Here is a 56,683-nt window from a genome sequence, read left to right as displayed (position 1 = left end):
GCGCCGGGGCTTTGCCCTGTTTGACCCCGCCACCGACCACGAGCCCCGTTACCTGTGCCAGCCCGAGCCCGAGCTGCCCGGCAACCGCTTCAACGACGGCAAGTGCGACGCGCAAGGCCGCTTCTGGGCCGGCAGCATGGACTTTGCCTGCGAGGCGCCCACGGGCGCGCTCTACCGCTACGACCCCGACGGTCAATGCACGCGCCACGACGAGGGCTTCGTGGTGACCAACGGCCCCACCTGGGCGCTGGACGCGGGCCGCCTGTGCCTGTATTTCAACGACACCCTCAGCGGCAGCACCTACCGCTACGACTGCGACTCCACCACCGGCACCCTGAGCAACAAACAGCTCTGGAACCGCTTCGAACCCGGCGACGGCCTGCCCGACGGCCTGACCACCGACGCGCTGGGCCGGGTGTGGATCGCCCACTGGGGCAGCGCCTGCGTGACCTGCCACAACCCGGTGACCGCCGAAGAGCTCGGCCGCGTGATGCTGCCGGTCAGCCAGGTCACCACCTGCACGTTTGGCGGGCCCGACCTGCGCACGCTGTTCATCTCCACCGCGCGCACCGGCCTCACGCCCGAGCAACTCGCCGCCGAGCCGCTGGCCGGGGGACTGTTCGCCGTCTCGGTGGACGCCCCGGGCCTGCCGGCCAATCTCTTTGGTGGTTGATATGACGAAAGCACACCGATGACCGAGACCCATCACCCCATCGTCTGGCTGCACCACGCGGGGCAGCACCTGGGGCTGGTCCCCACGCTGGGTGGCAGCGTGGCCGCCTGGCAGGCCGATCAACCGGAAGGGCCGGTGGACCTCTGGCGGCCCTGGGACGGTGTCACCCCCGACCTGTACCAGCTGGCTTCCTTTCCCATGGTGCCCTGGTCCAACCGCATCAGCGGCGGTGGCTTCACGCACGACGGGCGTTTCCACCCCATGCAGAACAACCGCGCAGGCGAGCCCTACCCGATCCATGGCGACGGCTGGCTGCAGCCCTGGGCGCTCACGCAGCCGGCCGACGACACCCTGGTCATGACGCTGCACTCGCAGGTTTTCCAGGGCAACCCCCACGACTACGAAGCCGTGCAGACCTTCCGGCTGGTGGACGGCGGGCTGGACCAGCACGTGCAGGTGCGCCACCTGGGCGCGCAACCACTGCCCTACGGCATCGGCGTGCACCCCTGGTTCCCGCGCACGCCCGCCACGCGCATCAGCGCGCCGGTGCAAGGCGTCTGGCTCTGTGGCGGCGACCCGATGCCCGTGGCGCACACCACGCAGTTCCCGCCCGGCTGGAACCTCAACGAAGGCGTGTCGGCCCACGGCACGCTGATCGACAACGGCTACACCGGCTGGGGTGGCAGCGCCCGCATCGAGTGGCCCGAGCGCGGCCTGCAGCTCACCGCCACCATGCCCGATTTCGAGCGCGACGGCGCCGCCGCCCAGCACTACTGCCTGATCTACCGCCCGCCGCAAGGCCCGGCGTTCTGCTTCGAGCCCATCACCCAGCCCATCGACGCCTTCCACCTGCCTGGCCAGCCGGGCCTGCGCGTGCTGGCGCAGGGCGAAGCGTTTGCGCTCAACGTGCAGTGGCGCTGGGGCGCCTTGCCGGCCGGCGCGCGCTGATCAGGGGCTGTACGCCAGGCCCGAGGCCACGCCGCCGAACAGGTCGCCTTCGACCAGGGCCACACCGGGGAACTCGGCCTGCAGCGCCTGCTGGAAGGGCCGCAAGGCCGAGGATCCGCCGGTGAGGTAGATCGCATCGAGCGCACCGTCGCTCAGGCCCGCGCGCTGCACGCATTCGCGCGCACAGGCCACGGTGCGCGCCAGCAGGGCCGCCAGATGCTCCTGCATGTCGGCCGGGCCCATGGGCGCGCTCAAGGCCGGCTCCACCTCCGACAGGTCCACCACGGTGTGCTCGCCCTGCTGCGAGCAGCGGATCTTGGCCTGCTCCACCTCGTGGGCGATGCGGTGCCCCTCGCGGTGGCGCAGCACCTTCATCAGCCGCTCGTGCAGGCGCGTGTCGGTGTAGTTCACGCGCAGCGCCTGCGCCTGGCTCAGCGCGCGCGGCAGGTACAGCCACTGGATCAGGTGCCAGGTGGAGAGGTCGAAGAACACGCGGCTGGGCACCTCGCGCTGTTGCGGTCCCAGGTGCCGGTAGCCCAGCAGCGGCATCACCTGCTCCAGGCTGAGCCGGTGGTCGAAATCGGTGCCGCCGATGTGCACGCCCGTGGTGGCCAGCACATCGGCAGCGCGCTCGGCCAGCACCATGCGCTGCGGCCCCAGGCGCACCACGGTGAAGTCCGAGGTGCCGCCGCCCAGGTCCACCACCAGCACCAGGCTCTCGCGCACCAGGCGGCGTTCGTAGTCCAGCGCGGCGGCGATCGGCTCCAGCTGGAACGACACCTGCTCGAACCCGACCGACTGCGCCGCCTCCAGCAGCGAGCGCTGGGCCAGCGCGTCGCGCTCGGGGTCGTCGTCCACGAAGTGCACCGGCCGCCCCATCACCACCCGCGTGGGCGCCACGCCGCCCAGCGCCTGCGCGGCGCGCTCGCGCAGCGCCGCGAGGAAGGTGGCCACGATCTCCTGGAAGCTGATCTGCTGGTGGTTGACTTCGGTCTTCTCCATCAGCAGCGGGCTGCCCAGCAGGCTCTTGAGCGAGCGCATCAGCCGCCCGTCGGTGCCGGCCAGGTACTGCGCCACCGCGTCGCGCCCGAAGTGCGTCTGGTGGTCTTCGGCGTTGTAGAACACCGCCGTGGGCATGGACACCGCCTCGCCCTCCAGCGGTATCAGGCGCGCCGTGCCCCGGGCGTCGGCCCAGGCCATGGCCGAGTTGGAGGTGCCGAAGTCGATGCCGAGGGTGCCTTGGGGCGAAGGGGTCATGGGAAGCGGGGAAGGGGGCAAAAGGAAGGCACGCGGCGCGCGGCCGGGCCAGCGGGCCGCCGCGGTGGCGAGCCCGTGAGGACCGGGGATTCTGCCAGCTTGTGGCGCCGGGCACCCGGCGCCGCGGCTCTCAGTCTTCGCGCAGGGCGGCGCCGCGCAGCCGCAGGGCGTTGCCGATGACCGACACCGAGCTCAGGCTCATGGCCAGCGCCGCGATCATGGGTGAGAGCAGCCAGCCGGTGAACGGGTAGAGCAGGCCCGCGGCCAGCGGGATGCCCAGCGCGTTGTAGGCAAAGGCGAAGGCCAGGTTCTGCTTCATGTTGGCCACGGTGGCCACCGACAGCGCACGCGCCGTGGCGATGCCGCGCAGATCGCCCTTCACCAGGGTGAGCTGGGCGCTGTTCATGGCCACGTCGGTGCCGGTGCCCATGGCGATGCCGACATCGGCACGCGCCAGCGCCGGTGCGTCGTTGATGCCGTCGCCCGCCATCGCCACCACACAACCCTCGGCCTGGAGGCGTTCGACCAGCTTGAGCTTGTCGGCCGGTTTGACCTCACCATGCACCTCGTCGATGCCCAGGCGCTGGCCCACGGCGCGTGCCGTGGTCAGGCCGTCGCCGGTGGCCATCACCACGCGGATGTGGGCCTGGCGCAGCGAGGCCAGGGCATCGGCCGTGGTGGCCTTGACTGGGTCCGACACCGCCAGCAGACCGGCCAGGGTCTGGTCCACCGCCAGGTGCATGACGCTGGCGCCCTGTCCACGCAGGGCCTCGGCCTCGGCGGCCAGCGGCGACACATCCACCCCGAGCTGCTGCATTAGCGCGGTGTTGCCCAGCGCCAGCGAGCGCGAGCCCACGACACCGCGCACGCCGATGCCGGATTCGGAGTCGAACCGCTCGGGCTTGTCCAGCACCAGCCCCTGCTGCCTCGCAGCGGCCACGATGGCGGCGGCCAGCGGGTGTTCGCTGCCCTGGTCGAGGCTGGCGGCCAGGCGCAACACCTCGTCCTCGGAAAATCCACCAAAGCCCAGCGCCCGCTCGAAGCTCGGATGCCCTTCGGTCAGGGTGCCGGTCTTGTCAACGATCAGCGTGTTCACCTGGCGCAGTTTCTCGATGGCGGCGGCGTCGCGGAACAGCACGCCGTGCGTGGCGCCGCGCCCGGTCGCCACCATGATGGACATGGGCGTGGCCAGCCCCAGGGCGCAGGGGCAGGCAATGATGAGCACGGCCACCGCGTTGATCAGGGCATAGACCCAGCTCGGCTCGGGCCCGAACAGGCCCCAGCCCAGGAAGGTGAGCAGGGCAGCGACCACCACGCCGACCACGAAGTAGCCCGCCACCTGGTCGGCCATGCGTTGCATGGGCGCGCGCGAGCGCTGCGCCATGGCCACCATCTGCACGATCTGCGCCAGCACGGTGGCCGAGCCCACGTGTTCGGAGCGCATCACCAGCGCGCCGCTGGTGTTGAGCGTGGCGCCGATCAGCTTGTCGCCCACCCGCTTTGTGACCGGCAGCGGCTCGCCGGTGAGCATGGATTCGTCGAGCGCGCTGCTGCCCTCGACCACGGTGCCGTCTACCGGCACTTTTTCACCCGGGCGCACGCGCAGCAGATCGCCCACGTGCACGTGGCCCAGCGGCACGTCTTCTTCCTGGCCATCGGCGCCGATGCGGCGCGCGGTCTTGGGCGCCAGGCCCAGCAGCGAACGGATGGCCGCCGAGGTCTGCGAACGCGCCTTGAGCTCCAGCAATTGCCCCAGCAAGGTGAGCGAGATGATCACCGCGGCCGCTTCGAAATACACCGCCACGCGTCCCATGGAGAGGAACGAATCGGGGAACACCTGCGGCGCCACCGTGGCGACCACGCTGTACACAAAGGCCGCGCCGGTGCCCAGACCGATCAGGGTCCACATGTTGGGACTGCGGTTCACCACCGACTGCGCGCCGCGCACGAAGAAGGGCCAGCCGGCCCACAACACGATCGGCACCGAGAGCACGAGTTCGATCCAGCTCTGCACCGCCATGTCGAACCAGCCCAGGCTGTGACCGGCCATGGCCAGCACGGTGACCACGATGGTGAGCGGCAGCGTCCACCAGAAGCGGCGCTGGAAATCCTTGAGTTCGGGGTTCTCCTGCTCCTCCAGCTCGGGCAGCAGGGGCTCCAGCGTCATGCCGCACTTGGGGCAGTTGCCGGGGTGGTCCTGGCGGATCTCCGGGTGCATGGGGCAGGTGTAGACCGTGCCCGGCGCGGCGGGTGGCGCCGGCTGGGTGGGGCTGCCATCGGGTGCGCCGTGCCCGTGGTGGTGCGCATGCGAGTGGTCGTGCCCATGGTCATGACCTGGGGCGTGGACGTCGTGTGTCTTCATCTCCATGGCAGGGGCCTTTCCTGTGTCGCACCGGATTCATGGGCCAGGCCAGCCCACCGCGCTGTGCGCAGCGTGGCGGGCTGTTCAGGAAGGCAGTCTGTGCCTTGACATCATGTCAATGTCAAGCCCTGGCCGCGCCAGGGGTTTTCATGCCGGCCGGGGCGCAGGGGCCAGCGGCTGGCCTGTGCGCCCTTATTTGGCCGGGGCTGGCGTGGCGGCGCCGGGCATGCGCTGCATCATCATTTCCATCATGGTCTGCATCATGTCCATGCGCATTTCCATCATCTGCTGGCGCTGCGCCGGATCGGCGGGCATGCCCTGGCCCATGCCACCCATGCCCATGCCTTTCATGCCGCCCATGCCTCCCATCCCCTTCATGCCCCTCATGGAGTTCATGCCCTCCTGCATGGTCTTCATGTGTTCGGCCATCAGCGCCTGTCGTTCTTCCGGGGTCTTGGCGTTCATCATCTTGTCGTGCATGGCCTGCATGGTTTTCATGCGGTCCTGCATCGCCGCCATCGGGGCGGCGGGGGCCGCTGCCGGTGCCGCGCCGGGGTGGTGGGCGGCGTGCGGGCCGGCCGGTGTGGCCATGGCGCCTCTGGGGCCATAACCGGGCCGGCCCGGCCCTGCGCAGGCGGTGAGCAGGGCGAGGGTTGAAACGGCGAGCAAGGTCTTGAGCGGGGTCATGGACATCTCCTGTTGAAAAGCAAAGCGGCTGTGCCCTGGCACAGCCAACGCGGGAACGGGATCCCCAGGCCTGACCATGGTCCGGCGCCACAGCGTCAGGCGCAGCGGGCAGGCTTGAAGGGGCAGCATAGACCTTTGCCTGTCCGATGTGCTGCGCCAGATCAAGCCGGCGCGCTCTGGCGGCCCACCGCCTGCTCCGGTGGCATGATGGGCATCAAACCCCCCTTTCAACCTTGTGCGGGACGCGACGGATGCCGTGTGCGAAGGGCTTCCTTCACCGCCACTTCACAACCGGAGGATCGGTCTATGTCTCTTCTCGGAAAAGCCTGCCTCGCGATGTGGTGGGACATCGCTCCCGACGTGCGGGCGGAATTCGAGCACTGGCACTCGCACGAACATTTTCCCGAGCGCCTGGGCCTTCCCGGCTTTCACCGCGCCTCCCGCTGGACCAGCGCGAGCGGGGGCGAGGGCGTCTTCGTCATGTACGAACTGGCGTCGTACGAAACCTTGTCGTCGCCGGATTACCTGGCCTCGCTGAACGCGCCGTCGCCCTGGTCGGCACAGATGATGCCGCACCACCGCCACATGGTGCGCAGCCAGTGCCGGGTGCTGGCGAGCCGGGGCGCGGGCGTGGCGCGCCAGGCACTCACGGTGCGGCTGTCGCCCGCGAGCGGGCGCGGCGCCGAGCTGCTGGCGGCGCTGAAGCCGCGCATGGCCCAGTGGATGGGGTTGCCGGGCCTGGCCGGCGTGCACCTGCTGCGGCACGAGACACCCCCCATCGCTACGACCACGGAGCAGAGGATCCGCGGCGCGGACCAGACGGCGGACTGGGTGCTGGTGGCCTGCGGGTACGACGCCGCGATGCTGGGCGAGCTGGCGCAGACGCTGTTTTCCGAAGACAACCTGACCAAGCTCGGCGCCCGCCCGGGCCAGGTCAACGGGCTCTACGCGCTCTCCCATTCGGCCACGGTGCCCGAGATCCAGTAGCCCCGCAGCGGGCGGGATCGCCTAGGCGGCCTGACGGGGTGCGCCCGGCACCCATGGGGTTGGCCCGGGCATGGGGTGCCGCCGCTGGACAGCCCTCGGGCTTTCATATACTGTACACATAACCAGTATTTGAGCCACCCCAGCGCCCCCGCCCCATGCAAGCCGCCCCCGCCTGGCCGGCCGACGATCCGTCTGCCGCCACCCCCAGCCCTTCTCGCCCGGCGTGCCCGCCGGGCGGGTTGCCGGCGGCCGTGGCGGCGGCGCTCTGGCGCGGCGACCAGCTGGGCAGCCCGGTGTCGGCCGTGTCGCCCAGCGGTTTTGCCGAGCTGGACGCCCAACTGCCCGGCGGCGGCTGGCCCGGCCACGCGGTGACCGAGATCCTGAGCGCCCAGAGCGGCACCCTGGAATGGCGCCTGCTCGGCCCGCTGCTGCGCCAGGTCTGCGCCGCCGGGCGCAGCGTGGTGGTGGTCGGCCCGCCCCGGCAACCGCATCTGCCGGGCCTGCGGTTCGAAGGCGTCACCGAGCGCCATCTGGTCTGGGTGCAGGCCGACACCGCGTCCGAGCGCCTGTGGTCGGCCGAACAGCTGGTCAAGGCCAACGCCTGCGGCGCCCTGATCGCCTGGCTGCCCCAGGCGCGTCCCGAGCAGGTGCGCCGCCTGCAGGTGCTCGCGTCCAGCTGCGAGGGACCGGTGTTTCTGTGCCGCCCCAGCGCGGCCGCGCACGAGTCGTCGGCCGCGCCGCTGCGCCTGCTCGCCCGCGTGGGGGCGGACTGGGAGCTGCTGGTGAACGTGCTCAAACGCAAGGGCCCGCCGCTGGACACCACGCTGCACCTGCCTTCCGTGCCCGGCGGCCTGCAGACCATCCTGACACCGCGGCTGCTGAAGCCCAGCACCCTGGCACCACGCGACCCGGCGCCGCAGACCGTCCCGTCTTCTTTTTCCCGTGAGGCCGACCATGCTCTGGTCAGCGCTCCTGCTGCCGGCCCCCGACGACACCGCGTCGCCCACTGACGCGGCGCTGCAGGCGCTGGCGATCTGGGCCCTCCAATTCACGCCCCGGGTTGCTGTCGCCGACGAAGCCGTGGTCATGGAGCTGGCGGCCAGCGTGCGCCTGTTTGGTGGCTGGCGCGCGCTGCGCGAGCGTGTGGCGTCGGAAGGCGCCGAGCTGGGCGTGAGCCGGATCGCCTGGGCGCCCAACAGCCTGGCCGCGCTGGCGCTGGCGCGTGCCGGTGTGGACGACGGTTTTCGCCAACCCCTGGACGTGTCGCTCGACGCCCTGCCCATGGAAACGCTCAGCGCCGTGCGGCCGCACCGCCTCACGCTGGCGCACATCGGTTGTCGGACCCTGGGCGACGTGCGGCGCCTGCCGCGCGGGGGCATCGGCCGGCGTTTCGACAAACAGCTGCTCGCCGCGCTCGACCGGGCCTACGGCCGCGCACCCGAGGTGCACCGCTGGATCGCGCTGCCCGAGCGCTTCGCGCAGCGGCTGGAGCTCATGTTCCGCGTGGACGACGCCCCGGCCCTGCTGTTCGGCGCGCGCCGCCTGCTGCTCTCGCTCTGTGGCTGGCTCGCCGCGCGCCACAGCGGCACCACCGCGTTCACCCTGCACTGGGCGCACGACGCGATGCGTGCGAAATCGGCTGGCGAGGGCGGCAGCCTCACCGTGCGCACGGCCGAGCCCACGCGCCACCTGGAGCACCTGTGCCGCCTGCTCGCCGAACACCTGGCCCGGGTGGAACTGCTGGCGCCGGTGGGCGATCTGCTGTTGACGGCCGACGACGTGCGGCCGCTGGAAGAAACCAGTGCCTCGTTGCTGCCCGACACCGTGCGCCAGGGCGAGACGCTGCACCTGGTGCTGGAGCGCATCGCCGCCCGCCTGGGGCCGCAGCGTGTGGTGCGCCCGGTGCTGTGCGAAGACCACCGGCCCGAGTGGATGTGCCGCTGGCAGCCGGCCGCCGAGCCCTTGCCCCGAAAGTCCGCCACGGTCAGCGATCTGCCGCAGCCCGGCTTCATCCTTCCCGCGCCGCTCAGGCTGCTGATGCGTGGCAACCGGCCGTATTACCAGGGCGAGCTGCAACTGCTGGCCGGCCCGCAGCGGGTGGACGGTGGCTGGTGGGACCGCGATGAAGCCGCCGGGCAGATGCGCCAAGTGGTGCGCGACTACTGGGTCGCGCAGTCGGAGGCGGGCGTGTTGTGGGTGTTCCAGACCCGGCTGGACGAGGCGCCCGCGTGGTTCCTGCATGGGGTGTTTGCATGACCAGCATTCCCCACTACGCCGAACTGCGCTGCCTCTCCAACTTCAGCTTCCTGCGCGGCGCGAGCAAGCCCGAAGAGCTGGTGGAGCGCGCCCAGGCGCTGGGCTACAGCGCGCTCGCGCTCACCGACGAGTGTTCGCTGGCCGGCATCGTGCGCGCCCATGTGGCCGCGAAAAAGCGGGGTCTGAAGCTGCTCGTGGGCAGCCAGTTCAGCGTGTCGTGCGACGCGCCGTTCACCCTCGTCGTGCTCGCCACCAACCTCAACGGTTACGGCAACCTCTGCGAGTTCATCACCCGGCTGCGCCGCACGGCGCCCAAGGGCACGTACCGCCTCACACGGAAGAACATCAGCGCCGACACGCTGGCCGACTGCCTCGTGATCGCGGTCCCGCAGCGCGGCAGCAGCCAGGCGCAGATGGACAGCGTGGCGCGCTGGCTGTTGCTGCATTTTCTGGGCCGCTGCTGGCTGGGCGTGGAGCAACTGCAGCTGATGGACGACGAGGTGCGCCTGCATCGGCTGCGCCAGAGCAGCGAGCTCACCGCCGTGCCGCTGGTGGCCGTGGGCGACGTGCACATGCACGTGCGCTCGCGCAAGGCCCTGCAGGACGTGCTCACCGCCACACGCATCGGCAAGCCCTTGATCGAATGCGGCCACGCGCTCGCGCCCAATGCCGAGCAGCGCCTGCGCTCGCGCCTGGAATTGGCACAGAGTTACCCCGAAGCGCTGCTGGCCGAGACGCTGAAGGTCGCCGGGCGCTGCGCCTTCTCGCTCGACGAGCTGGCGTACCAGTACCCCAGCGAAGTCGTGCCGCCGGGTGAAACGCCGGCCAGCCACCTGCGCCGCCTGGCCTACGAGGGCATGCGCCAGCGCTGGCCCGCCGGCACGACAGACAAAGTGCGGCAGCAGGTGGAACACGAGCTCGCGCTCATTGCCGAGCTGCGCTACGAACACTACTTCCTCACCGTGTACGACATCGTCGCCTTCGCGCGCTCGCAGCACATCCTCTGCCAGGGCCGGGGCTCGGCGGCCAACAGCGCGGTCTGCTACTGCCTGGGCATCACCGAGGTGGACCCGGCGCGCGCCTCGGTGCTGTTCGAGCGCTTCATCTCGCGCGAGCGCAACGAGCCGCCCGACATCGACGTGGACTTCGAGCACGAGCGGCGCGAAGAAGTCATCCAGTACCTCTACCGCAAATACGGCCGTGAGCGCGCCGCACTCACCGCCACCGTCATCAGCTACCGCCCGCGCAGCGCCCTGCGCGACGTGGGCAAGGCCCTGGGGTTCGATGAGGCGTCACTCGACGCGCTGGGCAGCGGCCACCGCTGGTGGGGCGAGGACGGCTTCGCGCCCGAGCGCATCCGCGAAGCCGGGCTGGACCCGGACAGTCTGAAGGTGCGCCAGCTCGTCGAACTCACCGGCCAGCTCATGGGTTTTCCGCGCCACCTCTCGCAGCACACCGGCGGCTTCGTGCTCACGCGCGGCCCGCTCTCGCGCCTGGTACCGATCGAAAACGCCACCATGGCCGACCGCACCGTGATCGAGTGGGACAAGGACGACCTCGACGCCATGGGCCTGCTCAAGGTGGACGTGCTCGCGCTGGGCATGCTCACTGCGATCCGCAAGTCGCTCGACTTCATCAGCCAGCGCAAAGGGTTTGCATTCCGCCTGCAGGACATCCCCGACAAGGACGAAGCCACCTACGACATGATCTGCGCCGCCGACACCGTGGGCGTGTTCCAGATCGAGAGCCGCGCGCAGATGAGCATGCTGCCGCGCCTGCGGCCGCGCGAGTTCTACGACCTGGTGGTCGAGGTGGCGCTGGTGCGGCCCGGCCCCATCCAGGGCGGCGCGGTCCACCCCTACCTGAACCGCCGCCAGGGCAAGGAGCGGGTGGACTACCCCAAGGGGCTCGAAGCCGCGCTCAAACGCACGCTGGGCGTGCCCGTGTTCCAGGAGCAGTGCATGCAGATCGCCATGATCGCGGCCGATTTCACGCCCGGCGAGGCCGACGCCCTGCGCCGCGCCATGGGCGCGTGGCGGCGCACGGGCGGCCTCGGCCAGTACGAGCACCGCCTGATCGACGGCATGACGCGCAACGGCTACCCGCTCGACTTCGCGCAGCGCGTGGTCGAGCAGGTGAAAGGCTTTTCCAGCTACGGCTTCCCCGAAAGCCACGCGGTCAGCTTCGCGCTGCTGGTCTACGACAGCAGCTGGATCAAGCGCCACCACCCGGCCGAATTCCTGGCCGGCCTGCTCAACAGCCAGCCGCTGGGTTTCTATTCACCCAGCCAGCTCGTGCAGGACGCGAAGCGCCATGGCGTGGAAGTGCGGCCGGTGGACGTGATGCTGAGCGACTGGGACTGCACGCTGGAAGAAGAAGCCTCAGCGGACGAAGTGTCCGACCCCCTCTCCCTCTGGGAGAGGGCAGGGGTGAGGGCCGCCCCCGAACCCATCCTGCCCGCCGTGCGCTTGGGCTTGCGGCTGGTCAGTGGTCTGTCGCACGACGAAGCGCAACGCCTCGTGTCTGCGCGCAAAGAAGCGGCATTCACGGATTCAGAAGACCTCGCCCGCCGCTCTGAGCTGGACCAGCAAGCCATGCAACAACTCGCCGCCGCCGACGCGCTGCAATCCCTCAGTGGACACAGAAGACAGCAGGTCTGGGACGCCGCCGCCCTCAAAGCCCCGCCCGAGCTGCTCAAGGAAGCACCGGTGGACGAAGCCGCGCTGACCCTGCCCGAAGCCCCCGAAGGCGAGGCCATCGTATGGGACTACGCCAGCCTGGGCCTCACCCTGCGCCGCCACCCGCTGGCCTTGCTGCGCGAGCGGCTGCAGGCACGCCGCTTCATGACCGCCGCAGCGCTGAAAGACGCGCCCGACGGCCGCCTCGTGCGCGCCTGCGGCATCGTCACCGGCCGCCAGCAACCCGAAACCTCCAAAGGCGTGGTCTTCGTGACGCTGGAAGACGAGACCGGCGTGGTGCAAGTCATCGTCTGGAAAGCCCTGCGCGAGCGCCAGCGCAGCGAACTCATCCGCTCACGCCTGATGGCCGTGCACGGCGTGTGGCAGCGCGAAGGTGAAGTCTGCAACCTCATCGCCGGCCACCTGGAAGACCTCACGCCGCTGTTGGGCCGGCTGGCGACGGAGAGCCGGGATTTTCATTGACCGGATGGAACGGTGCGCGTGCGGGCTGCAGCAACCTGCAGCGCTGGGCCCAACACCGCTCGCAGCGCCGCCACCGTGGCGGGCAGCGGCTGCAGGCTCAGTCCGTTCTTTTTCAGAAAGGCCTGCCAAAGCGCCTGGCGGGTGGGGTCGTTTGCGAACTCGTCGGTCAGCCCCACCGGCAGCGCCACGGGCACCGCCATGCCACGCCGTTCAAACGTGGCGGCAATGGCCTGCGCCAGCGTGCCGACATCCAGCGTTTCGCGTTCCAGCAAGACCGATACATCCAGGTAGTCCTTCAAGCGGCTGTTGATCATGCCGAGCAGGGCCACCGCGTGCAGCTTCTCGGCGATGACCGTGTACACCGGGTAGGTGCGCAAGCGAGGAGCGGGCAGGTCGGCGATCAACACCGGGTAGACCGCCTCCACCGGCGCGGGCGTGACCGCATCGCCAAAGCCGATGTCGATTTGTGTCTTGCAACGCGCCCTGGCGATGTCCGCGCTGATCAGGACCCGCGCTCCGGCATAGCCGGCCCCCTTGCGGATGTCTTCGGCGCTCACCGACGCCGGATCGAAGCGGATGCCATCGTCCGCCTCGACGCTGGCAATGTCGCGGAAGGTCTGCACCACCGAGGCCAGATCGCTGGCCCCGAAACCCAGCAAGTCCGCGTCGCGCGTGGCGCGGTGTGGCATGTCGTACCAGAGGGTGAACAGCAGTGCGCCCTTGAGCACGAAGCGTTCAGCATGCGTCGACCGACTCAACCGGTAGAGCATGCGTTCCAGCGCAAAGCGCACCAGCACCTGGTTGAAGTCCACCCCCTCGGCCTTGGCCAGGTTCAGCAAACGCGCCCGCACCGACTGCGCCACATCCAGGGTCATTCAATGGCCTCCAGATAAGGGCGCATCACCTGGGCCACGCGGCACACCTTGGCGCAGTGCCACAGATCGTCGGCCGTGGCCTTGCGCTGAGCCCTCGCTTCCTTCAGTGCCTCCAGCGCCACGTCCAGGCCGATCTTGTGGCGGTGCTTGAAACAATCGGCCACGGTCTTGGCGACGCTGTACACCCGCAGCGCCACACCATCGCGCTCGACCACCTCGATGCCGGCCGAATAGGCCTCGCCCGTGAACTGCACCATCCTGATGGGTGGGTAGTCGAGCCGGGGCGCGTGGCTACCTCGCGGCATGGCGATCCACACCTGGCGCGGCAACTGGGTGGTGAGCTCGTGGAATTGCAGCGCGGTCAGCAGGCAGAACACCGCCTGCGGCACCCGCCGGGCCACGGTCAGCAGGCTTTCGTTTTCTGTCGTCGGATGGTCGGACAGCCGATAGAGGCCGCGGCCCACCCGTTCCAGCAAACCGGCGGCGGTCATGCGCGTCAGCGTCACCCGGGGCACACCCATGGCATCAAGGTCTCTCGGGCGCAGCAACCCCTTGCTCGCCATCAGATCGTGGACGCGCTGGGTGTGGGTGGGGCTTTCAGCGTCGAGTGGCATGGGGTCCATGTTTGTTCCATTTATGCGTCGATTGTATATATTTGACGAATAATTGGAACAGTCATTTGAACTGCAAACTGATCACCATACGGATTGAAGACCTTTTGCAACTGCTGGGAAGGCTGACCACCAAGAGCAGGGATGTCCACTGAAGGAATCAGCCTATGACCGAACACGTCGGCTCACTTCCTTTTGATGTGTTTGGTGCGAAACCCGGTGGTCAGGGTCGTGCTGCCATCGGTGGTCTTGACCTTGTAGGCCCCAAACCATCGGCACATGGGAGCAATTGCTCGTCTTCTAGGCTCTTTCTCCAGGGAGGGGTGGAGTGCCACTTTCAAGATATCTCTCGCTACAGAGCTTGGAAGATGCCTAGCTCCTAGTACTATCCTGAGATAACGGAAAGACACATTGCACACTGGAAAAGGTATAGCTGTTACGACATCGGTTTTCATGTCGTTGGATGTGGAGACTCTGACGTGACTGACGTTGTTCCAGCTCTCAGGCGCAGCCAGATGATGTCGGGCATCCGCAGCCGGAACACTGTGCCTGAAATCAGGGTAAGGCGGCTTCTGCATCGGCAGGGCTATCGCTTCCGACTTCACCGTGGCGACCTACCTGGTACCCCGGACATCGTCTTGCCAAGTCGGCGGATAGCCATATTCGTCCATGGCTGTTTCTGGCATTTGCACCAGGGTTGCCGACTGGCCCGGGTGCCGGGGACGCGCGAGGATTTCTGGCGCGCCAAGCTGACCAGAAATCGCGAAAGGGATGAGGCAGCCATTGCGAAGCTGCGGGCCTTGGGGTGGCGGGTGCTGGTGGTCTGGGAGTGCTACCTGCGGGGCAGCAAGGACGACGCGGAGCTGGCCGGTGCACTGTCAATGTGGGTCGAAGCTTGCGATTCGTATGGAGAGCTTTCGGAGGCATCCTCCGCAGGTGATTGTTGATGGAGGCACGGGAGGACCGGTGCTGGACGGGAGCATGATGACATTCAAGGTCGTTGACCTTTTTGCGGGGCCGGGTGGTCTGGGGGAGGGCTTCGCAGCCTATGGCGATGGTGACAAGTTCGGGATCGTGCTTTCGGCCGAGATGGAAGAGAGTGCCCACAGGACTCTCACGCTTCGCAGCTTCTTCCGCCGTATCCAAGGGGACGAGGCCGCGCTCTCGGCTTACTACAACTTCTGCCACTCTGAAGATGCACCGCACCCCTCTAGGGTGGCGAAGTCTGCCTGGAACGATGCGACCAGTGAGGCGCACAGACTTACCCTTGGTGAGGCTGAACACAATCGCCAGCTGGATGAGCTGCTGGACAAAGCAAAGCTTCGCGCAGACGAAACGGTGCTGATTGGAGGTCCTCCCTGTCAGGCGTACTCGCTGGTGGGTCGGGCAAGGAACAAGGGCAATGAGGACTATGTGGCGGAGGATGACCACCGCCACTTTCTCTACCTCGAGTACTTGCGAATCGTGCGCAAGACGCAACCCGCTGTCTTCGTGATGGAGAACGTGAAAGGTATCCTGTCGGCTAAGGTGGGGGGCCGCCACGTGTTTCAGGACATTCTGAGAGACCTGTCCGACCCCGGCGAGGCGCTGGGAATTCCTGGCGGGGCGAAGTACACCATCCACTCGCTTGTGGCTCCCATCTCTTTCCGGCAAGGAGATGACCCTGCAGCCATCGATGTGAACTCGTTCATCATCGAATCGGAGCGTTTTGGAATACCGCAGGCTCGGCATCGGGTCATCCTGCTAGGGGTTCGCGAGGACCTGCCTTACGACGGGGGGAAATTCCTTAAACCGGGCAGCGCCCTGTCCGTGGACATCGCCATCGGTTCTTTGCCCCAGTTGCGCAGTCGCCTGAGCCGGGGAGACAGTGACAGCGACTGGCGCGACGAGGTCAAGAAGCATGCGGAGCGACTGATTAAGGACGCCAGCAAGAAAGACATGGAGTTGCTCGTTTTCGAGATGCAGGCTGCTTGCGCGAAAGTCGGCACGGTTCTTGAAACCGGGGGACTCCGGTATAGCCACCAAGCGGAAAAGAAGGGCCTCACAGCTTTTCATCGGTGGGTGCAGGACCCGAGGCTGGAGGTTTGGCTGAATTCAGAAACTCGTTCACACATGTCGAGCGACCTCGCGCGCTACTTTTACACGGCAGCATATGGTCGAGCCAATGGTCGTACGCCCAAGGGGCATCTGGAGTTCGCGCTCAAGGGGCTGGCTCCTGACCATGCGAACTGGGAGAGCGGGAAGTTCGTGGATCGCTTCCGGGTTCAGCTCAAGGACTTACCGAGCACAACAGTGACCAGCCACATTGCCAAGGACGGGCACTACTTCATTCACCCTGACCCCGTGCAGTGCCGCAGCTTTACAGTTCGGGAGGCCGCCAGGTTGCAGACTTTTCCAGACAACTACTTTTTTCAGGGAAACCGTACGCAGCAGTTTCACCAAGTTGGAAACGCAGTGCCCTCGTTGCTGGCGAACAAGATTGCGCATGTGGTCTACAGCATCCTGACAGGAAAGACCCAGCAGCCAACGAGGGCGCGCAGCAAGGAACCGGCAACGGTCTGAAGATGTGGAGCGACCGTGGAAGGCGGTTCCGCTGCCCGTCACCTGACCTCGGGTATGCCGGTCTTCGGTGCGGAGTACGTTGCTTCGAGCACGGCGTCCTTACACTCCGCTTTTTTGGCCCATTCAGAAATCATCCGACCATTCGCAGTCGCTTGCAGGCGCGTGTTGACCTCTTCGGCCCAGACTCTGAGTTGCTGTGAAAGCTCCGGCGAGATTCCCTGTTTCAGCCACACGCGCTCAAGGTCCATTTTTTCGCCTAGCTGTCGGGAAAGAACCGACACCAAATACGCAGCCACGTTGGCCTTGAATGCCGGAAACATCGGACGGATGAGTTTCTCCATGTCCCGGTAAAGCCTCGCCTTGGCAATCATGGCCTTGTAGTCCTCCACTCCAGGTAGCCAGCCGTCCTGGCACAGCTCGGCAACGCGCTCCATAAAGCGGTCGAAGTTCTTCTGCGACCCAAGGCTGACCACGTCTGGCTGCTGTTCCCAGGCCATCAGGTACTTCGCGAGGTCGGTCTTTGTGATTTTTCTGGAGACCGGCATTTCGTCCTTCAATGCCTTGAGGCGCGCGGGGGTTGTGCCCATTCGGGTGAGCAGCGTGTTGTAGCTGCCCGCTGCGCGCTCGTAGAACCATCGGGAGACGCCGTCCGGGCAATAGACCGACATCGAGAGTCGTTCAACTTCGACATGGAACGGCTTGTTGGCCGAGAGGTCCGATTGTTTTACGGCGTTCTGGCTGTTGGCGAAGCGGGAAATGTCGGAAATCAGTGCCTCTTCATCTGCGGGGTCCTGCTGATTCATGACGATGATTTTGGCCGGGACCCTGACCTTGCTGAGGTCGACTTCGGGATACCTGCGCTTGGTGAAGAAAATGGACGCTGTGGTCTGTCCTCCGTTGACTATCTGAAGTCCCTTGAGCCAGGAGATTCCGGTGGAGCCGTCTTCGGCTTTTCCAAGATGCACCTCGTCCGCAACCACCACGATGCCATTGTTGTAGGCCATGAAGCGGCTGGGCTCGTTGCGAAGCGTGCTCTGGATGCCGGCGTTGACCCCTTTGCCTTTGTTACTCAGGAACGAGCGGACGTTGGCTTCCAGCAATCGCGCTCCAAACTTCTCGTACAGCACCCTCAAGACCTCCCCGGGCATTGCGGTGAGGGCGTAGCCGTAGTCCTCCTTGCTGCCTGGAACGAAGATGCAGGGCAGGGCGGTACCGGCCAGTTCCCTGAAGTCCGCCATGAGCTCGTCGCGGGGTTTCCCCTCTGACAGGTGTCGATGCAGGCGCTCAATGTCCATGACTTCGAGGTGGACCAGCTTGCCGCCGATTTCTCGAGCCGCAAACTGCCTCGACTTGGCCACTCGGTCGGTAAGGACGAAGATGCGTATCTGGTCCAGGTCCTTGTAGATGGAGTGAATCGTTTCGCCTATCGAGCTGGCGTCGTGCGACGGGTCCAGCGTGTCGACAGCCTTTCCTTCGGCACACAGGCGAAGGAAGCGGAGGCATTGTTCCGCTGCATTCTTTGTATCGTTGTCCGCAATGGAAGAGACAACACCAGCTCCGTCATAGAGGCTGACGAACAGGTCGACCTGGTCACCGTCATCAGAGACGGCATATCCGCTGAGTCGCAGGATGCCATTGCCTACCTTGCCCTTGTAGTAGCACGAGACCGGCTCGAAGGTCATGCCGACTTCCGACATGTGCTTCATCACGATTTCGGAGAAGACAGTTTCCTCGAAGGGGGAGCCGTCCACCATCTGTGCACGGACCTGGGCCTGTGTTTCCTGTAAGAACTCCTGCAGTGTCATTTCGATTTCATCCCTAGTTTCATAAGTGCCTGCTCCAGCGACAGGCGAGTATCGTTGTTGCGGTCGAGGTCGATGCTGTAGCTCGCGGCGGTCACACCTGCGGGCACATTCCCCACGGTAAGTCGCGGGAAGTTGCCAGTGACCTCGCGTACACGAAGCTCGGCAAGCTCGAAGCGCCTGCTGTATTGCGAAGCGTGTCCGTCATAGTGACCTGCATCGAGCAGCAGCCGGTCAAATTTGGCCGCTGCAACAGGAGCCTCTCTGAGTCGCTCCCTCGTCTGGGCGACCAGCGAAGGGAGGTTGAAGCCCTCCGAATTCAACCGCAACTTCACGCCCGCCAGGAACAGGGGTTGACGGATGTGGTCGTCCAGCTGCTGCAGGGACCCCACCCGTGCCGGGAAACCGGTCTGGGACACGGTTGCCTTGACCTCGACGGCCCCCATGCCAAGTTCGAAGTCCTGCTCCCCATCAAGTGGGCCTTTCCAGGCGTCAATCGCCGTGCTGTACCCCAGACCTTCGTCCAGCAGTCCGTTGAGGACGGTCAGTTCTCCGATGAGACCTACCTCTCGTTCCGGACCAAGGGCGGTCACGCCCTTTCTCATGAACTCCTGCCAGGCGCGCACACGTTCGATGAACAGCCTCATCTGGGTTTGCCGGTCTGTCTGGTTTGCGGCGTCAAGCAGGCCCACTACATCACAAACCATCGCAACAAACAGGTCGAACTGACCGGACTCGCTACGCGTCATGGCAAGCCACGTCCAGCCGTCATCCATTGGCACCCGTTCGACGAAAAAGCCTTGCCCATCGGGCAGCTTCTCGGAGGCGGGCAGCAGCGCCTGGTCGAACCCAGCCAACACCGCCTCCTGCCCTGCTGGGTGCTTTCGTCCGGCGCGAATGGCACATCCAGCTGACGGTGCTGTCACGGGAATCGTTCGCCAGCCACTCTCGGCTCCAGACGGAGGCAGCGATTGCCAGGCAAGCAGAAACTCTTCACTCGCTCGCGCCATATTCGCTCCAGTACTTGTGGTCCACCAGATATTCAACCTTCACACCTGCATTGCTTACCGGGAAGCACACACCGATGCCAATGGCAGGTGTGGTCCTGGATAGGAGCTCGGGGTTCTGGCTTTCCGACTTTGATGGGTCGAGTGGGTACAGCAGAAGGAGGCCCCGGTCGCGGGCAGGAAGGACCCCTGCAGCACCTTCACCTTTTATCTTTCGGATGGAGGGGCCGCTTGGCGAATCTGGTTGCTTGACATCCCCGTCCTGAGGAACCGCTGCATCAGTCTTGACCTTTTTGGCGCGGGTGTGAGCAAGCGCGGCCTCCCAGGCAGGGAAAGACATGTCGATGGCTTCGTCTCTGGGGGACAGCAGCCGTCCGAACGAATACCTGTCCAGTTTTTCGGTGTTGGTCGTTCTGGTCAGCATGCTCTCGAGCAGGAGACCTCCATGGAAGGTTGCCGGATTGCCACCAGAGCCTCCGGCCAGATACACCGTCCAGGAGGTGAGTTCGCCTTTGCCAGCCATGTCTTTGATGAATTGCGACAACAGCTTGCTGTTCACTTTGTGCGATTCGGGACGGGTCAGGTAGCCATCGAAAAATTCGGCAATGTGGTCGACCGGTATCGACTCCCAAAGCCATCCTTTGTGCTGTTGCTTCAACTCACCGCGGTCAAGCGGGAAGACGGGTCCTTTTACTGGTGCACCCATTCTTTCAATCAGCCGGTTGGTGGTTTCCAGGTTTTTGTTCAGAACCTTGGTCTCGGTGTGGAGCGAGACGGTCTCAAGGACCTCGCCGCTGAAGGAAAGCAGCAGAGGCTTGGATGTCCGCATCTTCAGCGGTGACGTGACCAGCATGACCGGGTGGGACTGGACCTTCAGTCCGTAGTCCATCGGCGTGGCACCACGCTCTGCCATGTCGTCGAACTCGGCACGCAGTTCTTCCGATGCGTCCGCGATGTGACCAAACCATTCCACCAGGTCGTGAGTCGTGTACAGGCGGCAGAGGTCGACATATCCGGGCCTGTAGCCGAACCACCTTCCCATCTGCATCAGCGTGTCGTACATCTTGGTGGTCCGGACGAAGTAGCTGGTGCAAAGACCTTCGAGCGTCAGACCCCGGGACAGCTTGTCGCCACCGACTGCGATGACCTTGAGCCCGTGGCTGGTTTGTTGCGCGTAGTCGAGTGCGTCTTTTGCAGAGCCGTTGATCATTCGGACTGCGATGTCCTCCAGCACATCGGGCAGTTTGTCTGCGATGTCCTTCCATGAAAGGGGAGGATAGGGACCATCGGTGTCCGCCGACAATGCGCTCACCGCCTGTGTGGTGGGAGCGAAGTCTGTTTCCCAGAGCTCCTGCAGCTCAATGATGAGAGACGGGTCTGTACCTCGGGTGACGCCTTGCTTGAGCTTTCTGAGTGCATTCTCGACCTGGGCGGTGACGTGTTTCTGGACCTGCACCAGACGCGTAACGTGCACCAGCATGGATGAATGCTCGTTCCCCTGACCCCTCAGCTCGCGCGCTGCACAGGCAAGTGCAAAGGCCTGTATAGCTTTTCTAAGCGAAGTCGGAACGGCTTCTTGCCCGTTGAACAGCGGCACATGTTCCTTGCTGTGCTTTACCGGCATCCAGCCGCCAGGCGTCTCCTTGTTGATGTGGTCATCAATGGGGCGCATCAGGGGCAAACCTTCGGTACGACCCTCGGGGGTGGACAGTCCAAATATCTTCGCGGGACCGACATAGTTCGATGGCGCAGCGAGATTGATGATGAAGGCTTTCGGGTAAAGGTCTGGACCTTCGTCCTTAGTTTCTCCCTGTCGATGGATGAAGATGTTCGCGAACGGTGTTGCCGTGTAGCCGACGTAGGCCTTGCGCTCGAAGGCGTGGAGGATTTTTCGAATCAGGCTGTTGATGGTTTTTGGCTGATGTTCTTCATCGGGGTTTCCGTTGTCGTCAATCACCTGTTCGCCTGTATCGACCGAAGCGTTGTCGGCTTCATCGTCAATGACCAGCAAGGGCAGCTTGGTGACCAGTCTGCGCTTCGTGTCCTTGTCTACCGTGTCGGCAACGTGGTTCTGAATCCATTTGAGCAGTTGAGTCAGAACGGTCTTCTGCTTTTTGACCACGAACAGCCAGGGGCGCTCTTCGGGCGAGATGGCGAAATGGGCTGCAACGGCCTGTCTGAAATCTCCGTTGTCGGCTCGTGTGGTTGCGCAGTGCGGATGGATGGACGGGTCACTGTCTATTTCAGCAACGCCTATGGGTTTGCCAGGGTCCCGACTTGCGGAAGTCTCGTAGCCAAGAAATCCTTCTTCAAGTCGAATCTGCGTCTGCGCTCTCAGGTTGTTGTGTAGTCCTGCCAGAACGATGATGATCTTGTAACCGGCATCTGCCGCTTTGCAGACAAGTCCGGTATAGCTGGCAGTCTTCCCCGATTGCACATGCCCGACGACCAAACCCCGCCGGTCCCACACGCCTTTGCGTACCGGGTCTTCCAGCCTGCCCAGTATGTTGTCGGTCGATTCGTCGAGTGCGCCTACAACCTCGACGGACATCTTCTTTTCAAGAAACGTCTGATATCGCTGCCAATACCGCCAGTCCTTTTTCCTGGCCGCGTTCAACCATTGAATGTGTCCCTCGTCATCCTGGAGGGACGCATCCTTGCCAATCCAGTGGCTAAAGCGGCGAACGAGTTCTTGTATGGCGCGGTCGACGTCAAAGGGCTCATCTGAGTCCCCACCTAGCATTCCTGCCGCCAGTATTACCTTGTCCTTGATGACCAAGGGGGTGATGTCCCCCTTTTCCTTCTGCTTTCTTAGCAGCGTCTGGGCCACCGTCACCACATCTGTGAACTGTTTTTCTTTGTCGTTCATATGTCCTCCCGTTCAGCTCAAATCTGCTATTGAGACCCCGATGTACCGAGCGCATTGACCATGGCCGGAAAGTTTTGAAAGGGATCTGTTGCCATGAGCATCCGCTTGGCAGACTCTTCACTCATCCCTCTTCTTCCGACCATGTCCTCAAAGAGCGTGCCCACTACCTCCAGAATCTCCGCAGAAGGCACACCCTCGTAGCGGTTCTTCGGGGGCGCTTTGTGTTCAGCGGTATCCAGCCAGATGCGCTGCACGGGAACCGTTGCCTCGATGACACTGAGCATGGCCTTGATAGCCGGGAGTAATTCACCTGAACGGTCTAGGACACTGGAAATGGCCGGGTGGTCAAGGTCTATGCGGTAACGAACGCCGTCCTTGAGGTGCTCCGAGCGCCATGCCTGTCCTATTGGCTTGTCGCCAGGCTGGGTGCCCGGTGAGCCTCTGTGCACGAAAACCCTTCGTGCACGGTCGCGTGTGTCTTCCGCCAGACGGGTGAGCCAGGGGCGAAGTGACACCGGAGGGCGTGCGGTCGACTTGCGGATGTCGATTTTCCAGTCCGCGTCCGCTGTGTTTGGTACGTCCAGTTGAATCCGGGCAAGTCGCAAAGACTCTTCGCGGGTCCAGCCTTTGCCGGAGCCTAGACCCAGCCATCCCCCGGCCACGAGGAGGCGCCTGTTGCGGTACACGTAGAAACCCTGTTGGGCGTTCCAGCCAGTCGGACCGGCAGCCTGTTCGAACTCCTTGGTCGTCATTCGGTCTTTGTAGGGCAATACATGGCATTCGACAGAAATCTCGCCGGCATGTGTGTGCGTGCGTGCTATGGGAGATGCCCAGGCTTTGGCTGGGTGTCCTGTCATAAACGGGTCCCACGGACTGACTGCGCGCCCGTTGAGTTTGAGAGCGAAAGCTGGAGCACTGCCCTCCAGCAATCGATGGAAGACCATTGCCAGGTGGGCCTCGACCCGGTCTATCAGCTGGTTGAAATCGTCCAGTGTGAAACCAGCGGTGACCACCCGGTCGAGCGTCTCCCACAAGACGAGTGTCCCGGGGCGGTCCCCCGGGAGTGCGGCAAGCAAGTTCTCAGAACCTTCTGCTGGGCCCTCATATAGGAGCCACCCGGCGTCAGGCGCGTTGGCCAGGGCATCGAGGTCCCATCGGAGACAGGACGTTGTACCGTCTTTTGCCGATGCGACAGTGAGTCGCCGGCACTGTGAAAGCGACGCAGTCTTGAGCCCCATCCCGAATCGGCCAAGGTCCCACGCCGCACGTGTCACGAGGGGGTTTTTGTCCCCCAGTCTCATGGCGCTTTCAAGCTCGCCATCGGTCATTCCAATGCCATCGTCCACCACTGAAATCCAGCTTCCGGTACCGGCCCATGTGAACTGGATTTCTACCTGCGTAGCGCCTGAAGAAATGCTGTTGTCGACGATGTCGGCGAGTGCGCTGCCTGTTGTGTACCCAAGCCCCCGCATCGACTCAAGCAGGGCGCCTGCCCGGGGAGGGGCATTTCTGGTCTTGGTCATACGTAGTAGCCGTGTCCCGGTTTGAATCTGAAACCCGCTTCGAGCAACTCGGCTGCGATTTCTTTCTCTTGCTTCGAATTCCTCTGAGCAAGCATAACCAGTGTTTCGTACCGGCCTGACTCAAGGTATGTCATGACTTTTATGCCGATTGCCTTGGCCGCGTAAAGCAATTCCAGTTGCCGCTCGGTGAAAGCGTTTGAGCTTTGAGTCGACCTGTTTTCGTTTCCCGTCGAGCGGTCAGTTTTGTCGACCCTATTTGGTTCCGGACTCGGACTTGAACCCGTGGGTGGTACAGGCCCATTGGTCGTGACATGTGCTCCGGCGTCGCTCCTGGATGCCGCAAGCATGTTGCTTGCACTTAACGGGAAATCTGATCCATCGGGCACCATCTCGTCAGAGCTCGTCGCAGCCCTTAGGTGACTGCGCACGAGCTTTATAGCCTTGGTTTCAATCTGACGTATCCGTTCACGGGTCAAGCTGTAGCGTCGGCCGATTTCGTCAAGTGTCAGGTCCTCACCGATACCAATGCCGTACCGCATTCGCAGCACCTTTTCGGCCATCTTCCCCCCGCGCTTTGAGCCAAGGTGTTGCAGAAGTTCTTCAGCCCTGTCGACGCTCTCCTTCCGTGCAGCGTTCTCCAGCGGGTCTGCTTCGTCTGGTTCGGGCAACCAGGGGTTTGATTCCATGACATCGAGGGGAAGAGGCTCGGACATGGTTCTTAGGTAGCTTTCAGCCTTCAGTTCGGTCAGTCCGAGGCGGTCGGCAAGCCAGCAAATTGGTGGAGATTGGCCGTGTTCGTCGTGATGTTGCCGAATGAGTCTCTTCATTTCCCACGTCTTTTCCACCCCATGTAGTGGCAGGCGTATCAACCGGGCATGGTCTGGAGCCGCGCGGGATATTTGCTGGCGTATCCACCATGTGGCCATGGTCGAGAATTTGTAACCCCTTCGCCAGTCGAATTTGTCAACAGCCCGTATCAACCCGATGTGGCCTTCCTGCAAGAGGTCTGCGAAATCTGCCCCCGTGCCCAGATACCGCTTGACCAATGGCACTACCAATTTCAAGTTCGACCGGACAAGAAGGTCTCTTGACTCCAGGAACCTAGTGATGTGGGCGGTGAACTCTCTTGCCTCGGCCTGTTTTTTATCCCCTTTGTCAAGCGAGCAAAGAAGCGTTCCAGATAGACGCATCTCGTCCAGGACTGCGCGGACTTTGGTCGTGGACTGGGCACCACCTGTCGGCAATGCTGTCAAATGCCTGAGCAAGGCTTCCTGACGCGCGAACTCATCTAGCTCGTCTGCCGCCTGAGGTGCTTCCAAATCTGAGTCATCGTCCTCGCCGGGGACAGGGGCTGGGATTTGCCAAAGATGAGAGGGGGAAAGAGGCTCCCCTGCTTCGGGTTCAGGTACGTGTAGTTCGTCGGTATCGACGTTCCGGTTTTTCTGGACCCGCTTCAGTGGGAGTCTTCCGGACGTGACCTCTTCGCACTTCCGTAGCAAGGCTTCCAACCCTTCCGGCCACCGGGATAGAGCGTCGAGGGCGCATTCCAGTGCCTGTTCCATGGCTTTGGCAACTTCGACTTCTTCCTCATGAGGCAGCGGCTGGAGGTCATATGCATGCTTGGCAAAAATGCGCCCGGGGTCGTTTCTGGGTTGCAGAAGTCCCTCCAGATACTGGAGTGCCTCGTCCAGCGTTGACGACTCAATATCGGTTGCGTTTATTGGCGGAGCAACCCGGGAGTCTTCGAAGACGCCAAGGAACTCGAACCGTTCATCCAATTCGGCGCCAAGGTCCTCAATCACCTGGCTTGTCAGTCGCCTTACGTTTTCAGAAGTCGCCGGCTCTTCTTCCAGAAGGGACTCAAGCGAGACGGAAGGGACGCTGCCCTCTCGAAGGCAGCGAAGTATGACCACTCGCAGGCCTTCTGCGAGCGATCCCGAAAGGGCTTCTGACTGCAGCCTTTCTGGCAGATAGACAGATACTTCATCCCAGGGTATCGCCATAGGGTCGAACGGGATGTGGGCGCTGATAGAGGCCTGGGTTTGGCTTGTTTGACTGAGCAGCACCTCGTCATCTTTTGGGGGCTCAGATTCGGTCACGGGCTCCCATTCAGCCGAGGCCACCTCTTCCTCTGCAAAGACCCATGGGGTCGAATGCGCCACAGAGCTGAAGTCTCGATTGCAATCCGGCGAATCTTTTGAATCCTGACCAACCGCGGACTCTGGGACCGCCTGGACTAGCGTCCGCTCAAGCTCAGCGAGCATTCGGCAGGTATCGGCGGCACCTGCCTGTTCAGCCAAATGGAGTGCCGTCAACCCATTTTTATCCTGCAAGTCAGGGTTGGCGCCGGCTTGTAGAAGCAACGAGCACGCTTCCAGATGGTTCCTGCGGGCAGCAATCATCAGCGCTGTCTGCCCACTGAAGTCACGTTCGTCTAACGGATCCTTTCGCTCAATATGAAGCCGGATGGACGATGCCACCCCATGCATGGCCGCAAGCCTGAGCGCCGGGTTCAGCGATGAAGAACTACGCACCAAAATGCTGGTGCTGTCACCGTCATGCTGTGCGGAAAATTTGTCGTCCCTTAGCACCCTGATTATTTGATGTAAACAATTGTTAGTGTCATTATGACTAGTAGCGCGCCTTCTGCGGACGATAGAAGCCGCAATGCGTGTCCAGCAGTGGATAGCGTGCGCACCTCGCTGCCGATACCTGTCCACGGAAGTGGGTCAACTCCACTTTGGTGGCCGGTGACTTGGCAGGAGGTGGCTGTTGTCGGGCTGTGAGTGGGCTGACGCGTCCCTCAGCTTGTCTGCCTCCGTAGGTGTGAGAGACTGCCCCACCCCCGAACCCACAGCACTCCTACCCAGGCCCACCCATCCGATGTCCGACTGGAAACACCAGCAAATGATCAAGGCCTCGGCCTGGCCGCTGGCCGCCGAGCTGCTTGCCCCCGATGCCGACTTCACGGCCCGGCTCGATGGGGGGCTGGTGCCCCTGCATTGGGCCTGCCGGGAGGGCAAGGCCGGACTGCTCAAGTACATGATCGAGCATGGCGCGAACGTGCACGACCACACCGACGATGGCCAGGGCATGCTGGAGCTGGCGCTCAAGTCGCGGAACTTTCAGTCGGTGATGCTGCTGATCGACCGGCTCAAGGCGACAGCCGCGCCAGCGCCCGACGAGGCGCTGAAGAAGCGTTTGAACGCCGCGTTCAGCACGGGCCACCCCGACGCCAGAAACCGCCTGCAGCAGACGCTGCGGGACTGGGAGCGCATCGCGAAAACAGCGCCTGCGCCCAGACCGTCTTGATCGACCGACAGGCCCCGAACCTCGCCTCATCTCAACGCTTCCCGCCGGCTTGAAACCCCGCCGTCGGCTTCGTACCATGGCGCTACCCCCCAACGCAGGAGCGCCCCATGTGCCGCAACATCAAGACGCTGTTCAACTTCGAGCCGCCCGCCAGCGAGCTGGAGATTCGCGATGCTTCGCTGCAGTTCGTGCGCAAGCTCAGCGGATTCAGCGTGCCCTCGAAGGCGAATGAAGAGGCGTTCGAGCGCGCGGTGGCCGAGGTGGCGGACTCTGCGCGGCGGCTGATCCGGTCGATGGTGACGAACGCCGAGCCGAAGAACCGCGAGGTGGAGGCGATCAAGGCGCGTGAGCGGTCAGCCCGCCGGTTCGAGGACGGCGCCCGTCGCTAGCGGCGTCAGCTTTGCGCTTCCGCCTCCGGCCACAAGCGCGGAAAGTAAAAACGCAGTGCATGCTGCGGCACACCCAGGCGCAGCTTGCCGTGGGGTGAGTCGGTTTCCAGCAGGCCGCGTTTGAGCAAGGCGCTCACCTGCGCCGTGGCCAGGCGCTCGCCCAGGCCGAGCAGGGCCTTGAAGTCGGCGCGCTCCATGTCGCCCTGGGTGGCAAAGAGGTAGTGAAGGGCGCGCAGCGCCTCGCTGCGCACGCCTTGTTTCACCACCTGCTCTTCAAATGCCAGGCAGGCGGCCATGCGGTCTTTCATGGTGGCCAGTGCGAGCGTGTCGGCCATGAAACCCACCTGGTCCAGGCACACGCCGAGCACGTAGGCGATCCATTGCTCCAGACCTCGCTCGGTGAGGTTGCCGCGCCCATCCAGATCGCCCGCACGGGGTTCGTCGGCGGCGGCGAGCCGGGCATAGTAGGTTTCCTGGCTGCGTGCAAACCCGCGCAGCGGCGACCACAGGCCGTTGCTCAGACCCAGATGGCCGAGCACCAGGTGGCTGTGCAGCCGGGCCACGCGGCCGTTGCCATCGCGAAACGGGTGAATCCAGGCCAGACGCTGATGGGCCGCGGCCATGGCCACCACCTGCATTTCACCGCGCCGCACCTGCCCATACACCTGCGTCCAGCGGTTCAGGAAAACGGGCAGGTGTTCGGTGGCGGGCGCGGCGTGGCGGCCCACGCTCACCTGCTGGGTTCGCAGTGCGCCGGGCTCCAGCCATTCGGGCGCCGCGCCGGGTGGCAGTTCGCTGGTGGGGATGGCCAGATCGGCCTGCGGCAGGCGCGCAAACAAGTCTTGGTGAATGTCTTGCACCGTCTGGGCCGACCACACGCGGGCCGTGTCCCACTGCGGCCAAAGGGTTTCGAGCTGTTGCTCGGTGGCGATGTGGGCCAGCGCCAGCCGCTGCCGGCGCGCCTTGTCGGCGTCTTGCGCGTAGTCGTTGCGCAGGGCTTGCTCAATCTCCAGCGGCAGGGTGTGCTGGCCCTCGATCTTGTTGGAGTAGTACGAGTTCATGGCCCGCAGCAGGCGGCGCAGACCACCCAGCGCACCGGGTTGGCACTGACCCGCGAGGCGGTCGGCCTGGCGGATCAGGTCGTTGGCCTGCTCCAGCAGTGGCCCCAGGCGGTGTTCGCCGGGCAGCATCGGCTCCATCTGGGACGGGTGGTCATACAGCGGGAATGTTTGCGACTTTGAATCCATGGTTAAGTCTATGATTTAACTGTAATATTTCAAAATCGTGCGAATATTTTTGCGATTTAAAATTCGGCTTCGGCTTCGGCTTCGGCTTCGGCTTCGGCTTCGGCCGCGTGGCGCATCGAACCGCTCCGCAGCCTCAGCCGCCCAGCATGTCCTGCGTGATCCAGCGCCAGTGCTCGGCGCTCACCGGCGTGATGGACAACCGGCTGCCGCGCTGGAGCACCACCATGTCGGCCAGCGCCGGCGTGGCGCGCATCTCGGGCAGGCCGATCAGGCGGGTCTTCTTCAGCGCTTGCACGTCCAGCAGCAGCCAGCGCGGCGCTTCCACTTTTGACTTGGCGTCGAAGTAGGGCGATTGCGGGTCGAACTGGGTCGGGTCGGGGCGTGTGCCCGAGGCCACGCGCGCCAGGCCGACGATGCCTGGCTCGGCGCAGCTGGAGTGGTAGAACAGCACGCCGTCGCCCACCTGCATGCCGTCGCGCATGAAGTTGCGGGCCTGGTAGTTGCGCACACCGGTCCAGGGCACGGTGGCCTGCGGGGCGGCCAGCGCGTCGTCGATCGAGCACTCTTCGGGCTCGGACTTCATCAGCCAGTACTGGGTCATCGCGGCATCTTATCGGGACCGGAGCGCCGACGCGATGCCCGGTGACAGCACCCTGCGCGCATTGCGGTTAGCCTACGCGGTTCGCCGCCCCGACCGAAACGCCCCCACATGCCACCCTCCCCAGCACGCACCGCCCCCCACGGCCTGCTGATCGCCAACCTGCTGGCCCAGCTCGCCTTCGGCCTGCTGGCCATGACCATCTGCCTGCCTTCGATGCAGGAGTGGGGCGCCATCTTCGGTACCGGCCAGGCGGCGGTGCAGCTCACCTTCAGCGGCTTTGTGGTGGCCTACGGTTCGCTGCAGCTGCTCTACGGCCCTCTGTCGGACCGCATCGGGCGCAAGAAGATCCTGCTGTTCGGTCTGGCGGTCGCGTTCGTCGGGTCGGTACTGGCGGCGCTGGCGACCAACCTGCCGCTGCTGGTGGCCGCGCGCGTGCTGCAGGGCGCGGGCGCCGCGGCGGGCATGGTGGTGGGCCGCGCCATGGTGCAGGATCTGTTTCAGGGCCCCGAGCGCACGCGCGTGATGGCCTACGTGGGCATGGCCATGGGCCTGTGCCCGCCGCTGGCCACCATCATCGGCGGACAACTGCATGTGCGCCTGGGCTGGCAGGCCAACTTCGTGGTGATGGCGGTGCTGGCGGCGGTGCTGTTCGTGGCCGCGTGGCGCGGTCTGCCCGACCACCAGAAAGCCACCACCGTGCAGCCGCACTGGCTGCGCGCCATGCTCTCGTCGTACGCGCGGCTGGGCCGCGAGCGGGCGTTCATCCTGTCGGTGGCGCTGCTTTCCATGACCACGGCCACCTTCTACGCCTTCCTGGGCGGCGCGCCCATCGTGCTGGGCAGTTACGGCGTGAAGCCCGACGGCATCGGCTACTACATCATGTGTGTGCCGGGCGCCTACATCGTGGGCAACTACCTCGCCTCACACATGGCGCATCGCACCGGCGAGCGCGTGATGATGCGGCTCGGTCAGGGCTGCACGCTGGCGGGCATCGGCCTTGTGGTGGTGTTGGCGCTGGCCGGGCTGAACACGCCGCTGGCGTTCTCGCTGCCCTTGATGCTGGTGGGCATCGGCCACGGCCTGCTGGTGCCGCCGGCGCTCGCGGGCACGGTGGGCCTGGTGCCCGCGCTGGCGGGCTCGGCCGCGGCGGTGGCCGGCCTGATGCAGCAGATGATGGGCGCCGTCGGCGGTTTTGCCGTCGGCCTGTTCCGCCACGAGGGCGCGCTCAACCTCGGGTGGCTGATGCTGGGCCTGGCGCTGTGCGGGGCCTTCGCGCAGTGGCTGCTGCACCGGCACCAGGCGCGCGCCCACTGAGCAGCCGAGCGCCCGTTTTCACACCCCGCCGTGCGGGTGCGTCGGATCCACCCACAGCACCTGCTCGGGCTTCTCCACCGGCTCGATGTCCAGGTTCACCGCCACCGCCTGGCCGTCGCTGCGGCACAGCACGCACTCCAGCAGCTCGGTCGGGCTGGCGTTGATCTCCTGGTGCGGCACATAGGGTGGCACGTAGATGAAATCGCCCGGGCCGGCTTCGGCGGTGAATTCCAGACGCTCGCCCCAGCGCATGCGCGCGCGGCCCTTCACCACGTAGATCACGCTCTCCAGCGGGCCGTGGTGGTGCGCGCCGGTCTTGGCATTGGCGTGGATGGTCACGGTGCCGGCCCAGAGCTTCTGCGCGCCCACCCGTGCGAAGTTGATCGCGGCCTTGCGGTCCATGCCCGGTGTGCTGGGCACGTTGCCATCCATCTGGTTGCCCGGCACCACGCGCACGCCGTCGTGCTTCCAGGCGGGCTCGTGGTCATGAGCGTGGGCATGCGGGTGATCGTGTTCGTGTGGCATGGCGGGTCTCCTGGCGAGGGAGCGTCCAGTGTGCCAGTCTGACCGCGCCTGTGCAGCCCCGGGCATTGCACCGCCTTCAAGCCGCCTACAAGCTGCCGTCACGCGGTCGGTGCCGCGGCACGCTCCACGCCGCTCAGGCGCCCGGCTCGCCGAGGTCCACCCGCCCCGGGTCCAGCTCCCGGATGCGCCGGTCTTCGTAATAGCCCCCATATTCGGTGTAGCGCAGGAAGGGCTTGCCGCACGCCTTGCAGGCCCAGACCTGGCAGCGGTTGCAGGGATGGAAATGCAGGGCGATGGGCGCTTCGGCCGACCACTGGTCCACGCCGGGCGGGCGATGCTCCTCCAGCGTCGGCTCCGCGTCACCGGGCAGCCACAGCGCGCCCAGCAACTGCAGGGCCTCGTCGCTGACCGTGCCTGGGAAAGAGTTCCAGCCAGAGCTGGCGAAAGGCGCACAGGCGGTGCAGGTTCCGCGCCACTGGCGCCGGGCGATGTCGAGCACTTCCTGTGCCTGCAGTCGGTTCGAAGCGGTCATCACAAATCGGGATGGAAAGGAAATGGGGTGGATGCAGTATCCACGCACCGCATGGCCTTGAAGGTATTGCTGCCAGCGCAGGACGGCGATCGCGCCCATCAGGGAAAATCGCCGGTCAGCCACTTGTCCGCCGAGGTCCCGTTTTGCCACTGCCCACGCCCCAGCCCCGCCAACCCATGCACACCCGCAAGGTCGAGTACCGCGGCTTCCAGCGCGACGATGGTCTGTGGGACATCGAAGGCGAAATGCTCGACACCAAACCCCATGCCTTCGAAATCGAAGGCGAGGGCGAGTGGGCACCCCACGAGGCGATCCACCACATGCACATCCGTGTCACGCTGGACGACGCGATGGTGATCCGCGACATCGCGGTGGCCATGGACGCGCACCCGCACGACCCCTGCCCACAGGCGATGGAGCCGATGCGCCGCCTGATCGGCGAGACGCTGGGGCGCGGCTGGCGCAAGACCATCGAGCGCCACCTGGGCGGCATCCAGGGGTGTACGCATCTGCGCGAGCTGCTGTTCAACCTGGCCACCGCCGCGTTCCAGACCCGCTCGGCCTCGTTCGCCCCCACGGCCGACGGCCGCCCGCCCATGCACCTGGGCCAGTGCCTGGCCTGGGACTTCAACGGCCCGGTGGTGGAAAAGGTCTACCCCATGTTTTTCCGTTGGCAGCCACCGGTGAAAGCCAAGCCGGTGGCCTGAGCCGGCGCCGGTGGGTCGATGCATCCGCGAACAAGGCGGAAATCACATCGGCCGGTCAGGCGTCGATCTGCATCGACGGACGCGCCTGCACCTTCTGCAGCCAGGCCAGCGTGGTCGGGTGCCCGGCCACCGGTGCCCCCAGGTAGACGCTGTAGCCGATCACCGAGGCCACGATCAGGTCGGCCAGCGTGTACGCCTCGCCGAGCAGCCAGGGCTTCTGGCTCAGGTGCCCGTCGAGCACGGTGAGCAGTTCGTCAATGGCCTTGTGCGCGGCGGTGCCGTGCGCGTCGTCGGGTGTGCCCATGTCTTTCGCGGCCTGCAGTCGAAACACCTGCGCGCCGTAGGTCACGTAAGACCAGGTGCTCCATGACATGGCCTGCAGGTGTTCGGGCGTGCCACCGGCCGGCCACAGGCCGCTCTTCACGCCAAAGGTGTGGCCCAGCCACAGCTCGATGGCCAGAGCCTCGAACATCGGCGCGCCGTCCACCGTCAGGGTGGGCACCTTGCCATTGGGGTTGAGGGCCAGGAAGTCGGGCCGGCGCTGCTCACCGGTGGTGATGTCGACCTTGACGCGCTCGTGCGGCACGCCGAGTTCGGCGAGGGCGCAGGCGACCGGGGTGGCGCTGGACATGGGGTGCCAGTAGAGAACGATCTTGGACATGAGGGGCTCCTTGAGGTGGTGGTTGGCGGGCCCGACACCGCGCCGAACCCGTGACTGCAATGTCGCGCCCATTGCGGACAGTTCTGGCCCTCAATGACCGGCACAAACGTTAGAAAACGTTAGAGTGCGGCCATGCTGTCATCGTCCTCGCGCCTGCTGCGCGTCCTCTCGCTGCTGCAGACCCGCAGCCACTGGGCCGGCCCCGAGCTGGCCGAGCGGCTGGCGGTGCACCCGCGCACGCTGCGGCGCGACATCGACCGGCTGCGCCAGCTCGGCTACCCCATTCACGCCAGCAGTGGCGTGGCGGGCGGCTATGCGTTTCGCGCGGGGCAGTCGCTGCCGCCGCTGCTGCTGGACGACGAAGAGGCGCTGGCGGTGGCCATTGCCCTGCAGATCGCCGCGGCCGGCACCGTGAGCGGTGTGGAAGAAAGCTCGCTGCGCGCGCTGGTGAAACTGGAACAGGTGATGCCCACCCGCCTGCGCCGCCGCACGCACGCGCTGCGCTCGGCCATCGTGCCGGTGCAGCGCATGGGGCCCACCATCGACGCCAGCGTGCTGGCCACCCTGGCCACGGCCTGCCGCGACCAGCTGCAGGTGGGGTTCAGCTACCGCGACCTGCGCGGCCAGGCCAGCGTGCGCCAGGTGCAGCCGCACGGGCTGGTGCACACCGGCCACCACTGGTACCTGGTGGCCTGGGACCCGGCGCGCGACGACTGGCGCACCTTCCGCATCGACCGCGTGCAGGGCACACCCCGCAGCGGCGCGCACTTCGCACCACGCCCGCCGCCCGCGGGCGACCTGCGCGCCTACGTCACCGGGGCGATGACGGGCGTGCACCAGGGCGACCAGGCGCGCGTGGTGCTGCACCAGTCGCGCGAGGTGATGGCGCGAACCATTCCCCCATCGGCCGCCACGCTGGAGGCCATCGACGACGCACACTGCCTCATGCTCTGTGGCGCGGGCCAGCTGGACTCGCTGGTCTACTGGCTCATGGCGCTGGACGTGGATTTTGATGTGCTGGAGCCACCTGTGCTGAAGGAGCGGCTGCGCCGGGCGGGCGAGCGGGTGGGGCGGAGTCTGGTGCGGGGTGGGGGGTGATGGCGAGGAAAGGAAAAGAGCGGTAGACCCAGACGTGGAGAGAAGGAGTTGATGCTTCTTCTGAGACAAGATCACGCTGGATAGCGCGCCCCCGTTACAGTTAATAGAACCAGCAAGGGGAGCTATGACAACCAACAAAGGCGCGATAACAGTACTCACCGACCCAAGTTCCGTTTCGAAGTTCTTGGAAGACGTGGTACAGGCTGCAGACAGCGATAGGGATGCCTTGGGCTTCTTCTCGCGGAGCGTTTACACAGACTTCTGCCGAAAGGGACAGCTGTTTGTTGCGCTCGCTTCAGACAACGAAGGCGAGTTCTATGCTGGCCATCTGTTGTTCGACATACGCTTTCCCAGAGCGCATGTTCGACAGATATACGTGCGCAAGTCTCATAGGGGTCGCAGCATCGGGCGGACGTTGCTGAATGAGATGAAACGCATGCTGACCGAGTGGCAGTTCATTTCAATTCATGCGCGCGTCGCTGAAGACCTCAGAAACGCAAACATGTTTTGGGAGACACAGGGGTTCTACCCACAACAGGTCGTCGTCGGGGGTGCAAGTCGAAATCGGATGATCGTGGTTCGCGCGCATGAGCTTGACACTCCCCAGCTTTTCGCGTCCAGCGGAATCAGCGCCGCAGATCCTCTCGGGTTGGATGTTGCTGTGGGTTCGGCAAAGCCGCTCTACCTTCTTGATCTGAACGTCCTCTTTGACTTGGGACCTCGCAGACCTCGACATGAATTAGCCATGAGCGTCTTCCGAGCGGAGAGACTAAAGGCCTGCTCATTGGCAATCAGCAGTGAGATCGTGACAGAGCTGAACCGCACTGCTCGTGAAGGCAAGACCGACCCGATGCTTGCTCTCGCAGCGACTCTCCCCAGCTTCTCAACGCCTCCCTCTGAAGAATGGGATCGCCTGTATCCGCTGCTTGCCGCGCTTGTGTTCCCGGAGCGCCACGAGTCGGGCTCGCTATCCGACAACGACAAGTCAGACCTGTTGCACCTCGCAACTGCAATTCATCACTGTCTGCCGGGCCTTGTCACAAGCGACGGACGAATCCTGGATCGTGCAACCGAACTGAGACAGCGATTCGGAGTGGACGCGATTTCTCCAGAGCTCTTTCAAGTTGAGTCAGGCCACCCCGGAAGTCCGGTGATACACGAGGCACATAGCGCCAGTCTCATTGAGGTCGATTCAGCTGTAGCCGGTGATGCAGCATCCATCAGGCGTCTTCTCACAACTTTGGGCGTTGACACAGCCACCCAGGTCAACGAATGGGCAGCAACCGATGGCGGAAGCTCTGCCTGCACAAGACATGTAGCGCGATTGAACGGTGTGGTCGCTGGCTACCTAGTGCTGCCTGCCAACATCCGTGACCATGAGGTACGCGCCCATATTGCCGTCGCGGAGGACCAGGAGGATGCCTATGAAATCGCGCAATCCCTGCTGAAACATATCTTGGGCATTGTGAAACCAGAAGCAGTCGTGCGTATCAGGTTGAACTGCCCGCCACGGCAAGCATCGCTTCGAGAAGTCGCGGCAACGTTCGGCTATGTCGCGTCTCAGTCGGAGTCAAACGACTTGCAGAAGATCGCAGCAAAGTGGCGCCTAACCGAGAAAAACTGGGCGACCTCCCGTGAGACCTTGATGACTATCGGAAAGATTGTGCTGCCCGACACGCCTCCGGTGTTTCGACATGTCGACCAACAACTCCCAATCCTGCGTCCGGATGGTCAGAGGGTATTGGTTCCAATTTTTCAGTTGGAGTCTTTGCTGGCCCCGATGCTCCTTTGCTTGCAAGGTCGAGAGGGTGTCATGGTCCCGATTCGCAAGGAGTACGAAGAACACCTGCTGGAAGACTCGCCCCAGGACAGCCTCCTCCCTCATGGGAAGGCCCAGCTTGCACCCTTTCGCCATTACCTGAGCGACAAGAAGACACTAAAAAACTTCTCGCGCGGGGATCTGATTTTTTTCTATGAAACAGTAAAGAACAAAGGAGCTGGTGCAGTCATCGCAGTTGGACGTGTGCTACGAGCGTACCTTCGAGACGAAGAAGGAATGCAGACCAGCGACCTGGCACCGTCGATATTGGACAGCAGCCGACTTTCCAGCATAGGGGTCTCGAAGACCAAGACCATCACTGTCTTCGACAATATGCTCCGCCTCTCAAAACCAGTTCCGCTTCAAGAGTTGAAGAACATGCGGTGCGGAGAAGCCCACCAACTCATCACCAGCCAGCGACTGTCTTCAGAGCAGGTTCAGGCAATCCTAGAAAAGGGCCTTTGATGCAATCCCCTCAGCATGTGCTCATATCACTCGAAGAGCGCCATGCAACAAACATCCTCGCAGGCACCAAGCAAGTGGAGCTCAGACGCAGAACAATGCATGTTGAGCCGGGCTCAACTGTTTGGCTTTACGTGAAGAAGCCTGTCGGCGCAGTGGTTGGCTTTGCCACAGTTGGGACGACCTATTCAGCTGCGCCGAACACGGTTTGGCGAAAGTATGGGGCCGTGTCTGGCCTCAGAAAATCTGAGTTCATGGCCTACTTTGAAGGATCTGGAGTGGCGTCGGCCATGGCTTTATCGGGCTCAAAGACATTGAAGACCCCCGTTACCCTTGATGCTCTCAGGGAGGCAATTCCAGGCTTCCATCCACCCCAGTTTTACTGCCGCCTTAGTTCTGATTTGCCGGTAAGGCTTGGAATCTCCGCCTCACACTTTTGACATCGTCATTGCAACTGGCATTCAGCCCTGCTGCTCTAACCAAGTCCGCCAGCTGCCCAGCGAAGTGATGTCGGTCCCCCCTCCACACCAACCGCCTCGCACACAAACCCGCTCACCCAAGACCCATCGGCCAGCTTGACCTTGCCGATGCCCAGCGGGGCGGGGATGCCGTCGACGAAGCTGCCGAAATGTTCGGCCGGCACTTCCCAGACTTCCATGTCGATCGCGGCGCCGCCTTCAGCGACGCGCACCATGCCGGGCCGCTGGACCGGGCCGCCGGCGAGGGCGTAGAACTTGTATTCGGGTGCGGACTGGACCGCGCCGAGCAGGCGCGCGCCGCGTTGGGTGAGTTGCCAGTTGAGCGGCAGGCCGCTGAGGTGTGCGCCGCAGACCGCGACCTTGACGGTGCCGGCGGTGTGGCTGCCTTTGGGCAGCCCTGTGCCGATGGCGGGGGTGTCGGCCAGCGGCGCGGCGGTGGCGCCGAGTGACAGCGCCGCCTGCGCGCGGTGGAAGCGGTCGGCCAGGCGCAGCAGGGGCACGTTCTTGTGCGCCAGCGCGCAGAGGGTCACCCCCCCAGGGCACGGCTGCGTCGTCGCTGGTGAACATGCCGGCGGGTACGGCGACGGCGGCGCTGCAGTCCAGCAGGTTCATGAAGTTGGTGTCGTGGCCCAGGTTCGAGTTCAGGCGAATCCGTGCAGCGGTTTGGCGTCGGGCGTAGCGCCTTGGTGGGCGCAAGCTTATGGAAACGAAAACACGTTTACAAGCAAGCCGTTCGGGTCCGCGACCATAAACCGCCTCATCCCGAATTCTTCATCGCAGATGCCTTGCACCACTTCAAAATCGCGGGCTTTCACTGCAGCGTACGTGGCTTCAACATCTTCGACCTGCACAGAGATGATGACGCCCTGTGGTGGATGCTGGAAAGGCCGTGGTGTGAACTCATGGTCGAGGCGCACGATGCCGATTTGAAGTTCGGGTTTTTCGGGCGACGCCATCTGGATGTACCAGCCCTTGTGCTCGAAACCAACGACAAAACCGAGCAACTCCATATAGAAATCGCGAGTCTCTTCCATCTTGTCCGTGCAGATGTTCGGAAGCAGTCGCGTGACGGTGGTGTCATTCATCGTGGTACTCCGTTTGGCTTGGTCCGTTCTATCAGCCCAACTTTGTTGTAGTCCTCGAATCATCGGATGTGCCGGGCGCCAAGCTGCAGCATTTGGACACCATTGGTCATCATGCGTTGACACGACCGTCCTACATTGCCCTCCAGACAACACAACACAAGGAGTGTCTATATGGACAAGTCAATGATGAAGGGGATCGCCGTGGGTGGGTTGGCCATGGTGGTGCTTGGGGCCGGTGCCGTGACCGGGTACGAGGCGTTGAACAAGCCGAAGTTCGCCGACGTGGTCGCGGTGAAAGAGGTCACGCAAACCGTGGTGACACCGCGGGAGCGCTGCGATAACGTGCAGGTGCGGCATCAGGCACCAGTGAAGGACGAGCACCGTGTCGCGGGCACCTTGATCGGTGGCGTGGCAGGTGGTCTGCTGGGCAGCAACATCGGCGGCGGCAACGGCAAGAAGCTGGCCACCGTGGCCGGGGCGGTGGCCGGGGGTTACGCGGGTAACCAAGTGCAAAAGAACATGCAACGGAACGACGTGGTCACGACGACCGAGCGCCGCTGCAGGACGGTGAAGCTCAAATCGCAAAGGCTGGTCGGGTACGACGTGACCTACCGGCTCGAAGGCCAGGAAGGCAAGGTGCGCACCTCCTTCCAGCCGGGCGCCACGTTGCCGGTGAAGGATGGTCAAGTGGTGGTCACGCCGCCGCCTGAGCTGCGTTCGTAAGTCGGGCATGAACATACATAGATATTATTTTTTGACGAATAAAAATTCATCTATGTTGTTCGATGGGCCTGTGCTTACCGGATGATTCCGGTCGGGAGTGAGTGCTCGCATGGTTGAGGCGTGCGCTTGTTCCTGCTATAAACATACATAGATTTTGTTTAATTTGAGTTTTTAAAACTTCTATGTATGCCCAAACAGAACATCAGCCCCGCAGCCTACCCCCAGGCCGTCCTTCAGGAGATTGAGCGCCTGGCGCAGAACATCGTCGTTGCCCGCAAGAGGCGCGGCGAGACGCAGTTGCAATGGGCCAGGAAGCTGGGGGTGTCGCCGCCGACCATGGCCCGCATCGAGCGCGGGGACCCGTCCGTGGCAATGGCCTCGTATGTGATGTGCCTGTGGCTGATCAACCAGACCGTCGGCCTGGCGGACCTGGTGGCCCCGGCCAACGATCACGCGGCGCTGGAGCGCGAAGTCACCCAGGTTCGCCAGAAGCTCCGGTCCAGAAAGCCGGCCAGTCCCCGGGCGGGTGCCCGGGTGCCCTCCCATGCGCCACCGTCCACGCCGGTGGTTTCCAGTACCAGCCATCCCACTGCCGCCGGGCTGGCGTCGCTGTTGCAGGCATCCCGGAAATCGGCACCATGAGCGCGCCCGCCATCACCGCGGGCAGCTATGTGCCGCAGGACACGCTGTTCGTCTGGGCCCTGGTCAACCCGGCGGTGCCCACCCTGGTGGGCAAGCTCCAGCTGTCCCAACTGGTGCCCGACTGCGCCACCTTTGCCTACGACGCATCGTGGTGGCAGTTTCCATTGAGCGAGGACTTGCCTCTGGTGGAGGGCCAGACTTTTTCTGCGGGTGAAAAAGGCAGTGCGCCGGGCGCGATCGACGACGCGCGACCGGACCGCTGGGGCGAACGCATCATTCGCCAGATCGAGCGTCCGGCGCGCCTGTCGGTGTTGGAAATGCTGCTGTTCGCGGGTGACGACCGCTTCGGTGCGCTCGGGGTTTCGGTGTCGGCCGAGCAATACATCCCACGCCGCCTGGGGCCCTATCCGGTGCTCGGCGATCTCGCTCGGCTCAGCGCCGCCGTCGAAGACGTGCAGACCCAGGCCCCGATCACGGCGGACCTGCAGCGCCTGATCCAGCCCGGCGTGACCCTGGGCGGAGCGCGCCCCAAGGCTTTGCTGCAAACCGATGCCGGCCCCTGCGTGGTGAAGTTCAGCGAACTGGACGACGCGGTGGACACGCCGCTGGTGGAGCACGCGACCCTGACGCTGGCTGCGATGGCGGGCATGCATGTGGCGACCACCGGCGTGCTTCCCCTGCCGTCGCGCCACGGCAAGACCCGCCATGCGTTGACCATTGAGCGGTTCGACCGTTTGGGCGACATTCGCCTGCACTGCCTGTCGGCCAAGACGCTGTTGCGCGCAGCGCGCCTGCCCGAGAGCTACGGCGCGCTGGCCACGGTGCTGCTGCGCCTGGGCCACCCGGACCGGCAGGGCGCGATGCGCGAAGAGCTGTTCCGGCGCATGGTGTTCAACATCCTCATGGACAACACCGACGACCACGAGCGCAACCACAGCGTGCGGCTGACGTTCGACGGTTACCACGAACTGACCCCGGCCTACGACGTGGTGCCCACGCTGCAGAACCTGGGCTACCAGGCCATGTCGGTGGGCAGCGCTGGAGCGGCGTCGAGCCTGGACAACGCGTTGACGGAGTTGAGCGAGTTCGGCATCAAAAGGGCGCGGGCCATTGAGTTGATCCAACAGGTCGCGCGCACGGTGGATGGGTGGGAAGCGCATTTCACGCAACTGGGTGTGAGCGTTGCCGACCTGGAAATACTGCGCGCCAGCATCGACCGCGATGCCCTGCGCCTGCAGCGCAAGGCGTATTGCTGAACGATCGCATTCAGGTCCGCGTTGTCCGACGCATGGGCCTTGAAGCTGCGTGAGCGCCACTTCATGGGATCGTGGCGCGCTCAGTGCAGCTTGACCAGCGGCGTGGCGCGCTTGACGAGAAAGCGCGCCACCGCCAGCACGGCGGTGCGCAGGCTGCCCAGCACCGCCTGGTGGTGCAGCAGGTGCAGGCTCACGTACATCGTGCGCGCCAGCGCACCCTGCACATACCAGGTGGAGCGGAACAGGTTGCCCATGAGGTTGCCCACCGAGGTCTGCGTGCCCACCGACACCAGGGAGCCGTGGTCGCGGTAGACATAGGCGCCGTTCCGTTCGGGCCGACCCATGGCGCGTGCCGTCAGCGTCTGGTAGAGGTGGCTGGCCTGCTGGTGCGCGGCCTGCGCGCGCGGGGGCACCCAGCCGCCGCTGGCGGTGGGGCAGGCCGCGCAGTCGCCCAGGGCGAAGATGTCGGTCTGGCCCTTCACCCGCAGCGTCGGCTCCACCTCCAGCTGTCCGCTGCGATTCGTGGGCAGGCCCAGCGTGGCCAGCATCTCGGGCGCCTTGATGCCGGCGGCCCACACCACGAGGTCGGCGGGGAACACGCGCCCCTCGGCGTCTTCCACCTGGGTCGGCGTGATGCGCGCCACGCGGCAACCGGTCTCGACCGCCACATGGCGTTCTTTCAGCAGCGTCGTGGCCGCCTGCGACACTTTTTCGGGCAGGGGCGCGAGGATGCGCTCTGCGCCTTCGATCAGGGTGATCTGCACGTCGCGCTGCGGGTCGAGCCGGCGAAAGCCGTAGCGCGAGTGCACCACGCTGGCCTCGCGCAGTTCGGCGGCCAGCTCCACGCCGGTGGCGCCGCCACCGATGATGACGATGCGCACCTGGCCCGGTGTGCCCGCGCTCTTGCGCAGCTCGGCGGCCGTGAGCAGCTTGAGCATGCGCAGGCGAAAGTGTTCGGCGTCGGCCGGCCGGTTCAGCGACAGCGTGTGTTCGGCCGCCCCGGGCACGTTGAAGTGGTTGGCCGTGCTGCCCACCGCCACCACCAGCTGATCAAAGGCCAGGCGGCGGGCTGGCACCAGCTCTTCGCCGTGTTCGTCCAGCACCGGCGCCACCTGGATTTCCTTGCGCGCCAGGTCCAGCCCGGTGAGGGCGCCCAGGCAGAAGTTGAAGCGGTTGTCGTGCGCCAGCATTTCGTACGACAGGCCTTCCTGGTGGATGTCCAGCGTGCCCGCGGCCACCTCGTGCAGCGAAGGCTTCCAGATGTGGAACAGCTGCTGGTCCACCAGGGTGACCTGTTCCACGCCGAGTTTTCGGCCCAGCTTGCAGGCCAGTTCCAGGCCGCCTGCGCCGCCGCCCACGATCACGATGCGAATGTTCATGAAATCTCTCTTGTGTAACGGTGTGTGTGACCTTGTCCGCGCTCTTGCAGTCAGAGGTTCCCATTTTCCGGCCTGGGCGTGCGCGACAGACCTGCCCGCGCGTGGGGGTACGCGGGCAGCCCGTTGCGCGCCGCCCCCACAACGCCCACACTACGCGCTCCACGGCCCACCCGGCGACAACCGAACCCGGTGACCGGCGGGCGTGGTGAGGGCACTTGTGTGCGATACCGCACAGAAGCGGCCAGGGAGTGATCGGAAACTTGTCGGTTCACGATTCGGCGCTTACCCCTAACGGAGTTCACCATGTCAGGCCAGACCTACCGCATCGAGAGCGAATCCCCCATCGTGAGTCCGCTGCTGCCCGAGTCGGGTCACGCGGAAATCTGGCTGGACGACGGCGAGCTGGCGGTGGTGGTGGCCGCCAAGAGCCACACCGTGCCGGGCGGCCGTGAAATCCGCGTGGTGCACGTGCCCACGGGCGAGGTCGTGTTCCGCAAGGCGGACGAACGCGACCGCGAGCCGGGCGAAGGCGCAAGCGTCGGCGTTGGTTGAGCCTTCGCGGTCCGGGCTATAAACCGGCATGGAATTTTTCAGCTGGTTGCCCCCCTCCCTGATCGACTGGTTGCCCACCCTGGGCGTGGCCTTGCTGGTCGCGCTGGTCGCCGAGACCGTCTACCAGATCGGCAAGCGCATTTTCCTGCGGGCCACGCGCGCCGCACCCGTCACCGCCAGCATGGGCAGGGCCGTGCAGGCCCCTGCCCATGTATTGCTCTACCTGCTGGCGCTCAACCCGGTGTGGCAGCGCGTGCCCGCCGGCGTGGCCTGGCTTCCTGGCGCCGAGCGCTGGACGGCGCTGCTGCTGATCGGCGCTGTCACCTGGCTGCTGGCCCGTGCCGTGCATGGCGTGGCCCGCGGCGTGATCGAAGCCAACCCGCTGGTCGGCTCGGACAACCTCGTGGCGCGCCGCATCCAGACCCAGACCCTGGTGCTGTCGCGCGTGTCGCAGGGCCTGGTGGTGCTGATCGGGGTGTCCCTGATGCTGATGACCTTTCCCGCCGTGCGCCAGGTGGGCGCCAGCCTGCTGGCCTCGGCCGGCGTGGTCGGCATCATCGCGGGCTTCGCCGCGCGCCCGGTGCTGGGCAACCTCATCGCCGGCCTGCAGATCGGACTGAGCCAGCCGATCCGCATCGACGACGTGGTGATCGTCGAAAACGAATGGGGCGTGATCGAGGAAATCACCGGTACCTACGTGGTGGTGCGCATCTGGGACCAGCGCCGCCTGATCGTGCCGCTGCAGCACTGGATCGAAAAACCGTTCCAGAACTGGACCCGCAGCACCTCCGAACTCATCGGCACCGTGTTCCTGTGGGTGGACTACCGCATGCCGCTGGAGCCGCTGCGCGAGGCGCTGCAGCAGGCCTGCGAGTCGTCCCCGCACTGGGACCGGCGGCTCGCGCTGCTGCAGGTGACCGAAGCGGGCGAGCGCGCCATGCAACTGCGCTGCCTGGTGACCGCCGCCTCGGCCCCGGCCGCGTGGGACCTGCGCTGCCATGTGCGCGAACAGCTGATCCACTTCATCCAGAACGAGTACCCGCAGTGCCTGCCCCGGCAGCGCGCGGACGTGGCGCTCGAAGAGCCACGGGTTGCGCCCTCACCCGTGGGCGGGACGCAGGCGCCCGCCGAGCCGGTGGACGGTGGTGCCGAGCAGATGGAAACGCCGCGGAGCCGCAGCTGAAGTGAGGCACCCCCGCCGCGCTGCGCGCGACCCCCTTGAGGGGGCGATACCAGTCGTCCGGCAAAGCCGGCCCGACGGTATCTCTGGAATGGGTCACTTCTCGCCGGAGAGGCCAGTGGTGCTTGGACCGTTTCATGCCTTGCGGGTGGCGCTCAGCCCACCACGCCAAACCGGAACTCGGTGCGGGCCCGGTAGGGCCGCTCGGGGGCCACGCGGTTGAGCGGAAACGCCGGGCAGTTGGGGGCGTTGGGGTATTGCTGGGGTTCCAGGCAGAGCCCGGCGCGGGGCCGGTGGTGCACCCCCTGTTTGCCCACGTCGGGCGCCGTGCCGTTGCCCAGCTGACCCGCGGTGTACACCTGCAACACCGGCTCGGTGGACCAGACTTCCAGCGTGCGGCCGCTCGCTGGGCTGCTGGCGCGGGCGCACAGGCGCAGCGATGCAGGCTGGTGCAGGGTGTCGATCTGGTAGGCGTGGTCGATGTCGGGCACATCGCCCAGCCGCTGCGCTGTGCGCAGGTCCAGCGGGTGGCCTTGCAGCGCGGTGCGTTCGCCGGTGGCGATGTGGTCCGCGTCCGTGGCCAGCAGGTGGCTGGCTTGAACTTCCAGGCGGTGGTCGTCGATGGTGGTGTGGCCCGGGCCGTCGAGGTTGAAGAACACGTGGCTGGTGAAGCTGGCCGGGCCGCTGCCTTCGATAGCGGTGGCCTCGTGTTCGATCACCAGTTCGTTGCGCTCGCTCAGGTGGTAGCTCAGGCGCAGGTCCAGCGTGCCGGGAAAGCCGTCGTCGGCGGGGGTGAAGCGGTGCTGCAGTTCTAGGGTGTGGTCGCTGGTCTGGCGCGCCTCGAACACCCGGTGGCGCGTGCCGCGTGGGCCGCCGTGGAGGCAGTGCGGGCCGGCGTTGGCCATCAGGTGGTGCTCTACGCCGTCGAGCGTGAAACGCGCCTGCGCGATGCGCCCGGCGTAGCGGCCGATGAAGGCGCCCATGGACGGCGCACCGGCCAGCACGGCCTCGAGGGATTCGTAACCCAGCGCCACGTCGCCCGGCACGCCGTGGCGGTCCGGCACCACGATCTGCAGCACCTTGGCGCCGAGGCTGGTGATGGCCACAACCATGCCGCGCGCATTGCGCAGCCGGTACAGGGCGGTGGGGCGCCCTTCGACCTCGCCCACGAAGCGGGCCGGGTCCAGCAGGGCAAGGGTTTCGTGCGGGTTTGCCATCAACGTAAGAATAAAACGCAAGGCCGATGCATGAAAGGGTGCCACCCAGGGCACCGCCGGGCCGGCGTTGCCGGACGGCCAGTGCCGCCCCCTTGGGGGTCGCGCGAAGCGCGGCGGGGGGGATTCATTTCAGGTCACCGGCGCCGGGTTGAACAGCACCAGTGCATTGTGCAGCTTCCACCGCTCGGCCCAGGTCTTTTGGCCACTCGCCACGTCCAGCAGCAGCTGGAACAGCTCGCAGCCCACGTCTTCGATGCTCGCCTCTCCGCTGGCGATGCGACCGGCGTTCACGTCCATCAAGTCGTGCCAGCGGCGCGCCAGGTCGTCGCGCGTGGCGACCTTGATGACAGGGCATTCGGCCAGGCCGTAGGGCGTGCCGCGGCCGGTGGTGAAGACGTGCAGGTTCATGCCGGCGGCCAGCTGCAGCGTGCCGCAGATGAAGTCGCTCGCCGGGGTGGCGGCGAAGATCAGGCCTTTCTGCTTGACCTTCTCGCCGGGCGCGATCACGCCGTGGATCGGGCCGGTGCCGCTCTTCACGATCGAGCCCATGGCCTTTTCCACGATGTTGGACAGGCCGCCCTTCTTGTTGCCGGGTGTGGTGTTGGCGCTGCGGTCCACCCGGCCCTTGTTCAGGTAAGCGTCGTACCAGGCCATCTCGCGCACCATGGCCTCGGCCACGTCGGGGCTGGCCGCGCGCGTGGTCAGCAGGTCGATGCCGTCGCGCACCTCGGTCACTTCCGAGAACATCACGGTGGCGCCGGCGCGCACCAGCAGGTCGGTCGCAAAGCCCACGGCCGGGTTGGCGGTGACGCCGGAAAACGCGTCGCTGCCACCGCACTGCACGCCCACCACCAGATCGGACGCTGGGCAGGTGGTGCGCTGGCGCCGGTTCAGGCGCTCCAGGTGCACGCGGGCTTGCCGGAGGATGGAATCGATCATCGACATGAAGCCGACGTGGGCCTCGTCCTGCAGCATGACCACATCGAGTTCGCTGTCTCGTTGATCGCTGATCGGAATCGATCCCGGCGGCAGCAGCCGCTCGGGCTGCAGCTTCTCGCAGCCCAGGCTGAGCACCATGACCTCGCCGCCGAAGTTGGGGTTGGACGAGATGTTGCGCAGGGTGCGGATGGGGATGATCGCGTCGGGCGCGTCGATGGCCACGCCGCAGCCATAGGTGTGTTCGAGACCGACCACGCCGTCCACGTTCGGGTAGAGCGGCAGCAGTTCGCTGCGGATGCGTTCGACCGCGAAGTCCAGCACGCCGGCCACGCACTGCACGGTGGTGGTGATGGCGAGCAGGTTGCGTGTGCCCACGCTGCCATCGGCGTTGCGGTAGCCCTGGAAGGTGTGGCCGGTCAGGGGCGGCAGTTCGGCCGGCGGGTTCGAGGCGGGCAGGCCTTCGAGCGAGCGCGCGGCCGGCATCACCAACCGCTGCTCGTTGACCCAGCCGCCTGCCGGGATGGCCACGCCGGTGTGGCCGATGACCACGTTGTAGCGCCGCACGGCGCTGCCCGCGGGCAGGTCCACCAGCGCGACCTTGTGGCCCTGGGGCACGGCCTCGACCAGCACCGGCCCGTCACCGGGGGCGGCGCCGGGTTTGAGCCCACCGTCGTTGACCACGATGGCCACGTTGTCGGCCGGGTGCATGCGGATGATGCGGGGAGAGGGGGAGGTGTTCATGGCCGAGGTTCCGGCGAAGGTGTCTGTTTCGAGGGTGCCGTGGAACCGGCTTTGCCGGGCCACAGGCATCGCCCCCTGGGGGGTGACGCGGAGCGGCGCGGGGGGGTTACCTCACCATACACGGGCGCTTGGGGTCGAACGCCCAGCCGGGGATCAGATATTGCATCGCGATCGCGTCGTCGCGCGCACCGAGCCCGTGTTGCACATACAGCGTGTGGGCTTTTTCCACCTCGGCCATGTCGATTTGAATGCCCAGGCCCGGCTTCTTCGGAACCTGCACGTAGCCGCCTTCGATCTTCAGCGGGTCTTTGGTCAGGCGCTGGCCGTCCTGCCAGATCCAGTGCGTGTCGATGGCCGTCACCTTGCCCGGTGCGGCGGCGCCGACGTGGGTGAACATGGCGAGCGAAATGTCGAAGTGGTTGTTGGAGTGCGAGCCCCAGGTCAGGCCCCAGTCGCGGCAGGTCTGCGCCACGCGCACGCTGCCGGCCATGGTCCAGAAGTGCGGGTCGGCCAGCGGAATGTCCACGCTCTGCAGCGCCAGCGAGTGGGCCAGCTGGCGCCAGTCGGTGGCGACCATGTTGGTGGCCGTGGGCAGGCCGGTGGCGCGGCGGAACTCGGCCATCACCTCGCGGCCGCTGAAACCGTCTTCGGCGCCACACGGGTCTTCGGCGTAGGCCACCACGCCGCGCATCTTCTGGCCCAGGCGGATTGCGTCTTTCAGCAGCCAGCCGCCGTTCGGGTCCAGCGTCACGCGGGCTTCAGGGAAGCGCTGATGCAAGGCCGTCACGGCTTCCACTTCTTCGTCGCCACTGAGCACACCGCCCTTGAGCTTGAAGTCCTGGAAGCCATAGCGCTTTTGCGCGGCCTCGGCCAGGCGCACCACGGCCTCGGGCGTCATGGCTTTCTCGTGGCGCAGGCGGCACCAGGCGTCGGCGTTGTCGGGTTCGCTGGCGTAGGGCAGGTCTGTTTTCAGGCGGTCGCCGACGAAGAACAGATAGCCCAGCATCTGCACCGCGTCGCGCTGCTGGCCTTCGCCCAGCAGGGCCGCGACCGGTACGCCCAGGTGTTGTCCCATCAGGTCCAGCAGGGCCGATTCCACGGCGGTGACGGCGTGGATGGTGGTGCGCAGGTCGAAGGTCTGCAGGCCACGCCCGCCGCTGTCGCGGTCGGCGAACTGCGTGCGCATGGCGTTCAGGATGGCCTGCAGGTTGCCGACGGTCTGGCCTTCAACCAGCGGGCGCGCCTCCTCCAGCGTCTGCCGGATCTTCTCGCCACCCGGCACCTCACCCAGACCGGTGTGGCCCGCGTTGTCGGTGACGATGACGAGGTTGCGCGTGAAAAACGGCGCATGCGCACCCGAGAGGTTGAGCAGCATGCCGTCGCGCCCCGCCACGGGGATCACACGCATGGACGAGACAACAGGGGCAGAAGAAGCACTCATAAGAAACCAGGAACGGTGGAGAGAAGGGAAGCGGACCTAGGGCGCCGCGGAACCGGCTCCGCCGGGCCGCCAGCGCCGCCCCCTGGGGGGTGACGCCGAAGGCGGCGCGGGGGGAGCCCTTTAATCCGCCTTTATGTTGCGGCTGGCAATCAGTTTCTGCCAGCGCGCGTACTCCGTGGCCTGGAAGGCGGCGAACTGCTCGGGGGTGTTGAGCACCAGTTCAAAGCCCAGCTCCAGCAGCTTGCCGTTGACCTGCGGGTCCTTGAAGGTGCTGACGATGGCCTCGTGCAGGCGTTTCTTCACGTCGGCCGGCAGACCCTTGGGCGCGGCCACGGCCTGCCAGGATTGCACGTTGGCATCCTTCACACCGCTTTCCTCCAGCGTGGGCACGTCGGGCAGCAGGGGCGAGCGCTTGGCGCTGGTGATGGCCAGGGCGCGCAGTTTGCCGGCCTTGATCTGCGGCATGGCGGTGTTGATGTTCATGAACGACGACTCCACCTGGTTGCCCAGCAGGTCGCTCATCACCGGGCCGCCACCCTTGTACGGCACGTGCACGCCGCTGGTGCCGGTCTGCTGCCAGAAGAGCTCCGCCGTCAGGTGGTCGCTGCTGCCGTTGCCCGACGAAGCAAACGTCATCTTGCCCGGGTTGGCCTTCACGTAGGCGATCACTTCGGCCACCGACTGGTGCGCCGAGGCCGCGGGCACCACCAGCACGTTGGGCGCCTGCACCACCACGGTGATGGTGTCGAAGTCCTTGAGCGCGTCGTAGTTCACCTTGAACAGGTGCGGTGCGATCACGAAGGGGCCCAGCGAAGAGACGAACAGGGTATGGCCGTCGGCTGGCGCGCGCGCCACGTGCGCCGCGCCGATGGTGCCGGTGGCACCGGCCTTGTTTTCCACCACCACCGTGGCGCCGCCGCCCAGCTTCCCGGGCAACTGGCCCGAGAGCGTACGCGCGATCAGGTCGGTGGAGCCACCGGGCGGGAAGGGCACGACGAGCGTGACCGGCTTGTCGGGCCAGGCGAAGGCGCTGAGGCTGGTGGCGGCGGCCACCAACAGGGTGATGACGGACTTTTTCATGGCGCTTGTCTCCAGTGGGTTGAGGAAATTCACTGCGGTCCCAGGGCGTCGATGAGCGCCTTGAGCTGTTCCAGTTCGACCGGCTTGAGCTCGGTCAGCGGCGCGCGCACCGGGCCGGCCGTGTGGCCCACCAGGGTGGCGCCGGCCTTGACGATGCTCACCGCGTAGCCTTGCGCCCGGTTGCGGATCTGCAGGTAGGGCATGAAAAACTGCCTGAGCAGCCTGTGTTGTGTGGCCATGTCGTCGCTGCGCACGGCCTCGTAGAAGTCCATCGCCGTGCGGGGGATGAAGTTGAAGACGGCGGACGAATACACGGGCGTGCCCAGCGCCTTGTAGGCCGCGGCGTAGACCTCGGCCGTGGGCAGGCCGCCCAGGTAGGCGAAGCGCTCGCCCATCTTCATGTGGATGCTGGACATGAGCTCGATGTCGCCCACGCCGTCCTTGAAACCGATCAGGTTGGGGCAGCGATCGGCCAGGATGGCCAGCGACTCGGGCGTGAGCTTGCAGACGTTGCGGTTGTAGACGATGACGCCGAACTTCACGCTCTTGCACACGGCTTCCACGTGGGCTATCAGGCCTTCCTGGCAGGCTTCGGTCAGGTAGTGCGGCAGCAGCAGGATGCCGTGGGCACCGGCCTTCTCGGCCGCCTGCGCGCACTGGATGGCGAAGCGCGTGGGGCCGCCCGCGCCCGCGATGATCGGCACCTTGCCGCGGCAGGTGTCCACCGCGGTCTGGATGATGCCGGGGTACTCGTCAGCGGTGAGCGAGAAGAACTCGCCCGTGCCTCCCGCGGCGAACAGCGCGGTGGCGCCGTAGGGGGCGAGCCACTCCAGGCGTTCGGCGTAGGCCCGGGCGTTGAAGTCGCCGTTGGCGTCGAAGTCGGTCAGCGGGAAGGACAGCAGTCCGGAGGACATGACTTGCTTGAGGTCTTGCGGGGTGTATTGCATGGTGCGTGCTTTCGTGTGAGTGAAAGAAATGGGGGACATCTCAATACCTCGGCTGCCGGCCGGTGAATGAGGGGTCGTACCGGCGCATCTGCGCCAGGTCGTCGCGGTTGCGGATGCTCGTGTTCAGGTAGTTGTCGTGCAGGCGGGCCAGGGCCTCACGGTCGATCCGCACGCCCAGGCCGGGTGTGGTCGTCACGCGCAGGCTGCCATCTTCAAAGCGCAGGCGCCCGCCTTGCACCACCTCGTCGTCCTGCCAGGGGTAGTGCGTGTCGCAGGCGTAGGAGAGCTGCGGCACCGAGGCGGCCAGGTGGGTCATGGCCATGAGGCTGATACCGAGGTGCGAGTTCGAGTGCATGGACAGGCCCAGGCCGAAGGTCTCGCACATCAGCGCCAGGCGTTGCGTGGCGCGCAGGCCGCCCCAGTAGTGGTGGTCACTCAGCACGATCTTCACCGGGCAGCCCATCTCGGCGTTGCGGCGGAATTCCTTCAGGTCGGTCACCACCATGTTGGTGGCCAGCGGCACCTCGCAGGCCTTCGCCACGGCGGCCATGCCGTCCAGCCCCGGGGCCGGGTCTTCGTAGTACTCCAGCACGCCGCGCAGCTGCTCCACCACCTGCAGGCTGGTGGGCACGCTCCAGTTGCCGTTGGGGTCGATGCGCAGCGGCGCACCCGGGAAGGCCTGGGCCAGGGCCAGCAGACCGGCCACTTCCTGCTCCGGCGGCAGCGCACCGGCCTTGAGCTTGATGCTCTTGAAGCCGTATTGGTCGATCATGCGGCGCGCCTGCGCCACCAGTTGCTCGGGCGTGAGCGCCTCGCCCCAGGGGTCGGGCGCGTAGGGTTGGTCGATGTGCTCGGCGTATTTGAAGAACAGGTAGGCGCTGAAGGGCACGGCCGGGCGCGCCGCGCCGCCCAGCAGGTCCACCACCGGCGCGTTCGCCAGCTGGCCTTGCAGGTCCATCATGGCGACTTCGAACGCGCTGATCACCTTGGCCACGGTCTTGGAAACGTGTGTGCCAGGCGCCAGCGAAATCTGCGTGCCCAGGAACTCCGAAGCGGTGGTCTGCTTCGGCGCCACGAGCGCGGCGACGCGGGTCTCCATCTCGTTGAGCGCCCAGGGCGAGAGCCCCGTGAGCGCGGGCGCGGCCTGGGCCAGCGCGTCGAGCATGGGCAGGTCGCCGTAGCTCTCGTTGATGCCGATGAGGCCCGAGTCGGTTTCGATCTCGATGATGGAGCGCAGGGCCCAGGGTTCGTGGATGCCGGCCGCGTTGAGCAGCGGCGGGTCGCGGAACGCGATGGGCGTCACGCGGACGTGGCGGATGGCGTGGGAGGTCATGACGGGTGTCCTCTCAGCGGCTCAGCACGGTCTGCGGCAGCCACAGCGACAGCGCCGGGACGTAGGTGACGGCAATCAGCACCAGCAGCAGGGCGCCGAAGAAGGGCAGCAGCGCCTTGACAACCTGTTCCATCGGCAGCTTGGCGACGGCGGCACCGACGAAGAGCACGCCGCCCACCGGGGGCGTGATCAGGCCGATGCCCAGGTTGACCATCATGATCATGCCGAAGTGCACCGGGTCCACGCCGATGCTGTTGATCACCGGCAGCAGGATCGGCGTGAGGATCAGGATCAGCGGCGCCATGTCCATCAGCGTGCCCAGCACCAGCAGCAGCACGTTGATGAGCGCGAGGATCACGTAGCGGTTGTCCGACAGCGCGGTCAGCGCGGTGGTGATCTGCAGCGGGATCTGCATCAGCGTCATGATGTAGCCGAAGCTTGCGGCAAAGGCGATCAGGATCATCACGATGGACAGCGTCTTCACCGTGCGGTGCACCAGCTTGGGCAGTTCGTTCCACCGGTAGTCGCGGTAGATGAACATCGTGACGAAGAAGGCCCAGAGCACGGCGATGGAGGCCGACTCGGTGGCGGTGAACACGCCGGAGAGGATGCCGCCCAGGATGATCACCATCGTCATCAGGCCCCAGAGCGCGTCGGCGCAGGTCTTGAGCGCCTGGCGCAGCGGGATCACGTCGCCCTTGGGGTAGTTGCGTTTGCGCGCCATGAACAGGCACATGATGGCCAGCGTCAGCCCCAGCAACAGGCCCGGCAGCACACCGGCGATGAACAGCGCCGCGATCGACACCGTGCCACCCGCGGCCAGCGAGTAGATCACCGCGTTGTGGCTGGGCGGGATCAGGATCGCCTGCACCGAGCCGCTTACCGTGACGGCGGTGGCGAAGTCGCGCGGGTAGCCCTTTTTCACCATTTCGGGAATCAGCACGGTGCCCACCGAAGCCGTGTCGGCCATGGACGAGCCCGAGATGGCGCCGAAGAAGGTGGAGGCCAGGATGTTCACGAGCGACAGGCCGCCGCGGATGAAACCCACCAGCACGTTGGCGAACGCCACCAGCCGGCGCGCCATGCCGCCCTCGGCCATGATGGCGCCGGCCAGCACGAAGAAGGGAATGGCCAGCAACGAGAACTTGTTGACGCCGTTGGCGATCGCGATCATCACCGCGTCCAGCGGGATGTCGATATACCAGGCGCCGATCAGGGCGGCCATGCCCATGGCGTAAGCCACGGGGGTGCCGATCAGGATCAGCACGAAGAAACTGCCGAGCAGGATGTAGGCTTCCATCACGCGGCTCCTGTTTCTGCGGCTTCGTGGTCGAAGGTGACCACGGCGCGGCGGCTCTGGTCACCCAGGAAGATGTGTTCCAGCACGAACAGCGCGGTCACGGCGCCACCGATGGGCACCGGCAGGTAGGTGAATCCCACCGGCATCCACGGCAGCTCGGGGATGGACTGGCCCCAGGTGCCGATGCACAGCTGCACGCCGTACCACAGCATGAAGAGGCTGATAGTCAGCATCAGCACATGCACCACGCCGCGCAGCGGGTGGCGCAGGCCTGCGGGCAGGCGGTCGGTGAGCATGGCGACGGCGATGTGGCCGCCCGCGCGGTAGCTCACCGCCGCGCCCAGGAAGGTGAACACCACCATGAGCAGGATCGAAATCGGCTCCGGCCATTGCGAGCCCGTGCCCAGCACGTAGCGCGAAAAGATGCCCCAGGGAATGAAGAGCGACATCAGAAAGATGCACGCCCCCGCGACCCAGATGCAGGCCAGGTAGATCAAGTCCAGGAAGCGCGAGAGAGGATGTCCGCTCGGTTGGTGGTGACTCATAAGAGCTTCAAGAAAAGAGGTGACAGGGCGAGCGTGTCCAGCACACACCACGGAACTGGCTTTGCCAGGCCGTAGGTGTGGTCCCCCCAACGGGGGGAAGCCGCGGCAGCGGCGCAGGGGGGTTACTTAACGGATGCGATGCGCTGCATCAGGTCCTGGAACTTGGCGCCGTACTTGGCGCGCACCGGTGCGGTGGCGTCGTAGAAGGGCTTGTTGTCGATGTTGATGAACTCGACGCCAGCGGCCTTGAGCTTGGCGGTGTATTCCTCCACGCTCTTGTCCCACAGCACGCGCTGCTCCATCTGCGCTTCGCGGGCCAGCTTCTTCACCAGCGCCTGGTCGGCCGGGGTCAGCTTGTCCCAGGTCACTTTGGACATCACCAGGATCTCGGGAATGATCAGGTGGTTGGTCTGGCTGTAGTACTTGGCCGGGGTGTTGTAGTGGTTGGCGGTGAAGTAGCTCGGCGGGTTGTTTTCCGCGCCGTCGATCACGCCGGTCTGCAGCGAGGTGAAGACCTCGCCATAGGCCATGGCGATGCCGTTGCCGCCCATGGCGTTCATGGTGTCCACGAACAGCGGGTTGCCCATCATGCGGACCTTCTGGCCCTTCAGATCGGCGGGGGTGCGCACCGGCTTCTTGGTGTAGAGGCTGCGCGCACCGCCGTCCATCCAGCCCAGGGCTACCAGGCGGGCCGGGCTGGCCGTCACCTTGGCCAGCAGCTCGTCGCCCACGGCGCCGTCGATCACCTTGCGCATGTGGGCCACGTCGCGGAACACGAAGGGCATGTTGAACACGTCCACCTCGGGCACCACCGGGCCGATCACGCCCAGCGAAATGCGGGCCATCTGGATCGCGCCCAGCTGCACCTGCTCCACGGCTTCCTTTTCCTGGCCGAGCACGGCGCCAGGGAACATCTGCACCTTGATGCGGCCTTGCGTGGCGGCTTCCAGTTTCTTGCCCATGTTGTCCACCGCGGCAACCGTGGGGTAGCCGGCGGGGTGGGTGTCGTGGGACTTGAGCACCATCTGGGCGTGGGCGCTCAGGGGCAGCAGGGCGGCCATGGCCATGCTCAGGATCAGTCGGCGATGCGTTTTCATGATGTCTCCGTTGGGTTTGAGTGAACGAGGTGAAGGCTGCCGCGCTTGCGTCAGACGACGCAGCGCGGCTCGTCCAGGCCCCTCAAGCCCGGACGCAGTGCGAACACGCCACCGGCCAACGGCTGGTCGGCGAGATCGCCGCCGGGCCGGATGGAGGTGACGAACAAGGTGTCGAGCCCGGCGCCGCCGAAGGCGCACATGGCCGGCTTTTTCACCGGCACGGGCAGCGAACGGTCGAGCCGGCCGTCGGGCGTGAAGCGGTGCACCAGGCCGGCGTCGTTGCCGCAGATCCAGTAGCCGCCCTCGGTGTCCACGGCCGCGCCATCGGGCCGGCCGGGCAGGGGCTTGAAGTCGATGAAGATGCGCCGGTTGTGGGGTGTGCCGGTGTGTGTGTCGTAGTCGAAGGCCCAGACGGTCTGCACCTGGGGGTGCGAGTCCGAGAGGTACATGGTCTTGCCGTCGGGGCTGAAGGCCAGGCCGTTGGGGGTGATGAAGCCGGTGTCCAGTCCGCGCAGCGCGTCTTGGCCATCCAGCGCGTACAAGGAACCCGAGGGCGCCGCGAGCGACATGTCGGCCACCATGGTGCCGGCGCGAAAGCGGCCCTGGCGGTCGCAGCGGCCGTCGTTGAAGCGCATGCCGGCCTGCGGGTGCGAGACGCGGGCGATCCACGCCTGAGCAACGCTGCCGTCGCCCTGCGGGGTGAGGCGGGCCACGCCGCTTTCCATGGCCGCGATCCACTGGCCATGGGGCAGGGCGTCGCTGCCGGCGGCCAGGGCGATGCAGCCGGTCTGCTCCGGCGTGGGCCACGAGCGCGCCGCGCCGGTGGTGGCGTTCCAGCACCACAGCAGCTTGCCTGGAATGTCCACCCACCACAGGCAGCCACGTGCGCCGTCCCAGACCGGGCTCTCGCCCACGCCGTTGCGCGCGTCCAGCACCAGTTCCGCTTGATGAGCGCTCATGGAAGATGTGCCTGTTCCAGCACACACCACGGAACTGGCTTTGCCAGGCCATAGGTGTGGTCCCCCTGGGAGGAAGACGCGAAGCGGCGCAGGGGGGAAGTCATGGTGTTGCTTTGACGAAGCCGCCGCCTTGGTAGATCGCGGCCGGGTCGTTCAGGTCGGGTGCGGGGGTGCGCGCAAACACCGCCTCGCGGAACACGTCCGAGCTGTCCTGCGGCACGTAGCCGATGTGGCGCGCGCGGCTGTTGTCCCACCAGGTCACGGCGTTGTCCGACATGCCGAACACGATGCTGTGGCCCAGAACCGGGGTGGACAGGCAGGCGCTGATGAGGCGGTGCAGGTCGTCAAAGCTCAGCCAGGTGGCGAGCATGCGGCGGTCGCGAGGCTCGGGGAACGAGGAGCCGATGCGCACGCAAGCGGTCTCGATGCCGTAGCGGTCGAAGTAGAAGCGCGAGAAGTCTTCGCCAAACGCCTTGCTCACGCCGTAGTAGCTGTCCGGCCGGGCTGGATGGTCGGCGGTGATGGTCTCGCTCTGTTTGTAGAAACCGGTCACGTGGTTGGAGCTGGCGAACACCACGCGCTTCACACCGTGCTTGCGGGCGGCTTCGTAGAGGTGGTAGACGCCCAGGATGTTGGCCTGCAGGATGGCCTCGAACGGCGCCTCCACCGAAATGCCGCCCAGGTGCACGATGGCGTCGCAGCCGGCCACCATGGCGTCCACCTCGACGGCGTTGGCCAGATCGGCCAGCACGATCTCTTCCCCCGGCAGGGCCTCGCCAAAGGCCGACTTGTCAGACAACCTCAGCACGGTGCAGTTCGCCTTGAGCCGCTCGCGCAGGGCCGTGCCCAAACCGCCCGCCGCCCCGGTGAGCAGCAGTCTGTGGTGGGTTTTCATAGGGGTTTCCATGGAGATCGGGAATTTTTCGAGAAGGGCTTGGACACGCGACCGGCGGTTTGCTACAGTTCACGGATCTTTCGTTGTCTGTCATACGTTGTCTGACAACTGGAACGAATTGTGTGAACCCGGGTGGGTCCTGTCAAGGAAAAAAGAATGCTCTCCGTGAAAACCCTAGGTGATGCCCTGATGCCGGCCGCCGCCGAGCCGGCGCCGGTGGCTCCGCGCCCGCGCCGCCCGCGCGGGCTGGTGCCCGAGATCGTCGAGGCGCTGGGCAGCGACATCCGTGAAAGCCGCCTGCGCCCCGGCGACAAGCTGCCCACCGAGTCCGAGCTGATGGGCCGTTTCGACGTGAGCCGCACCGTGGTGCGCGAAGCCATTTCGCGGCTGCAGGCCTCGGGCCTGGTGGAAACGCGCCACGGCATCGGCACCTTCGTGATGGCGCCGCGCGAGGAGCAGGCCAACTTCCGCATTGCCCCGGAAGACTTCGCCACCGTGGCCGACGTGGTCTCGCTGCTGGAGCTGCGCATCAGCCTGGAGAGCGAGGCCGCCAGCCTGGCCGCGCAGCGCCGCGACGACACCCACCTGCAGAACATGGCCACTGCGCTGGCGGCGTTTGAGCTGTCGATCCATGGCGACTCCGACG

49 protein-coding genes (2 of these 49 cut by a window edge) are annotated in these 56,683 nt (G+C 65.4%); 20 read left to right on the top strand and 29 right to left on the bottom strand.

Going from position 1 to position 56,683, the window contains the following annotated elements; translation table 11 throughout:
* Window positions 1–673, top strand: partial view of an SMP-30/gluconolactonase/LRE family protein gene (locus HTA01S_RS16340; RefSeq protein WP_084236167.1) — the 3' portion only. It extends 332 nt beyond the left edge of the window; the window shows 673 of its 1,005 coding nt (coding positions 333–1,005); its start codon lies beyond the left edge, outside the window; the stop codon is at window positions 671–673.
* An 18-nt stretch (window positions 674–691) separates the two neighbouring features.
* On the top strand, window positions 692–1,621 hold the full coding sequence (locus HTA01S_RS16335; protein ID WP_068173788.1) for an aldose 1-epimerase: 930 nt from the start codon (window positions 692–694) through the stop codon (window positions 1,619–1,621).
* Here HTA01S_RS16335 and HTA01S_RS16330 read toward each other — a convergent pair whose 3' ends face one another.
* The 3 genes from HTA01S_RS16330 to HTA01S_RS16320 all read right to left on the bottom strand — a co-directional run bounded on the left by HTA01S_RS16330 (window position 1,622) and on the right by HTA01S_RS16320 (window position 5,831).
* A complete protein-coding gene (locus HTA01S_RS16330; RefSeq protein ID WP_068173786.1) occupies window positions 1,622–2,878 on the bottom strand; it encodes an Hsp70 family protein in 1,257 nt (418 codons plus the stop codon).
* 130 nt (window positions 2,879–3,008) lie between these two features.
* Complete coding sequence (locus HTA01S_RS16325) at window positions 3,009–5,246, bottom strand: copper-transporting P-type ATPase (RefSeq protein WP_068173784.1); 2,238 nt, start codon at window positions 5,244–5,246, stop codon at window positions 3,009–3,011.
* 186 nt (window positions 5,247–5,432) lie between these two features.
* Window positions 5,433–5,831: a hypothetical protein gene (locus tag HTA01S_RS16320; protein ID WP_068173809.1), complete on the bottom strand. Its 399-nt coding sequence runs from the start codon at window positions 5,829–5,831 to the stop codon at window positions 5,433–5,435.
* A 402-nt stretch (window positions 5,832–6,233) separates the two neighbouring features.
* Here HTA01S_RS16320 and HTA01S_RS16315 point away from each other — a divergent pair, with 402 nt between their 5' ends.
* From HTA01S_RS16315 to HTA01S_RS16300, 4 genes are all read left to right on the top strand, one after another.
* Window positions 6,234–6,914, top strand: a complete 681-nt coding sequence (locus HTA01S_RS16315) for a DUF4286 family protein (RefSeq protein ID WP_068173781.1) — start codon at window positions 6,234–6,236, stop codon at window positions 6,912–6,914.
* Between the two features lie 155 nt (window positions 6,915–7,069).
* Window positions 7,070–7,924, top strand: coding sequence for a translesion DNA synthesis-associated protein ImuA (gene imuA, locus HTA01S_RS16310; protein ID WP_084236165.1), 855 nt, complete (start codon window positions 7,070–7,072; stop codon window positions 7,922–7,924).
* Window positions 7,869–9,170, top strand: a complete 1,302-nt coding sequence (locus HTA01S_RS16305) for a Y-family DNA polymerase (RefSeq protein ID WP_068173779.1) — start codon at window positions 7,869–7,871, stop codon at window positions 9,168–9,170. The genes imuA and HTA01S_RS16305 overlap by 56 nt, the downstream gene beginning before the upstream one ends.
* Window positions 9,167–12,331, top strand: coding sequence for an error-prone DNA polymerase (locus HTA01S_RS16300; protein WP_068173778.1), 3,165 nt, complete (start codon window positions 9,167–9,169; stop codon window positions 12,329–12,331). Before HTA01S_RS16305 ends, HTA01S_RS16300 begins: the two co-directional genes overlap by 4 nt.
* Here the strand turns inward: HTA01S_RS16300 and HTA01S_RS16295 are convergent.
* Window positions 12,325–13,206 carry a nucleotidyl transferase AbiEii/AbiGii toxin family protein gene (locus HTA01S_RS16295; protein WP_068173776.1) on the bottom strand — a complete coding sequence of 294 codons (882 nt, stop codon included), beginning with the start codon at window positions 13,204–13,206 and terminating at the stop codon, window positions 12,325–12,327. The two genes, HTA01S_RS16300 and HTA01S_RS16295, sit on opposite strands and share 7 nt — an antisense overlap.
* Window positions 13,203–13,829, bottom strand: a complete 627-nt coding sequence (locus HTA01S_RS16290) for a type IV toxin-antitoxin system AbiEi family antitoxin domain-containing protein (RefSeq protein WP_407656118.1) — start codon at window positions 13,827–13,829, stop codon at window positions 13,203–13,205. The genes HTA01S_RS16295 and HTA01S_RS16290 overlap by 4 nt, the downstream gene beginning before the upstream one ends.
* Before the next feature lie 467 nt (window positions 13,830–14,296).
* Here HTA01S_RS16290 and HTA01S_RS24820 point away from each other — a divergent pair, with 467 nt between their 5' ends.
* Together HTA01S_RS24820 and HTA01S_RS16285 are read left to right on the top strand one after the other, a co-directional pair.
* Complete coding sequence (locus tag HTA01S_RS24820) at window positions 14,297–14,764, top strand: very short patch repair endonuclease (protein ID WP_084236164.1); 468 nt, start codon at window positions 14,297–14,299, stop codon at window positions 14,762–14,764.
* 34 nt (window positions 14,765–14,798) lie between these two features.
* Window positions 14,799–16,379 carry a DNA cytosine methyltransferase gene (locus HTA01S_RS16285; protein WP_068173806.1) on the top strand — a complete coding sequence of 527 codons (1,581 nt, stop codon included), beginning with the start codon at window positions 14,799–14,801 and terminating at the stop codon, window positions 16,377–16,379.
* Window positions 16,380–16,417: 38 nt separating this feature from the next.
* Here the strand turns inward: HTA01S_RS16285 and HTA01S_RS16280 are convergent, their stop codons facing one another.
* Genes HTA01S_RS16280 through HTA01S_RS16260 form a run of 5 tightly spaced genes read right to left on the bottom strand, consistent with a single transcriptional unit; the run spans window position 16,418 to window position 26,171 of the window.
* Window positions 16,418–18,184, bottom strand: a complete 1,767-nt coding sequence (locus HTA01S_RS16280; protein ID WP_068173774.1) for an AIPR family protein — start codon at window positions 18,182–18,184, stop codon at window positions 16,418–16,420.
* Window positions 18,181–19,191, bottom strand: coding sequence for a PD-(D/E)XK motif protein (locus HTA01S_RS16275; RefSeq protein WP_068173772.1), 1,011 nt, complete (start codon window positions 19,189–19,191; stop codon window positions 18,181–18,183). Before HTA01S_RS16275 ends, HTA01S_RS16280 begins: the two co-directional genes overlap by 4 nt.
* Window positions 19,175–22,057 (bottom strand): Z1 domain-containing protein, encoded by a 2,883-nt coding sequence (locus HTA01S_RS16270; protein ID WP_068173770.1) that lies wholly within the window; start codon window positions 22,055–22,057, stop codon window positions 19,175–19,177. The genes HTA01S_RS16275 and HTA01S_RS16270 overlap by 17 nt, the downstream gene beginning before the upstream one ends.
* A 26-nt stretch (window positions 22,058–22,083) precedes the next feature.
* Window positions 22,084–23,580: an ATP-binding protein gene (locus tag HTA01S_RS16265; protein WP_068173767.1), complete on the bottom strand. Its 1,497-nt coding sequence runs from the start codon at window positions 23,578–23,580 to the stop codon at window positions 22,084–22,086.
* The gene (locus HTA01S_RS16260) at window positions 23,577–26,171 is read right to left on the bottom strand and encodes a sigma-70 family RNA polymerase sigma factor (protein ID WP_157572141.1); all 2,595 of its coding nucleotides are present in this window, start codon (window positions 26,169–26,171) and stop codon (window positions 23,577–23,579) included. The genes HTA01S_RS16265 and HTA01S_RS16260 overlap by 4 nt, the downstream gene beginning before the upstream one ends.
* 292 nt (window positions 26,172–26,463) lie before the next feature.
* Between HTA01S_RS16260 and HTA01S_RS16255 the strand changes: the two genes are divergently transcribed.
* Together HTA01S_RS16255 and HTA01S_RS16250 are read left to right on the top strand one after the other, a co-directional pair.
* A complete protein-coding gene (locus HTA01S_RS16255) occupies window positions 26,464–26,892 on the top strand; it encodes an ankyrin repeat domain-containing protein (protein WP_157572140.1) in 429 nt (142 codons plus the stop codon).
* 107 nt (window positions 26,893–26,999) lie between these two features.
* On the top strand, window positions 27,000–27,281 hold the full coding sequence (locus HTA01S_RS16250; protein ID WP_068173761.1) for a DUF2277 domain-containing protein: 282 nt from the start codon (window positions 27,000–27,002) through the stop codon (window positions 27,279–27,281).
* A 5-nt stretch (window positions 27,282–27,286) separates the two neighbouring features.
* Here the strand turns inward: HTA01S_RS16250 and HTA01S_RS16245 are convergent, their stop codons facing one another.
* A complete protein-coding gene (locus HTA01S_RS16245) occupies window positions 27,287–28,528 on the bottom strand; it encodes a Fic family protein (RefSeq protein ID WP_068173758.1) in 1,242 nt (413 codons plus the stop codon).
* A 133-nt stretch (window positions 28,529–28,661) separates the two neighbouring features.
* A complete protein-coding gene (locus HTA01S_RS16240) occupies window positions 28,662–29,129 on the bottom strand; it encodes an EVE domain-containing protein (protein WP_068173756.1) in 468 nt (155 codons plus the stop codon).
* Between the two features lie 108 nt (window positions 29,130–29,237).
* Between HTA01S_RS16240 and HTA01S_RS16235 the strand changes: the two genes are divergently transcribed.
* The gene (locus HTA01S_RS16235; protein WP_068173754.1) at window positions 29,238–30,443 is read left to right on the top strand and encodes a multidrug effflux MFS transporter; all 1,206 of its coding nucleotides are present in this window, start codon (window positions 29,238–29,240) and stop codon (window positions 30,441–30,443) included.
* A gap of 18 nt (window positions 30,444–30,461) precedes the next feature.
* On the opposite strand, the gene HTA01S_RS16230 is transcribed toward HTA01S_RS16235, so the two are convergent.
* A complete protein-coding gene (locus tag HTA01S_RS16230; RefSeq protein ID WP_068173753.1) occupies window positions 30,462–30,968 on the bottom strand; it encodes a cupin domain-containing protein in 507 nt (168 codons plus the stop codon).
* Window positions 30,969–31,101: 133 nt separating this feature from the next.
* The gene (locus HTA01S_RS16225; protein WP_157572139.1) at window positions 31,102–31,500 is read right to left on the bottom strand and encodes a hypothetical protein; all 399 of its coding nucleotides are present in this window, start codon (window positions 31,498–31,500) and stop codon (window positions 31,102–31,104) included.
* A 176-nt stretch (window positions 31,501–31,676) separates the two neighbouring features.
* Between HTA01S_RS16225 and HTA01S_RS16220 the strand changes: the two genes are divergently transcribed.
* On the top strand, window positions 31,677–32,207 hold the full coding sequence (locus HTA01S_RS16220) for a DUF2889 domain-containing protein (protein ID WP_245638104.1): 531 nt from the start codon (window positions 31,677–31,679) through the stop codon (window positions 32,205–32,207).
* Window positions 32,208–32,262: 55 nt separating this feature from the next.
* Here the strand turns inward: HTA01S_RS16220 and HTA01S_RS16215 are convergent, their stop codons facing one another.
* Window positions 32,263–32,868 (bottom strand): glutathione S-transferase family protein, encoded by a 606-nt coding sequence (locus HTA01S_RS16215; RefSeq protein ID WP_068173745.1) that lies wholly within the window; start codon window positions 32,866–32,868, stop codon window positions 32,263–32,265.
* A 132-nt stretch (window positions 32,869–33,000) separates the two neighbouring features.
* On the opposite strand from HTA01S_RS16215, the gene HTA01S_RS16210 reads away from it, so the two are divergent.
* Both HTA01S_RS16210 and HTA01S_RS24815 read left to right on the top strand, forming a co-directional pair.
* Window positions 33,001–33,966: a helix-turn-helix transcriptional regulator gene (locus HTA01S_RS16210; RefSeq protein WP_068173744.1), complete on the top strand. Its 966-nt coding sequence runs from the start codon at window positions 33,001–33,003 to the stop codon at window positions 33,964–33,966.
* A 124-nt stretch (window positions 33,967–34,090) separates the two neighbouring features.
* Window positions 34,091–36,250: a GNAT family N-acetyltransferase gene (locus HTA01S_RS24815; protein ID WP_084236162.1), complete on the top strand. Its 2,160-nt coding sequence runs from the start codon at window positions 34,091–34,093 to the stop codon at window positions 36,248–36,250.
* A 472-nt stretch (window positions 36,251–36,722) separates the two neighbouring features.
* Here HTA01S_RS24815 and HTA01S_RS16200 read toward each other — a convergent pair whose 3' ends face one another.
* Both HTA01S_RS16200 and HTA01S_RS16195 read right to left on the bottom strand, forming a co-directional pair.
* Entirely contained in the window at window positions 36,723–37,256 is a 534-nt protein-coding gene (locus HTA01S_RS16200) for an allophanate hydrolase-related protein (RefSeq protein WP_068173740.1), read from the bottom strand.
* 168 nt (window positions 37,257–37,424) lie between these two features.
* Entirely contained in the window at window positions 37,425–37,811 is a 387-nt protein-coding gene (locus tag HTA01S_RS16195; protein ID WP_068173738.1) for a VOC family protein, read from the bottom strand.
* Window positions 37,812–37,982: 171 nt separating this feature from the next.
* Here HTA01S_RS16195 and HTA01S_RS16190 point away from each other — a divergent pair, with 171 nt between their 5' ends.
* From HTA01S_RS16190 to HTA01S_RS16180, 3 genes are all read left to right on the top strand, one after another.
* Window positions 37,983–38,534, top strand: coding sequence for a glycine zipper 2TM domain-containing protein (locus HTA01S_RS16190; protein ID WP_068173736.1), 552 nt, complete (start codon window positions 37,983–37,985; stop codon window positions 38,532–38,534).
* Between the two features lie 186 nt (window positions 38,535–38,720).
* Window positions 38,721–39,176: a transcriptional regulator gene (locus HTA01S_RS16185; protein WP_068173734.1), complete on the top strand. Its 456-nt coding sequence runs from the start codon at window positions 38,721–38,723 to the stop codon at window positions 39,174–39,176.
* Window positions 39,173–40,432: a type II toxin-antitoxin system HipA family toxin gene (locus tag HTA01S_RS16180; RefSeq protein ID WP_068173732.1), complete on the top strand. Its 1,260-nt coding sequence runs from the start codon at window positions 39,173–39,175 to the stop codon at window positions 40,430–40,432. Before HTA01S_RS16185 ends, HTA01S_RS16180 begins: the two co-directional genes overlap by 4 nt.
* An 80-nt stretch (window positions 40,433–40,512) precedes the next feature.
* Here the strand turns inward: HTA01S_RS16180 and HTA01S_RS16175 are convergent, their stop codons facing one another.
* Window positions 40,513–41,811: an NAD(P)/FAD-dependent oxidoreductase gene (locus HTA01S_RS16175; protein WP_068173730.1), complete on the bottom strand. Its 1,299-nt coding sequence runs from the start codon at window positions 41,809–41,811 to the stop codon at window positions 40,513–40,515.
* Between the two features lie 303 nt (window positions 41,812–42,114).
* Here HTA01S_RS16175 and HTA01S_RS16170 point away from each other — a divergent pair, with 303 nt between their 5' ends.
* A complete protein-coding gene (locus HTA01S_RS16170; RefSeq protein ID WP_068173728.1) occupies window positions 42,115–42,363 on the top strand; it encodes a hypothetical protein in 249 nt (82 codons plus the stop codon).
* A gap of 28 nt (window positions 42,364–42,391) precedes the next feature.
* A complete protein-coding gene (locus tag HTA01S_RS16165) occupies window positions 42,392–43,546 on the top strand; it encodes a mechanosensitive ion channel family protein (RefSeq protein WP_084236159.1) in 1,155 nt (384 codons plus the stop codon).
* A gap of 152 nt (window positions 43,547–43,698) precedes the next feature.
* On the opposite strand, the gene HTA01S_RS16160 is transcribed toward HTA01S_RS16165, so the two are convergent.
* The 11 genes from HTA01S_RS16160 to HTA01S_RS16110 form a co-directional block, all read right to left on the bottom strand.
* Window positions 43,699–44,760: an aldose epimerase family protein gene (locus HTA01S_RS16160; protein WP_068173725.1), complete on the bottom strand. Its 1,062-nt coding sequence runs from the start codon at window positions 44,758–44,760 to the stop codon at window positions 43,699–43,701.
* Window positions 44,761–44,889: 129 nt separating this feature from the next.
* Window positions 44,890–46,440 carry a galactarate dehydratase gene (garD, locus tag HTA01S_RS16155; RefSeq protein WP_068173723.1) on the bottom strand — a complete coding sequence of 517 codons (1,551 nt, stop codon included), beginning with the start codon at window positions 46,438–46,440 and terminating at the stop codon, window positions 44,890–44,892.
* 106 nt (window positions 46,441–46,546) lie between these two features.
* A complete protein-coding gene (gudD, locus tag HTA01S_RS16150) occupies window positions 46,547–47,881 on the bottom strand; it encodes a glucarate dehydratase (protein WP_068173722.1) in 1,335 nt (444 codons plus the stop codon).
* Window positions 47,882–48,001: 120 nt separating this feature from the next.
* The gene (locus tag HTA01S_RS16145) at window positions 48,002–48,961 is read right to left on the bottom strand and encodes a Bug family tripartite tricarboxylate transporter substrate binding protein (protein ID WP_068173720.1); all 960 of its coding nucleotides are present in this window, start codon (window positions 48,959–48,961) and stop codon (window positions 48,002–48,004) included.
* 29 nt (window positions 48,962–48,990) lie between these two features.
* Window positions 48,991–49,908 (bottom strand): 5-dehydro-4-deoxyglucarate dehydratase, encoded by a 918-nt coding sequence (gene kdgD / locus HTA01S_RS16140; protein ID WP_068173718.1) that lies wholly within the window; start codon window positions 49,906–49,908, stop codon window positions 48,991–48,993.
* 40 nt (window positions 49,909–49,948) lie between these two features.
* Window positions 49,949–51,241 (bottom strand): glucarate dehydratase family protein, encoded by a 1,293-nt coding sequence (locus HTA01S_RS16135; protein ID WP_068173716.1) that lies wholly within the window; start codon window positions 51,239–51,241, stop codon window positions 49,949–49,951.
* Between the two features lie 13 nt (window positions 51,242–51,254).
* Window positions 51,255–52,541, bottom strand: coding sequence for a TRAP transporter large permease (locus HTA01S_RS16130; protein ID WP_068173714.1), 1,287 nt, complete (start codon window positions 52,539–52,541; stop codon window positions 51,255–51,257).
* Window positions 52,541–53,086, bottom strand: a complete 546-nt coding sequence (locus HTA01S_RS16125) for a TRAP transporter small permease (protein ID WP_068173711.1) — start codon at window positions 53,084–53,086, stop codon at window positions 52,541–52,543. The genes HTA01S_RS16130 and HTA01S_RS16125 overlap by 1 nt, the downstream gene beginning before the upstream one ends.
* 122 nt (window positions 53,087–53,208) lie before the next feature.
* Window positions 53,209–54,183: a TRAP transporter substrate-binding protein gene (locus HTA01S_RS16120; protein WP_068173709.1), complete on the bottom strand. Its 975-nt coding sequence runs from the start codon at window positions 54,181–54,183 to the stop codon at window positions 53,209–53,211.
* Between the two features lie 50 nt (window positions 54,184–54,233).
* Window positions 54,234–55,142 carry an SMP-30/gluconolactonase/LRE family protein gene (locus HTA01S_RS16115; protein ID WP_068173707.1) on the bottom strand — a complete coding sequence of 303 codons (909 nt, stop codon included), beginning with the start codon at window positions 55,140–55,142 and terminating at the stop codon, window positions 54,234–54,236.
* A gap of 100 nt (window positions 55,143–55,242) precedes the next feature.
* Window positions 55,243–56,037, bottom strand: a complete 795-nt coding sequence (locus HTA01S_RS16110) for an NAD-dependent epimerase/dehydratase family protein (protein WP_084236158.1) — start codon at window positions 56,035–56,037, stop codon at window positions 55,243–55,245.
* A 156-nt stretch (window positions 56,038–56,193) separates the two neighbouring features.
* On the opposite strand from HTA01S_RS16110, the gene HTA01S_RS16105 reads away from it, so the two are divergent.
* Window positions 56,194–56,683: the 5' portion of a FadR/GntR family transcriptional regulator gene (locus HTA01S_RS16105; RefSeq protein WP_407656117.1), read on the top strand. 290 nt of this gene lie beyond the right edge of the window; the window shows 490 of its 780 coding nt (coding positions 1–490); its start codon is at window positions 56,194–56,196; the stop codon falls past the right edge of the window.

Source organism: Hydrogenophaga taeniospiralis CCUG 15921, from assembly GCF_001592305.1.
Classification (GTDB): Bacteria; Pseudomonadota; Gammaproteobacteria; order Burkholderiales; family Burkholderiaceae_C; genus Hydrogenophaga; species Hydrogenophaga taeniospiralis.
Note: the sequence above shows the minus strand (reverse complement) of the source record. Positions and strands in the feature narration are given on the sequence as shown.

Coding starts and splice junctions, on each gene's coding strand:
- HTA01S_RS16175 (WP_068173730.1), bottom strand. CDS start 41,811: ATGAACATTCGCATCGTGATCGTGGGCGGCGGCGCAGGCGGCCTGGAA.
- HTA01S_RS16220 (WP_245638104.1), top strand. CDS start 31,677: ATGCACACCCGCAAGGTCGAGTACCGCGGCTTCCAGCGCGACGATGGT.
- HTA01S_RS16190 (WP_068173736.1), top strand. CDS start 37,983: ATGGACAAGTCAATGATGAAGGGGATCGCCGTGGGTGGGTTGGCCATG.
- HTA01S_RS16250 (WP_068173761.1), top strand. CDS start 27,000: ATGTGCCGCAACATCAAGACGCTGTTCAACTTCGAGCCGCCCGCCAGC.
- HTA01S_RS16315 (WP_068173781.1), top strand. CDS start 6,234: ATGTCTCTTCTCGGAAAAGCCTGCCTCGCGATGTGGTGGGACATCGCT.
- HTA01S_RS16325 (WP_068173784.1), bottom strand. CDS start 5,246: ATGGAGATGAAGACACACGACGTCCACGCCCCAGGTCATGACCATGGG.
- HTA01S_RS16180 (WP_068173732.1), top strand. CDS start 39,173: ATGAGCGCGCCCGCCATCACCGCGGGCAGCTATGTGCCGCAGGACACG.
- HTA01S_RS16275 (WP_068173772.1), bottom strand. CDS start 19,191: ATGGCGCGAGCGAGTGAAGAGTTTCTGCTTGCCTGGCAATCGCTGCCT.
- HTA01S_RS16255 (WP_157572140.1), top strand. CDS start 26,464: ATGTCCGACTGGAAACACCAGCAAATGATCAAGGCCTCGGCCTGGCCG.
- HTA01S_RS16300 (WP_068173778.1), top strand. CDS start 9,167: ATGACCAGCATTCCCCACTACGCCGAACTGCGCTGCCTCTCCAACTTC.
- HTA01S_RS16185 (WP_068173734.1), top strand. CDS start 38,721: ATGCCCAAACAGAACATCAGCCCCGCAGCCTACCCCCAGGCCGTCCTT.
- HTA01S_RS16120 (WP_068173709.1), bottom strand. CDS start 54,183: ATGAAAACGCATCGCCGACTGATCCTGAGCATGGCCATGGCCGCCCTG.
- HTA01S_RS16320 (WP_068173809.1), bottom strand. CDS start 5,831: ATGGCCACACCGGCCGGCCCGCACGCCGCCCACCACCCCGGCGCGGCA.
- HTA01S_RS16235 (WP_068173754.1), top strand. CDS start 29,238: ATGCCACCCTCCCCAGCACGCACCGCCCCCCACGGCCTGCTGATCGCC.
- HTA01S_RS16115 (WP_068173707.1), bottom strand. CDS start 55,142: ATGAGCGCTCATCAAGCGGAACTGGTGCTGGACGCGCGCAACGGCGTG.
- HTA01S_RS16330 (WP_068173786.1), bottom strand. CDS start 2,878: ATGACCCCTTCGCCCCAAGGCACCCTCGGCATCGACTTCGGCACCTCC.
- HTA01S_RS16285 (WP_068173806.1), top strand. CDS start 14,799: ATGATGACATTCAAGGTCGTTGACCTTTTTGCGGGGCCGGGTGGTCTG.
- HTA01S_RS16135 (WP_068173716.1), bottom strand. CDS start 51,241: ATGACCTCCCACGCCATCCGCCACGTCCGCGTGACGCCCATCGCGTTC.
- HTA01S_RS16170 (WP_068173728.1), top strand. CDS start 42,115: ATGTCAGGCCAGACCTACCGCATCGAGAGCGAATCCCCCATCGTGAGT.
- HTA01S_RS16270 (WP_068173770.1), bottom strand. CDS start 22,057: ATGAACGACAAAGAAAAACAGTTCACAGATGTGGTGACGGTGGCCCAG.
- HTA01S_RS16290 (WP_407656118.1), bottom strand. CDS start 13,829: ATGGACCCCATGCCACTCGACGCTGAAAGCCCCACCCACACCCAGCGC.
- HTA01S_RS16245 (WP_068173758.1), bottom strand. CDS start 28,528: ATGGATTCAAAGTCGCAAACATTCCCGCTGTATGACCACCCGTCCCAG.
- gudD (WP_068173722.1), bottom strand. CDS start 47,881: ATGAGTGCTTCTTCTGCCCCTGTTGTCTCGTCCATGCGTGTGATCCCC.
- HTA01S_RS16125 (WP_068173711.1), bottom strand. CDS start 53,086: ATGAGTCACCACCAACCGAGCGGACATCCTCTCTCGCGCTTCCTGGAC.
- HTA01S_RS24815 (WP_084236162.1), top strand. CDS start 34,091: ATGACAACCAACAAAGGCGCGATAACAGTACTCACCGACCCAAGTTCC.
- garD (WP_068173723.1), bottom strand. CDS start 46,440: ATGAACACCTCCCCCTCTCCCCGCATCATCCGCATGCACCCGGCCGAC.
- HTA01S_RS16265 (WP_068173767.1), bottom strand. CDS start 23,580: ATGACCAAGACCAGAAATGCCCCTCCCCGGGCAGGCGCCCTGCTTGAG.
- HTA01S_RS16215 (WP_068173745.1), bottom strand. CDS start 32,868: ATGTCCAAGATCGTTCTCTACTGGCACCCCATGTCCAGCGCCACCCCG.
- HTA01S_RS16295 (WP_068173776.1), bottom strand. CDS start 13,206: ATGACCCTGGATGTGGCGCAGTCGGTGCGGGCGCGTTTGCTGAACCTG.
- HTA01S_RS16280 (WP_068173774.1), bottom strand. CDS start 18,184: ATGACACTGCAGGAGTTCTTACAGGAAACACAGGCCCAGGTCCGTGCA.
- HTA01S_RS16230 (WP_068173753.1), bottom strand. CDS start 30,968: ATGCCACACGAACACGATCACCCGCATGCCCACGCTCATGACCACGAG.
- HTA01S_RS16305 (WP_068173779.1), top strand. CDS start 7,869: ATGCTCTGGTCAGCGCTCCTGCTGCCGGCCCCCGACGACACCGCGTCG.
- HTA01S_RS16195 (WP_068173738.1), bottom strand. CDS start 37,811: ATGAATGACACCACCGTCACGCGACTGCTTCCGAACATCTGCACGGAC.
- HTA01S_RS16210 (WP_068173744.1), top strand. CDS start 33,001: ATGCTGTCATCGTCCTCGCGCCTGCTGCGCGTCCTCTCGCTGCTGCAG.
- kdgD (WP_068173718.1), bottom strand. CDS start 49,908: ATGCAATACACCCCGCAAGACCTCAAGCAAGTCATGTCCTCCGGACTG.
- HTA01S_RS16160 (WP_068173725.1), bottom strand. CDS start 44,760: ATGGCAAACCCGCACGAAACCCTTGCCCTGCTGGACCCGGCCCGCTTC.
- HTA01S_RS16225 (WP_157572139.1), bottom strand. CDS start 31,500: ATGACCGCTTCGAACCGACTGCAGGCACAGGAAGTGCTCGACATCGCC.
- HTA01S_RS16110 (WP_084236158.1), bottom strand. CDS start 56,037: ATGAAAACCCACCACAGACTGCTGCTCACCGGGGCGGCGGGCGGTTTG.
- HTA01S_RS16165 (WP_084236159.1), top strand. CDS start 42,392: ATGGAATTTTTCAGCTGGTTGCCCCCCTCCCTGATCGACTGGTTGCCC.
- imuA (WP_084236165.1), top strand. CDS start 7,070: ATGCAAGCCGCCCCCGCCTGGCCGGCCGACGATCCGTCTGCCGCCACC.
- HTA01S_RS16130 (WP_068173714.1), bottom strand. CDS start 52,541: ATGGAAGCCTACATCCTGCTCGGCAGTTTCTTCGTGCTGATCCTGATC.
- HTA01S_RS16335 (WP_068173788.1), top strand. CDS start 692: ATGACCGAGACCCATCACCCCATCGTCTGGCTGCACCACGCGGGGCAG.
- HTA01S_RS16240 (WP_068173756.1), bottom strand. CDS start 29,129: ATGACCCAGTACTGGCTGATGAAGTCCGAGCCCGAAGAGTGCTCGATC.
- HTA01S_RS16145 (WP_068173720.1), bottom strand. CDS start 48,961: ATGAAAAAGTCCGTCATCACCCTGTTGGTGGCCGCCGCCACCAGCCTC.